Below are 57,671 nucleotides of genomic sequence, written 5' to 3'. Positions count from 1 at the left end.
CTGGCAATTTCTTTATCTGCAAGGTCCATTATTTTACTGGGTGATATTCCGGTAATATAGGCCTTGCTAATAATATCGAGCTCCCAATCATCTTCAACGATGAGTTGATAACCAAGCTCAGCACCAAGGGCAAAGCTTTCCGAGCGACGATGGTTCGATTGAATGAAAAAGCCTTTATAATAGAAATCAAAAAGAAACGGTACAGTAAGGTAACTCTTGAGGTCTGATTGTTCGACGTCGGTTAACAAAATATCAGTATAATAGGCGGATAAACCTAACTGTGCTTGCCAGCTAAAGGTTTCATTAAATACGGTACTTTGATTTTCTGGTTTTTTTTCGTTAGCAACTACATTTGCGCACATCAAAAAGGCGATAATGGTGATGAGCGTTCTCGTCATGTGGGGCGTTCCTATGATGCTTAATTTGCTTCTATTTTTTATATTGAATGTGCGCTTTGAACCACACAATGGCCAAGAAAGGCAGCATGTTAACAAATTGTAATACTGAATGGCAGTATACTGAATGACCAAAATGTTTAAAAATTGTAAGAAAAAAACTCGGGCAAATGTTCAGTATGTGCATGACTGACGATACTTTTAAGGCTGTTAAGCAAAGGGGAAGGCGTTTGATATGCCAAAACAATTTCTCGTTTTAGATTTAGGCCTTGTATATTTTTGAAGCAAAGATCAGCTATTTCGATGACTTCTTTATGTGCTGGCACAATTGCACCGCCTAGACCCGCTTTTACTAGACCTATAGCATAATCAATCGTTTGTATTTTCGCGCGAATACGTGGCGAAACTTTTGCCAGTGATAATTCACGCGATAATGTTTGCCAAGCACTACAAGGTGTTCGTTGTATTAAATCTATCTCCTGTAAATCAGCTAGGGTAACGTTACGCTTTAATGCAAGTGGATGATTAAGAGGCAATGCGAGTACGAATTCTTCTTGCCATATTGTTTCATAACTTTCAGTAGAAGTGAGCTCATCTTTTGTGATGATCCGTGCGTGACATTGCGCGTCTTGTGGTACAAGCGTTAATGACATATTGGTTTCACGCGAAATAAATGTTTTTAGTAATTGACTCATTCGCGCTACTCCCAATCCTTTGGTAACGCCCAGTGCAAATTCAGTTTTTGTATCTTGTTGGGTAAAACTCGATTTAATCGCTTGTGCCTGCCCAAGCAGTTGTTTTGCCATAGCGTAAAGTTGCTTACCTTCGTCGGTAACACTTACCCCTGTAGACTGGCGAATGAATAAAGGGTGTTGCAGTTCAGCTTCTAGTTGTGCAATTGCTGTTGATATGGATGGCTGCGCGATAAAACAGGCTTTTGCAGCAGCATTGAAACTACCGTTTTCATAAACAGCGGTAAAGTATTTCAGTTGTTTTAAGTCCATAATATCCTACAGAAGGTGACTAATAGTTATAGTTTATATCTATAACAGGTAGAGAAAAACTATATTTTAACTTTAACATGAAATTACGTATGCTGCGTATCATGAATGATTATTGTTGTTGTAGTTGTACTAAGTGACCTGAGTACTTGTGTTAGTAAGCTAAACAATAATGCTAAGGTATGAGTGATGAAAGACATGAGTTTTAATTGGCAGGATCCATTACATTTTGATGAACTTCTCTTAGATGAAGAGCGTCTTATTCGAGAAACAGCACAACAATATTGCCAAGAAAAGTTGATGCCACGAATTATAGCAGCAAATCGAAGCGAAACGTTTGATGTTGAAATTATGCGCGAACTCGGCGCATTAGGTTTACTCGGCTGTACTTTGCCAGAAATATATGGATGTGCCAACACCAATTATGTCAGTTATGGTCTAATTGCGCGTGAAGTTGAGCGTGTAGACAGTGGCTATCGAAGTGCTATGAGTGTGCAATCTTCTTTAGTTATGCATCCTATATACGCTTATGGAAGTGAGGCACAAAAGACACAGTATTTACCGAAATTAGCAACGGGTGAACTCATTGGGTGTTTTGGCCTAACAGAGCCCGATTCAGGCTCTGATCCTGCCAGTTTAGCGACACGCGCAATAAAAGTTCCTGATGGTTACCGTATAACGGGAAATAAAACATGGATAACGAACGCGCCTATTGCTGATATATTTATTGTTTGGGCTAAGCTGGATGGTGAGATCAGAGGGTTTATTCTGGAAAAAGGTATGGAAGGTTTAACTGCACCGAAAATAGCAGGTAAGTTTTCATTGCGAGCGTCTATAACCGGTGAAATTGTTATGGACAATGTATTTATTCCCGAAAATCAAATATTACCGAAAGCACGTGGTTTATCAGGTCCATTTGGATGTTTGAATAAAGCGCGATATGGCATTTCATGGGGAGCTTTAGGTGCGGCTGAGTTTTGTTGGCATGCATCTAGACAGTATACGTTGGATAGGAAGCAGTTTGGTAAGCCACTTGCCGCCACGCAACTGATCCAAAAGAAACTTGCAGATATGCAAACGGATATAACAACAGGCTTATTTGCGGTTTTGCAAGCCGGGAGACTGATGGATACTGACAAGTTGGCACCGCAAGCGATTTCGTTGATCAAACGTAATTCTTGCGGAAAAGCACTTGATATAGCGCGTACCGCAAGAGATATGCATGGTGGTAATGGTATTGCTGATGAGTTTCATGTGATTCGTCACGTGATGAACTTAGAAGCTGTCAATACGTATGAGGGGACTCATGATATTCACGCGCTGATTCTGGGGCGAGCACAAACAGGCATTCAAGCTTTTTATTAACATGCTTACTCATGATAGGCGTCTGTATTAAGTAAGTCTGACACGGTAACAAATTGATATCCATGCTCGGTATAATGATTGATAATCGCAGCTAACGATTTGACTGTGTTTTTACGATTTCCGCCGCCATCATGCATCAGTATAATGGCTTCAGGGTGCATATACTGAGTAGCCGCTTTAACTAAATTATTGACCGAGTTGGTTTGCTCATTCCAATCTTGAGTGTCGATAGACCAAATAATTGTTTTTATGTTTTGCTGCGCGAGAAACTGGACTTGTTGTGAAGAAATACGACCAAAAGGTGGCCTAAATAATCGTGGTGTTTTACCTATAATTTTTTGCGTTATCTTAATTTGCTTATTAACTTGGTTTTGCCAAAACAAATCGATATTTTTATAGTTAAGCATATCGTCATGATCCCAAGAGTGATTAGCAATTTCATGCCCGTTATTGACGACAGATTGAACAATTTTAGGGTATTGTTGCATTTGATTCCCTAACATAAAAAATGTTGCCTTAACGTGGTGTTTTTTTAACACATTAAGTAGCGATAGTGTGTGTTCAGAGGGGCCATCGTCAAATGTTAATGCAACGGTTTTGTTGTTAAATGGGCCTTCGATAATGTAATGTTGAGGAAATTGTTGTGCTTTGTTCTCATGATCGCCAATAATTACCGTTTCGCCACGCCTTACATGTGAAGGCTCTGTCTTTTTTGGCATCGTTTTCGGATGCTGGCAACCAGAAATGAAGAGTAATAATATCATTGAGGACAGTGCGATTTTTATCATGTTTTGCCGTATGTTATTTTAAAATCAAGGCATACATTAATGCACACATCAGCGGATTACAATTAAACTGTATAAATATTCACTGTCGGTTAATATTTATCTTGACCAACGTGGCAACTATTCAGAACTATCAAGTGATAGAACTTATAAAAAGAATGAATAAAGTAAAGGACAACCAGCTAAAAACTCGTTAAAATATCAATAATTCCATTTATAATTGATGTAAGAAAGATAATGACATCTATTCGCAAGAAAAACGAAGCTGAATTAATTACGGCCTTTAAAACATTATTGAAAGAACAATGTTACGGTTCACAGGGACAACTTGCTGCTGCACTCGCTGAGCAGGGTTTTAAAAATATGTCTCAGGCAAAAATCTCGCGTTTGTTATCTAAGCTTGGTGCTGTAAAAATGCGAAATGCAAGCAGCCAAGTGGTATATATTCTTCCAGATGAATTGGCGATCCCTAAATCCCGCCAAGCGATCCAATCTGTTGTCGCCAGTGTTAAACACAATAATATGCAAATTATTGTTAAAACAGGTATTGGTGGTGCACCGTTGATTTCTCGTATGTTGGACAGTATGGGAGAATCTGCAGGCATTTTAGGTACGTTGGCTGGTGATGATACGATTTTTATCGCGCCAATGGATGTTAGTCGCATAGATCAAACGACAGAAGATATTAAACGACTGCTTGATGTCTAAATAGAAGAAAAAGCGCTAAGCGCTTTTTTTTTGCTTTAATTTCAACTAAATATAAAATGTGACACCGAATGTCATATGACAATTTATTGTCCTGTCATAAGCATGTCGCAGATCAAATAACGTGTTTATGGTGTACTTGTTTTCGAAGTGACATTACAACAGGAAATGCAATGAACAACGAACATATGCAAACGGATATGAGCGGAACAACAACCCCCGAAGTGGGCTATCGAAAAGGCTACCATTTTTACTGTACGATAGATGAACATCACATTCATGTGCATTGTTCAGCGTTATCGGGAAAGGAAAATATTTATGTTAATAACGAATTAATTGTTTCGCAGCGTAGTTTACGACGGAAGTCCTGCCAAACGTTGAATATCGCAAATCGTGTGGTAGAAATAGAAATAACGATGGCGAATTTGTTGACGGGCAAAGTGCATTGCACATTCATTGCTGATGGGACGCATGTGGCGACGCAGAAGCAAGTGCTGAAAAAGCGTTATCAACTTAAAGATAAAACATTCTTACCTTGGTTGTTACTTTGCGGGTTAATAGGCGGGGTTATTGGCTATATAAGTGTTGATATGATCACAACGCTGTTTTTGTAAGCAGGGTTGGAACTAGAGTATATTTATGGATATTAACGCAGAGAGAATTAAACAATTACGCACAAGCAAGGCATGGACACAACAGCATTTAGCTGATGCTTGCGGTGTTAGTCTTCGTACGATTCAACGTGTTGAAAGGTATGGCAATAGTTCAAAAGATACCTTAATGGCTTTAGCCGCTGTTTTTGAGCAAGAACAAGCAACGTTGTTAGCGCACAAAAATCAGGTTGAAGTGATAGAGTGTATTGTCGATATTACCCCTCAGTATAAGCGAAAAGCATTAATGTTAGCAGGTGCTTGTGGCCTTGTTATTGGTGTTTTGATTACGCTTCTCGTACAAACATTATTTAAGTAGAGGTTTATTATGAAATCTTGGTGGAAATCATTAACAGCTGTTGAGCAATCAGCGTTGGCAACTTTAGCTGGTATTAGTGCGGTTATTTTTTTGTTTGCTAGTGGTATCGTTATTGGCGGTATGTTAGCAAAATTTTTATAAAAGAAAGTGTAGAACCGCTAAAAAAAAAGCAGCCTTACGGCTGCTTTTTTAGTGGAAGATGTATTAATCTGCGATAGAAAATTTGTAGCGCATTTTACTGTAAAAAGGTGCATCGGGTGTTAACAATGTATTATTAATATCAGCACCCGTTTCTAAGTTATTGGCACGTTGCGGCTCCAAACATAAGCCTGCACGCTGTTGATATTGGCAGTTATTTTTCCCGATATGACTCCCGTCAATATAATTAGCGGTATATAAAATCAGACTTGGTTGATCGGAAAACACAGTAAGCATTCGACCTGATGCAGGCTCTACAACTTGTGCAGCATATTTATTGTCGTGTTTTGCATCTTCATTTAACAGCCAGTAATTGTCGAACCCTTTGGCAATGTTTACTTGCGAATCATTGCCATTAATATCGTTTGCTAACATTTTAAGCACACGAAAATCATGAACGGTATTGGAGACGTTAACGATCTCTCCTGTTGGGTATGCATTTGGCGTCATGGGTAAAAAATGATCTGCGTTGATCGCAACTTTGTGTTGGTGAATATCGCCACTGTCATGACCTGCTAAGTTAAAATAGCTATGTTGCGTTAAATTTAGTAACGTTGTTTTATCGGTTGTTGCGTGGTATTCGACTATTAATTCATTGTTGTCTGTTAAGGTATAAACAACACAAACATCTACAGTACCTGGGAAGCCATTTTCACCATCTGGGCTAGTATACTTTAACGTTAAGCTTGACTGGTTACTATCGCTAGATACTTCACTTGTCCATAACTTCTTGTTAAATGCATGTGGTCCTCCATGCAGTTGGCTGTCTGGAGCATTCAATGCAAGTTGATATTCTTGATCATCGAGTGTTATTTTTCCGTCTGCAATCCTACCTGCATACCGTCCAACAATTGCACCAAGGTAATAAGTATCTTGCTCATAATCTGATGCATTATCGTAGCCTAAGACAATGTCAGATGCTCTACCTGTTTTGTCGTGGGTAAATATAGAGGTAATAATGCCACCATAATTTGTAATGTTCACTTGCATGCCGTTAGTGTTTGTTAAAGTAAACAATCGGGCTGCTTCGCCAGTAGATAACAAGCCAAAAGGTTGTTCGGTGATTCGAGATAAACTCAGGTTATCAGACATATATAACTCCAGATGACGGGAATGCTTATTTATTTTATTGATACCGTTTTTCTGTGCAAGGTACTAAATGTAACTCCGTATTTTGATTAAGAAAACGACATTAGGCAACATTTAACCTTCATGGTAAGTTTTACCGAAAAAGAATCAACAGTTTCCATATAACAAATTGAATGCATCAATATTGTTTAGTTGCAAATAGTGAGTTAGTTTGGGAAGCTAAATGGATACTTAGATAAATTACAATAGCCATGAATGGACTCACGCTAAGAACTGCAACATTAAATGATATTCCTGTTTTAAAATCACTAGAGCAGGGGGTAATAAGCGCCGAAAAACCCTTTGAGGCGTGCTTTAAAAATGAACCCGTTATTTATTATGATCTGGTCGACTTAATTGAAAGTGATGAAAGCACTTTAGTGGTAGCTTGCAAGGGGAATGAGATTATTGCCAGCGGCTATGTAAAAATAAAAGCTGCGAAACCATATCTTCAACACCGTTTTTTAGGCTATGTTGGGTTTATTTTTGTTCACGCTCAGTATCGAGGTAAACGGATTGTTGAGCAGGTTTTACAAGCGTTGGAAGATTGGTGCGTTGTACAAGGGGTTAATGTACTACATTTAGATGTGTTTGCCGAAAATACGTCTGCTATTCGCGCCTATGAAAAGTTTGGTTTTTTGCCTCATTTGATTGATATGAGAAAGGTTATCTAATTTTTAAACAAGGATGTAACAATGAGAATTATAATATCAACGATACTGTTAATGTTTACAACAGGAGAGGTACAAGCGAGTGACCTAGACCCACCGTCGTTAGCCAAACATCTGGGCACTGTTGAGGCACCAGTACCGATTAAACGCATTAACCCTAAATATCCTAAATCTGCTGCAAGGCAGGGAAGAACAGGTTGGGCGACCTTTAGTTTCGTGATAGAAAAAAATGGCTCTGTTTCAAACATCGTGAAACTGGATTCATCAGGCAGCAAAGATTTCGAACGGGAGTCGTTAAGAGCAATAAAACATTGGCAATATAAACCAGCAATGGAAAATGGTGAACCGATTCAACGTTGTGTGAATACCGTTCAGCTTAATTTTAAAATATCCTCTAAAGCTGCGGAAGACGGCGTTCGCCGACGTTTTATGAAAAAATATCGCTTAGCTCTAGAGGCGTTAGAAGAGAAAGAAATAACGGCTGTAGAACAGTATATCGATGAAATGTCGTCGTTTAAAAATCGCTATGCGTCTGAAAGTAATTTATTGAATTTACTAAAAGCAAAATACAACGAAGCAATCGATAATAAACAATTACAACTCACCTATTTATCAAAGGTTCAATTTAATTATGGTCAAGACAAAGGCGTAAAATATAAATTAGCGATCACCCATAATAAGCTCGTTTTAGCTGTGCAATTAAATCAATTAAATAAAGCGTTAAACTATGTAGATAGATTAACTGCAATGCCGTTAAACGAACAGCAAAAGATAACTTACCAACAGCTTAAGCAAAATATTCATAAAACGATAAAGAGTGACAAATCGATTGTAGTCAAAGGAACATTACATCAGGTGCCGTTTTGGCATTTTACCCCTGTGCGTAATAGTTTTTCGATATTAAATGTTTCTGGGTTACTGACTAAAATGGATGTACGTTGTGCTAATAAATACCATACGTATACCGTTAATGAGCAATCTACGTGGCAAATACCTGAAAACTGGCAAGGATGTAATGTCATTTTATATGGTCAATCAGGTACTACATTTGATTTTGTGCAGTTACCTGAAGCTGCCGACGCCGTCTAACAGTTTACTTCACATCGTTTGTTATATCGACAAATGAAAGCAAGTAATGAAAAAGTATTGTTTTAATGTTCAGCCAATGGGTAGAATAACGTTAATAATATCTGTAAATAACCACTATGTCAGACAACTTGTTTTTTCAAACGCAATATAAATTAGACAAAGCTTACTATTTAGAATGTTTTGAACAATCCATGCCTAGTCAACAAACTTGGCGAGATTATCGTAAAGCCATTATTTTGGCAGGCGTTGGCGCTTTGCTCATTTTATTGACAGATGTGCTGCCTTATGCCGCTTGGTTTTTGTTTATTTTAGGTATTGTAGAAGCGTTAAGCGTTAAATATAAAAAAATATGGTGGATAACCAGACAAATGTGGAGTCAAGCCGCTAATAATATTGTGCATCTGACTGTTGATCACCGTGGCTTTACAACAACACTAACTGGCGTTAAGCAACACATCGCCTGGAAAGATATAAAAACGATTAAATCAACAAGTAAAGGCTGGGTGTTGATCACGGCTAAAGGTAAACAGTACTTATCAGCACAATGTTTGTCAGAAGACGTAAAGTCTGTACTTGAGGAAAGAGCTGAATAATCTGCTCTACTAATTAACATTATGTCAACTGACAGTAATCCAATACGCTTAACGAACGGAAAATTTATTAGTCTGTTTCTTCTGTTCTGGTTCTCATTACTCTTTTTTTCCCCCCTAGATCTTACAGCTTTGTTTGACTACGCGTTGTTTAGTTTCTTAGGCATGCTAGGCGCAATTTTCGCGAATTCAACTGGTGCCGGTGGCGGTGTAGTATTTATACCCGCCTTTAATGAACTTGCATTTAGTGAAAAGCAATCGGTTGCGACCAGTTTTGCTATTCAATGCTTTGGCATGACAGCTGGCGCATTGACATGGTGGTTTCACTATAAACAAGAAAAAGTAGATCTTAAGCTATGGCAAGGGTTTAAACGTATCATTTTAATTTGTACGTTAAGCGCTATTGCAGGTATTTGGCTAGTTTATGGTAATAATTGGCAATCGCCTAATAGTTTACATCATAACTTTAGTTGGTTTTCGCTGTTACTTGGCTTATTTATTGTGCTCACGGTTTATTTTGTCAAACCAAGTCGAGATCACAGCTGTTTAACAATTTTTGATGCCATTGCGCTAATCGCAATAAGCCTAATCGGTGGTGTTATTACTGCATGGCTGTCTGTTGGAGTCGGCGAATTAATCGCTATTTATCTAATTTTACGTCGTTTTGACATTACCATGGCGGTTGCCGTTGCGGTAGTTGTCTCGGCATTCACTGTCTGGTCTGCTATTTGGCACCATACGATCGTTAGTTTTCAGGTTTACTGGCAGGTTGTGGTATTTGCAGGGCCCGGGGCAGTTTTAGGTGGTATTTTTGCTAAAACGTTAGTGAGTTATTTATCAGCGACAAAATTAAAACTTTTTTTCGCGTTTTGGTTGCTAGTAATTGGCGTTGTTGGCATTAAATAGCAATTATTCGATGTCAGGTTAACTAAATGAGAATAATTCTCAAAAACCTTGACTCATTTGGGGAATGTCATTAGTCTTGCTGACATTCTTATTTAGCTAAATTTATCTGCAGAGAACAAGTTATGTTTAAAACGTTATTTATTACCTTTAGCGCAGTTGCTATCAGTTTTCTATTACCTACGAAGGTGTATGCTGCGGACGAAGTTAATGTTTATTCTTATCGTCAAGCAAACTTGGTAAAGCCACTTTTTGATGTATTTACCGCGCAAACAGGCGTTAAGGTCAATGTCGTTTTTGCCAAAAAAGGTATGGCAGAACGGTTAGCACGTGAGGGCGAACATAGCCCAGCAGATATACTGCTTACAACCGATATAAGCCGTTTGGTGGAGTTGCAGCAAAAGTCATTATTACAAGCAGTAGACTCGGAACTTTTGCAAAAACATGTTCCTTCACACTTACAATCAGCTGACAATACTTGGTTTGCTCTTACTACACGTGTACGAAATATATACTCTTCAAAGCGATTAGGCGAAATTTCAATAAGTTATGAAGATTTAGCCGACCCTAAGTGGCAGGGGCGTGTTTGTACTCGTAGTGGTAAACACCCTTATACGATAGCTTTGGTTGCTTCAATGGTTGCAGAACATGGCGAAAAGAAAACGCTTGAATGGTTACAAGGGTTTAAAGCGAATTTAGCACGTAAGCCGCAAGGAAATGATCGTGGGCAAGTTCAAGCTATTCATCAAAACCTTTGTGACTTGAGTTTAGGAAACAGCTATTACTTTGGTAAAATGTTAACCAGTCCGACTCAAAAAAAGTGGGCTGATGGTGTTAATATTAATTTCCCAAATCAACAAAACCGTGGCGCGCATATTAATATATCAGGCGTCGCAATGGCAAAATATGCCCCTAATCGTGATAATGCGTTAGCTTTAATGGAGTTTTTAATTTCTGAAAAAGCGCAACAAATGTATGCGGAAACGAATATGGAATATCCAGTACGAAAAGGTGTTCCATCTTCAGATTTAGTCGCCTCTTGGGGAGCGTATAAAGCTGACGACTTACCACTAGTGACTATTGCACAACATAGAAAAACGGCAATCAAACTTATTGATCAGGCTAAATTTGATTTGTGATATCACGCGTTAACTATCCTTTATGGTCAATTTTCAGTTGGTTACTGGCTCTGGCGCTGATTGCGCCAGTGGCTGTTATGATCTTTTCAGGGGCTACGGCTAATAGTGAAACGTTAACGCATTTATGGCAAACGGTATTACCTGACTATGTGTTAAATACTTTATTATTAGCACTCTATGTCGTTGTGTTGGTGATTCTTTTTGGCGTACCTACAGCAGCATTTGTGAGCCTTACCAACTTAAAGACACGTGCTACTTTGCGTTGGGCATTATTACTACCCCTTGCTATGCCTGCCTATGTTATTGCTTACCTATATACTGATTTTTTTGATTATGCTGGACCTATCCAACGTCAGCTACGTTCAATGTTTAATTGGCAATCTCCCGCCGACTATTGGTTTTTTGATCTGAGAACCTTAACTGGCGCAGCGATTATGATCGCCCTAGTGCTATTTCCTTACGTTTATATGTTGGTGAGAACCGCGTTTGAACATCAAGATCCAAAACTTATTAAAGCAGGACGTTCGCTAGGGTTAAGTGAGTTGCAATGTTTTTACCGCATTAGTTTACCACTTGCTCGACCTGCTATTGCCATTTCGTCAAGCCTTGTCTTAATGGAAACCTTGGCAGACTTTGCTACGGTACAATATTTCGCGGTAAATACGTTAACCACAGCAGTTTATGATACATGGTTGGAATACGGTGAGCTTGCAACCGCAAATGCGATCGCCAGTCTGCTAATGATTTTAATATTGCTAGCAGTTGCTGCTGAATACCGTGCCAGAGCTCATCTTCGCCATCAATCACAACTTAACCATGAAGAGTTGCCGCTAATACAATTGTCACCATTTCAACACTTGGCGGGCAATTGTTATTGCTGGCTTATGGTTATTACAGGTTTTATTTTACCATTTCTCGTCTTACTTGATATGACCATTAGTCACCTTGAGCAGACAGAATTTACACAACTATTTATGTCAGGTGTTAATAGTGTCGAAGTAGCAGTTTATGTTGCAACAATTGCGAGTTTGATTTCATTAACATTGGTATTATATCGTCGCTTAAGCGGTGTAAAAAGTAATGGTAGACCATTGCAGCTATCAGGGTTTGGCTATGCAATACCGGGCACTGTTTTGGCCATGGCGATGCTAGCGACATTTGGCCCCCTAGATCATTGGATAAATGATCTTGCAGTATGGTTTAATGTATCAAAACCAGGGTTGATTTTATCAGGTAGTTTGTTTGCCATTGTTTTTGCATTAGTAACACGATTTGCTGCTATTGCAAACGGCACGATTGCCAGCGGCATAACAAAAATTCCTCAGTCGCTAGACCTCGCACCCGCGAGTTTAGGTGTGGGCAAATGGCATACTGTGTTTAGAGTTCATATCCCCTTATTGAAATCTTCGTTTACAGTCGCGTGGTTATTGGTCTTTGTTGAAGCAATGAAAGAGTTACCTGCTGTACTTATACTCAGACCCTTTAATTTTGATACGCTAAGCACTCAGGTATATCAGATGATTTCAGATGAAAGATTAGAACAAGGTGCTATTGGCGCTTTACTCATTGTACTGTTTGGATTGCTACCTATCATAGTGTTAAATAGAAAAGAGAAATTACATTGAGTGATATATTAACTATTGAGGGATTGTCTGTAGATATACAACAACAGACAATTCTTGCCAACATCAATTTATCGTTAACTTCAGGTGAAATACTTGGCTTAGTAGGACCAAGTGGCTGCGGAAAAACAACGTTGCTTAGTGCTATTGCAGGGTTTGTGTTACCGCAAGAAGGGCAGATTAATATTGATGAGTTAGTCATTACACAAAATAACCCAGTGGTTGCAGAGAAACGTAATGTTGGTGTTATTTTTCAAGATTATGCATTGTTTCCTCATTTAACTATCTGGCAAAACATCGCCTTTGGTATTAGTAAATTATCAAAGGGTGAGCAACAACAACGTACTGAAAAACTGTTAACCTTGTTGCGATTGACAGCGCAAAAGGACAAATTTCCACATCAGTTATCGGGTGGACAACAACAACGTGTCGCTATCGCACGGGCGTTAGCGGTAAGACCAAAGGTGTTATTACTCGACGAGCCGTTTTCTAATATTGACGCTAGACTGCGCAATGGTTTAATGATTGAGTTAAAAACTTTATTAAAATCACTCAATATTAGTGCGATTTTTGTAACACATAACAAAGATGAAGTGTTCTCGTTTGCTGATAAAATAGCGCTAATGCACAAAGGCCATATTCTTCAGTCAGGCACACCCAGAGATGTCTTTGACCATCCTAATTGCTGGCAGGTGGCAGATTTTCTGCAAATAGGCAGTTGGTTACCTGTTGTTCGCAATGGTGATCATGTTGATTCTGCACTTGGTGAATTGACGAATATGGCAAGTTCACTTGCCGGTAGTGAAAAACAACTTTTGTTAGTAAAGCCGCAATACTTAACGTTAGCGACTAAAAAGGCTAATTGTGTTGTCAAACATGTATCTGTGACTGAGCAAGGATACCACTATTCGCTATCTAGTATTGAGCAAGGTAACGAACTTGCGTTTGAAAACCTGAGTTTTTATAGTCAAACGTTATTAAAGATAGAGCAAGCAATAGCATTGGCACTTAAGCCGCACCTATACCAACTATACACCGCACCAAAAAGCGATTAATTTTCGGTGCGTTGCGACTGATTTAAGCACAAGTGTTTTTTAGTTGTCGCGTAATCGTTATACCACCTTTTTCAAGTAGCTGGTTTACTGACCGGTTTTTACTAAATGAAATTTCTGAGTAACAAAAATAGGTGTTTCGATTTCGCTTTTATCGTAAAATAGGTGCCTGTTAGTTTTATCGTGCTTCTGGGTACCCGCTTCTGGCGCTAAACTAGCACGGCACTGGTCGGCTTATTCACTTTAGTGACCTATTTCGCTCAGATAAGTTAAATATTTGGGCGAGAAAACCACAAAACCCCACAAAAACATAAACTTCCTTCTATGCCGCAATTTTATTGCTGATCACGTTGATCAAATAAGCAATTCTTTGCTTGACATACCTTTACTAGACTCACTAAACTGTATCAATGTGGAGAAAAGTGGGAAAAAGTGGATCTTGGTAGATCTACAAACTTAAAAGGCAATATGTTTAGAGGCACCAACGCAATCACGCTTGATAGTAAAAGCCGTATCACGATACCAACGAAGTATCGCGAAGAGCTTGTGGCTGATTGTCAGGGAAAAATGGTGTGTACAGTAGATATACAACACGCCTGTTTATTGCTTTATCCACTCCCTGAATGGGAAGAAATAGAATTAAAACTTTGTGGGCTTTCAAGTATGAACCCGCAAGAGCGATTATTGCAGCAAGTATTGCTGGGTAATGCGTCAGACTGTGAGATGGATAAGAGTGGTCGCTTATTAATCAATGGTCCGCTACGCAACCATGCTGGCCTCGACAAAAACGTGATGTTAGTCGGTCAGCTGAAAAAGTTCGAAATTTGGAGCGAACAAGCATGGCAAAGCCAAATGCAGCAAGGCATTGCCAAAATACAGTCAGGTGAAATTGAATTAACAGAGCGATTGCTCGACCTGTCTTTATAACAAAAGAAATTCATTACAACTAGAACGGCGTTTATTTAAAATGCAAACTGATAAGTCTCACATTTCTGTGTTGCTTGACGAAGCAATATCAGGACTCGCGATTAAACCCGACGGTATTTATATCGACGGTACATTCGGTCGCGGCGGCCACTCAGGACTTATCCTTTCCAAGCTCTCTGACCAAGGGCGTTTAATAGCTATCGATAGAGACCCCACCGCAATAGCTGCTGCAGAAAAATATTCTGCTGACCCGCGATTTTCTATCGAACATACTGGATTTGCAGACTTATTATCTATTGCAGAAAAAGAACAGCTATTGGGTAAAGTTGATGGCATTTTATTGGATCTTGGTGTTTCATCACCGCAATTAGATCAAGCAGAACGTGGCTTTAGTTTTATGAATGATGGACCGCTAGATATGCGCATGGACACAACACGTGGACAAACTGCAGCTCAGTGGTTAGCCACAGCAGATGTTGAAGACATTAGTTGGGTGCTAAGAACGTTCGGTGAAGAGAAACATGCATGGCGTATTGCTAATGCAATTGTAGATAGTCGCGACGAGTCTCCATTAACCCGCACGGGGGAATTGGCTGCATTAATCAAGAAAACTGCACCACAACGTGAAATCAAGAAACACCCAGCGACCAGAAGCTTTCAAGCCATACGTATGTATATCAACAGTGAGTTAGAGCAAATTGAAAAAGCGCTCGCCGCTTCTTTGTCTGTACTCGCTGAAGAAGGCCGATTAGTCGTGATTAGTTTTCACTCGTTAGAAGATCGATTAGTAAAGCAGTTTATGAAAAAACATTCACAAGGAAAACAAGTACCGCGAGGGTTACCTGTCAGTGAAGCAGAGATTAATAAGGGAAAAAAACTTCGGTTAGAAGGGCGTCAAAAACCTTCAAAACACGAAGTAGGTGAAAATGTGCGCTCACGTAGTTCCGTGATGCGGATAGCAACAAGGTTGGCAGATTAACCATGTCAACCAAAGTGATCTTGGCATTTGAAGTATGGCAAGACATTAAGCGTTATTTTTGGATGTACATATTGTTGTTAGCAGTCGTTTTTTCTGCATTTGCGGTGATTTACTTCACACATTTAAATCGACAAAGTACTAGTCACTTGGAAGTGTTGTTAACAGAAAGAGACGAATTAGATATTGAATGGCGTAACTTGTTACTGGAACAAAATAGTTTAGCGGAACACAGTGCCATTGAGAGTAAAGCAGAAAAAGTGCTCAATATGGAAAAGCCAACGGCTGAAAATGAAATTATAATTAGGTTGAAGTAATTCATGGCGAATAAGGTAAGTAAGTACAAACAAATGACGGCATCATGGCGATTTTATCTCGTCATTGGCGTTATTGTGCTTGTTTATTTAGGTTTAACTGCACGCACCGCATACATTCAAGTCATCGAACCTGATATGTTAAAACAACAGGGCGATATGCGGTCATTGCGTACAGCAGCGAATAAGGTGCACCGTGGCTCTATTGTTGATCGAAATGGTGTTGAGCTTGCGGTCAGTGTCCCCGTTGATACCGTTTGGGCTGATCCTAAAATTATTATGGAGCGCAACGCGTTAGCTAAAGTGGAGCATTGGCAAGCACTTGCTGATGTATTAGATAAAGATGTTAATACGCTTAAATCACGCGTGACCAAAAATCCAGCTAAACGCTTTGTTTACGTTGAGCGTCAAGTATCGCCAGCCATGGCTGACTACATTAAGCAACTTAAAATTCCAGGTATTTATTTACGTAAAGAGTCTAAACGATTTTATCCAGCGGGTGAAATTAGTGCCCATGTTGTTGGTTTTACTAATGTTGACGACAAAGGCATTGAAGGTGTTGAACGTGTTTATGATGACTTACTAACCGGCGAGCAAGGCAGTAAACGCTATCGTAAAGATGCAAAAGGTAATCGAATTGAAGTACTGGAAACAATCGATGCGAAGCCGCCGCAAGATTTGACTTTAAGTATTGATCAGCGAATTCAAGCGCTTGCTTATCGGGAGCTAAAAGGGGCAGTTAAAGCTTTTAATGCAAGCTCCGGTTCAGTTGTTGTTGCTGATGTTGATAGCGGCGAAGTACTTGCGTTAGTAAATAGCCCATCTTACAACCCAAATAATCGTACGAATGTTGCACTTCATCGCCTGCGCAATCGTGCAATTACTGATTTTTACGAGCCTGGTTCGACAATGAAACCGATGGCTGTGCTTGCCGCGTTGGAATTTGGTGACATTACCAAAGATACTGTTATTGATACAAGTAAACGCATTATGCGGTTAGGCGGTAGACGTGTAGGTGATCCACGTAGCTACGGAAAACAGACACCTGAAGATATTTTAGTGAACTCTTCTAACCTTGGCACGTCAATGCTTGCGTTATCGTTACCTAAAGACTTCTTTTTAGACCAATTTTTTCAAGCAGGCTTTGGCGAAAGTACTGGTATCGGCTTAATTGGAGAGAGTCACGGCATTATGCATACGCGTTCTCGCTGGTCGCAAATAGAACTTGCAACCTTATCTTATGGCATGGGAGTTTCTGCAACACCGATTCAAATGGCACGTTTTTATGCCGCAATCGCTAATGGCGGTGTAAAAAAACCATTGAGCATATTAAAACGTAAAAAAGTTGATACCTTTGACGAACAACGCATCTTTTCCAAAAAAAATACCGAAAGTTTATTGGGGATGTTAGAGCAAGTTGTTGAGCAAAAAGCGCATAAAGCCAAAGTAGAAGGTTATCGAGTCGGTGGAAAAACTGGCACAGCGTTCAAAGCGGTAGCGGGTGGATACGGGAATGACTATGTAGGTTTATTTACCGGTATCGCACCAATATCCGACCCTAAAATTGTTGTTGTTGTCGTCATTAATGAGCCTGGTGGTGATCTCTATCATGGTGGTGAAATAGCTGCGCCGGTTTTTTCTCGTGTTATGCAAGGGGCATTACGGTTACTAAATATAGAACCTGACGCCGGTACTCGTGTTGTTAATGCAAACAGCAAACGAGGAGGTGAACGTGTTTAATACTGACGCTGACTATGTTGAATCTATTCTGCAGCAATTTGGTATTAAGGTATCGCTTTCGTTGACATTGCAGGCAAGACAACTTTGTAATGACAGCCGCCAATTGCAAGCAGGTGATATTTTTTGTGCGGTTGCAGGCACACAACAACAAGGCGAGCATTATATTGCTGATGCACTAGCAGCAAACAGTAGTTTGATACTTGTGGAAACCAGTGACGTATCAAAACATGGATTGACTCACCAAAAGGTTAATCAAGCGGGAGACTGTGTTGAGATAATAAGTTTTTATCAATTGAATAAGTGTTTGTTTGCACTAGCAAAAGCATTTTATAAGTCCCCACAAGCTCACATGACGATGATTGGTATAACCGGGACAAATGGCAAAACAAGTACTAGCCAAATAATTGCTCAACTGCAAGAGTCGTTAGCGATGCCAACCGGTGTTATTGGTACTAATGGTGCAGGTAAAGTTGATGCACTAATCCCTATTGCTAATACAACGCCGGGCGCAACAGAGTTACATTCATTATTACAGGCTTTTGTTGAAAGTGATCAAAACGCTGTTGTTATGGAGGTGTCTTCGCATGCACTAGCGCAAGGCCGAGTGACTGCCGAATTATTTGATATCGCTGTGTTTACTAACTTATCTCGAGACCACCTTGATTACCATGGTTCTATGGCAAGTTATGCTGATGCTAAAGCTAAAATATTTGCTAACAATAACCTACAAGTAGCGGTAGTTAATGGCAATGATGAAACAGCGAAACAATGGTTAGCTGAAGGCAAAATTCAAAACGCGCTTGTTTATGGACGAGATCTAACCGTCAAACAGTTTGACAACTATGTGCATGCATCAGCAGTAAAAGCAACTAAGCAGGGAATGAGTTTTGTTGTTAAAACTCAAGATGATGAGCAATTAATCGAGAGTCCATTATTAGGTATTTTTAATGTTGATAACCTATTAGCGGCAATAAGTGTGTTACTTGTACGTGGTCATAGCTTATCTAACATTGCGACAGCCGTAAAAGAGATAAAACCGGTAATGGGTCGAATGGAAACATTCCAATCTGCAAAACTTCCTTTAGCTGTGGTTGATTACGCCCATACACCAGATGCATTAGCTAATGCTTTACAAGCATGCCGTGAGCATTGCTCAGGCAAATTGTGGGCAGTATTTGGTTGTGGTGGAGATAGAGATAAAGGCAAACGTGCCATTATGGGTCAGGTTGCAGAGCAATATAGTGACAACATCATTATTACTAATGATAACCCGAGAAGTGAACAGCCTGAAGCTATTGCTAATGATGTACTTTCAGGCTGTGTTAAGCCTGAAAACGTTACTGTGATGTTAGAACGTCAGCAAGCGGTGCTGCATGTGTTAAAAACTGCGACAAATAAAGATGTGGTGCTATTTGCAGGCAAAGGACATGAAGATTATGTCGAAATACAAGGCAAGCGCCATCAATATAATGAACGTGAGTGGGTTCGCTCACAATATACAACTGGTATCACGCAATGATTAAATTACAACTATCAGAAATTGCTCAAGCGCTAGACGGAAAACTAATAGGTGCAGACAACGCGATAAATGCGATCAGCACTGATAGTCGAACGATAAAAGCCAACGATGTCTTTTTAGCGCTGCGTGGTGCCAAATTTGATGGTCATAAATATGTTGAACAAGCTGCTGAAATTGGATGTTCAGCGGTCATTGTTGACCATGAGTGTTCAATAAATATACCGCAAATTATTGTGAAAGACACACACAAGGCATTGGGTAAAATTGGTGCTTATGTCAAAGCTAAGGTTGCGCCTAAAACGGTTGGTATCACTGGTAGTAGTGGGAAAACGACAGTTAAAGAAATGGTCGCAGCAATTTTAGCGCGCTTAGGTAAGGTTCTAGCGACAGAAGGGAATTTTAACAATGACATTGGCGTGCCATTAACGTTATTACGCTTAGAGCATGACCATGATTTTGCTGTTGTAGAAATGGGCGCTAATCATATGGGGGAAATAGCATATACCTCTAGCCTTGTTCAGCCCGACGTTGCAGTAATAAATAATATTGCTGCCGCACATTTAGAAGGTTTTGGTGATCTTTGTGGTGTTGCCAGAGCTAAAGGCGAAATTTACGAAGGGATGAAAAGTGACGGTGTTGCACTTTACAATCAAGATTGCAAATTAGCGAATAAATGGCAGTGGCGCCTCGTAGATAAAACCGTTAAAACCTTTTCTTGTTATAACAAAGCGGATTGTTACAGTAATGATGTTGTGCTTGATGATAATGGTTGTGCAAGTTTTAACCTAACGTGTGAGAACGTCGGATCTACATTTATTGAACTTACCGTTCCTGGCCGCCATAACGTTTGCAATGCTGTAGCCGCTGCCGCAATTGCTTTAGAGTTTGGTGCAACATTAGAAGATATTAGGCTTGGTCTAGCAGAAATGAACCCTGTTAAAGGGCGTTTGAACCTTCATCATTTAGGAAATAACTACAAATTAATTGATGACAGCTATAACGCGAATGTCGAGTCTATAAAAGCAGCAAGCGATTTACTCGCTAGCTATCCTGGAAAACGCGTACTTATTCTTGGCGATATGGGGGAATTAGGTACTAATGCGCGCAGTTATCATCAAGAAGTAGGTGAATATGCGGCAGGACGTGATATCGATGAATTATTAACGTTAGGCGTGCTAAGTCAAAATACCGCGGATGCATTTAATCAAAGAAAACCCAAGCATGGTAAGCATTTTAGCGAACGTTCAGCACTTTTAAAGCATTTACAACATGTACTGTCAGATGAACAACAAGAAGTCTCTATATTAGTGAAAGGGTCACGTAGCTCTCACATGGAATTGGTTGTACAAGATATTATTAAATGGCGTAGTAGCCAAATCCATGAGGAAATTGCTTAATGTTACTTTGGCTAAGCGAATATTTAACCCAGTATTACAGCGCGTTTAACGTTTTTTCTTACTTAACGTTTAGAGCGATTGTGTCTACGTTAACAGCATTGGGTGTTTCGCTATATTTTGGTCCAAAATTGATTCGTTATTTACAACGTATGCAAATAGGTCAAACCGTTCGTGATGATGGCCCAGAAAGTCATTTGTCTAAGTCTGGCACACCGACCATGGGTGGTATTCTTATACTGGCAGCCATTGTGTTTAGCATTTTACTGTGGGGCGATTTATCTAACCGTTATGTGCTGACCGTACTTTTTGTTGTGGTTAGTTTCGGTATCATTGGTTTTGTTGATGATTATCGAAAAGTTATTCGTAAAGATGCGAACGGTTTAATTGCTCGCTGGAAGTACTTTTGGCAAACCATTTTAGGCCTTGGCACCGCATTTTTCTTATATACAACAACTCAGCAAGCTGAAGAAACAGCGCTTATTATCCCATTTGTTAAAGATGTATTACCTCAGTTAGGTGTACTGTATATCTTATTAACTTATTTTGTGATCGTTGGTACAAGTAATGCCGTCAATCTAACGGATGGTTTAGATGGTTTAGCTATCGTCCCTACCATTATGGTTGCAGCGGCATTTGCAGTATTTGCTTACGTAACAGGTAACATTAATTTCTCTGCGTATTTAAATATTCCTTATATTCCTTTGACCAGTGAATTGGTTGTCGTTTGTACCGCCATCATCGGTGCAGGGCTCGGTTTTTTGTGGTTTAACACCTATCCCGCACAAGTATTTATGGGGGATGTAGGTTCACTTGCGTTAGGCGCTTCATTAGGGGTCATTGCTGTTCTTGTTCGTCAAGAGCTCGTGCTTTTTATCATGGGCGGCGTTTTTGTAATGGAAACAGTGTCGGTAATTTTACAGGTAGGCTCATACAAGTTGAGAGGTCAGCGTATTTTTCGGATGGCGCCAATACATCATCACTATGAATTAAAAGGGTGGCCGGAACCGCGTGTAATCGTGCGCTTTTGGATTATTTCTTTGGTGTTAGTGTTGATTGGTTTAGCCACCTTGAAGCTTAGATAAACAATTATAGGTATTTAGTAAACATATGAACCTTGATGTTTTAAAACAATATAAAGATAAACGCATTGTCGTGTTAGGTGCAGGCCTAACGGGTATGTCATGCGTGCGTTTTTTAAAACATCATCAGATCACGTGTTTGCTTAATGATAATAGAGAAGATGCAGTCAACGAACAAGAGTTCGCGCACGTGTTTCCTGCTAACCAACTCGTGCTTGGTATGTGGGATCTTGATGAAATTAGCCATGCAGATGTACTCATTGTTAGCCCTGGTATTGATTTACATGCAGAGAACTTAAGTCAGCATATTTCAACGTACTGCAAGGTTATTGGTGATATTGAACTTTTTTGCCAAGTAACGGCTAAACCGATTATTGCAGTTACTGGCTCCAATGGTAAATCAACTGTTGTTAGTCTGTTATCTCATATTGCCAAAGAACTTGGTGTAAACATGGCGTTAGCAGGTAATGTTGGAACGCCAGTACTTGAGCTTATTAATGCTGACGTTGATGGTTTCATTTTTGAATTATCTAGTTTTCAGCTAGAAACACTAGAAAGTATGGATGCGGAAATTGCTACAGTATTGAATATTAGTGATGACCACTTAGATAGACACCAAACACTTGAAAACTATGCCACTATTAAGCAAAAAGTTTATCAACAATGTCAATTTGCTGTTATTAATCGCGATGATAGAGCAAGTTACAATCAGCTTAATTTGCCTAAAGAAAACGTATCTTCATTTGGATTAGATACACCAACAGACGATAATTTTGGTTTACGTAATGTTGGCGAACAATGTTACTTAGCGCAGGGTGAAAAGTTAATTGTAAACCTTAATGAGTTACCATTAGCAGGCTTACACAATGCTTTGAATTACTTAGCGGTAATGGCAATATCTGCGCGCTTGAATTGGTCGTTAGCGGATGTTGCCCAAGCATGTAAAAGTTTTTACGGGTTAGAGCATCGTTGCCAACGTGTTGAAACAGCCGACGGTATTTGTTGGATTAATGACTCAAAGGCAACCAATGTAGGTGCAACAGTCGCAGCAATAGATGGTTTGTACCCAACGTTATCAAAAGGCAAAATTATTTTGATAGCTGGTGGCGATGGTAAAGGTGCAGATTTTAACGAACTTGCCTCAGCGTTAGCACACAAGGTTGGTCAATTAATAACAATTGGAAAGGATGGTCCAGTTATAGCCAGACTTAAAGACCACAGTCTATTTGTAGCATCGCTTGAGGATGCTGTAAAAGAAGCTCATGCTAAGGCTGAACCTGGTGATATTGTTTTATTGTCTCCAGCTTGTGCGAGTTTGGATATGTTTAGAAACTTTGCTGAGCGTGGCAATGTTTTTGTCCAAGCTATTAACGCGTTACAGGAGGCAACATAATGTCTTCTACAACGCAATTGTCGCTATTCAAATTTCACCAATGGTTTACCCATGAACGTAAAACCGTTGCAACGTTCGATCGTGACTATGTGTTACTCGCCGCCGCTATGTATGCGATTGGCTTAGTGATGGTCATGAGTTCATCAATGCCTGTAGCTGAACGTTTGTTTGACAACCCATTTCATTTCTTTATACGTCACAGTGTATATATTGTGTTAAGTATTTGCATCGGCGCTATTGTAATGCAAATACCTATGTCTAAATGGCATCAATACAGTGGTCCTTTACTGTTATCTGCAATCCTACTCTTGCTAGCCGTTTTAGTGGTTGGACGCACCGTAAACGGTTCTACGCGTTGGATTGTTCTTGGCCCAATTACTGTGCAAGCAGCAGAACCTGCGAAATTGTATTTTTTCTGTTATCTCGCCGCGTATATGGTGCGCCGTAGAGAAGAAGTCATGGAAAACTTTAAAGGCTTTATTAAACCGCTAGTCGTTTTTGGTGTACTTGCCGTTTTACTATTATTTCAACCTGATCTTGGCACAGTAGTTGTCATGTTTGTAACTACGTTTGGTTTGCTCTTTTTAGCGGGCGCTAAACTTTGGCAGTTTGTGTCAATTGCGTCTGTTGGTTTAGCTGCGATTGCTGCTTTAGCTTATTTATCACCTTATCGTTGGGCGCGCGTAACAAGTTTCTTAGACCCGTGGGCTGACCCTTTTGGTACAGGTTATCAGTTAACACAATCGTTAATGGCATATGGTCGAGGCGAGGTGCTTGGTCAGGGGCTAGGAAACAGTATTCAAAAACTTGAATATCTTCCTGAGGCACATACTGACTTTGTCATGGCTATTTTAGCTGAAGAAATGGGTTTTATAGGGGTTGCCGTAGTTCTGGCGTTAAGTCTTACACTGGTATTTAAAGCATTATTACTGGGAAGAAGAGCCTTACTGAAAGAAAAATATTTTGAAGGGTTCTTTGCGTACGCGATTGGTATTTGGTTTAGTTTTCAAACAGCGGTAAACGTAGGTGCGAGCGCAGGCATCGTACCAACAAAAGGATTAACAATGCCACTGATTAGTTCAGGTGGTAGCTCAATGATCATTATGACTATTGCATTAGTCGTATTGATGCGTATTGATCATGAAATTCGCGTACAGAGCTTACAAGCGACGAGTAAAGGAGGAAAAAAATCGTGAATACGACTCATACTCCAACGTTACTCGTGATGGCGGGTGGTACTGGCGGTCACATTTTCCCTGGAATAGCGGTTGCTGAGCAGTTAAAGACACAAGGGTGGAATATTCATTGGCTTGGCACACGCAAACGTATGGAAGCGAGCATTGTACCTGCGCATGGTTTTGATATTTCTTTTATTAATATCGCAGGTATACGGAATAAAACTTGGTTAGATTGGTTTAAATTGCCTTTCAAACTGGCGCAATCGGTATGGCAATCTATTCAAGTTATTCGCAAGGTTAAGCCTGATGTTGTTTTAGGTTTAGGTGGATACGCAAGTGCCCCAGGTGGATTTGCAGCGTGGCTTTGTCGAAAACCATTAGTACTGCATGAGCAAAATGCTGTTGCAGGGATGAGTAATCGTTATCTCGCTAAATTGGCTACTAAGGTGCTTTGTGCTTTTCCTAATGCCTTTAAAGACAACGTGAAATGCACGGTCGTTGGAAATCCTCTAAGGGGGAATATTATTGCATTGGAGCAATCAATTCCTGAAACACCTTCGGCGACTAAGAAAGTGCTAGTGATCGGCGGAAGCTTAGGGGCAAAAGTATTAAATGATACTGTGCCGCAAGCGATCAGCCAGATTAAAAGGCAAAACATTCAAGTAATGCATCAAACGGGTAAGGGACATTTAGCATCTGTTGAAGCGCTTTATAAACAGTATGGTGTTGATACCTCACAGGTAATTTTAAATGAGTTTATTGATAATATGGCGGCAGCATATCAATGGGCTGATGTGGTGATATGTCGTGCCGGTGCTTTAACTGTATCTGAGCTTGCTATGGCAGCGAAGCCAGCAATATTTGTCCCTTTGCCTCATGCCGTTGATGATCATCAAACAAAGAATGCACTTTATTTAGTGGAGCGAAATGCGGCGAAGTTGATGCCACAAAAAGATTTAAACGGAACAAGCTTGGCACAGATGCTTAATAGCTTATTTATATCTGACAAAGTAATTCAAACAATGACAAAAGCTGCGCATGATGCTGCGCATGTAAATGCTACGCGAGATGTTGCTAATGTGTGTCAGGAGCTTGTTCAATGATGAGTAAAAATATGAACAAATTATCAAATAATTCTAGCGCTATCCCAGAAATGCGCCGCGTTAAATCAATTCACTTTGTTGGTATTGGCGGTGCTGGTATGGGAGGCATTGCAGAAGTATTGTTAAATGAAGGTTATCACATTACAGGCTCAGATATTGGTGAAAACCCTGTTGTAAAACGGTTAAAAGAACTCGGGGCCTCGATAAAAATAGGTCATCATGCCGACAATATTGCTGGAGCGAGTGTTATTGTTGTTTCCACCGCTATTAATAGCGAAAACCCTGAATTAGTCGCTGCACGTAATTTACGTATTCCTATCGTACGTAGGGCAGAGATGCTTGCAGAATTAATGCGATTTAGACATGGTGTTGCTATTGCCGGCACACATGGAAAAACAACAACAACAAGTTTAATTGCTAGCGTTTTTGCTGAGGCAGACTTAGATCCAACTTTTGTTATTGGTGGCTTGTTAAATAGTGCCGGTACAAATGCTCGTTTAGGCTCAAGTCGTTATTTGATTGCTGAAGCGGATGAAAGTGATGCTTCCTTTTTACATTTACAGCCCATGGTTGCCGTTGTTACCAACATTGATGAAGATCATATGGAAACGTATCAAGGTGATTTTGAAAAATTAAAAGATACGTACATTGAGTTTATACATAACTTACCGTTTTATGGTTTGGCCGTTGTATGTATCGATAATCCAGTTGTACGTGAAATTTTACCGCGTATTAGTCGCCAAGTTATTACTTACGGCTTTTCAGAAGATGCAGATGTAGTCGCCACCAACTATCGCCAAAGCGGTGGTATTAGTTATTTTTGTGTAGAGCGCAAAGGACATGCTGAATTAGAACTCAGTGTCAATTTACCAGGGCAACATAATGTATTAAATGCGTTAGCTAGTATTGCTGTTGCAACGGATGAAGGTGTTGAAGACAGTGCAATTGAAAGTGCATTGTCTCGGTTTGCAGGTATCGGCCGTCGTTTTGAACAGTTAGCCGATTTGTCGACAGAAGCAGGCAAAATGATATTGGTTGATGATTATGGTCATCACCCTAGAGAAGTGGCAGCAACCATTAAAGCGATGCGTAATGGTTGGCCGGAAAAACGACTAGTGATGATATTTCAACCACATCGCTATTCACGAACACGTGATCTATATGAAGACTTTACTGAAGTGTTATCAGAAGTTGATAGCCTGTTTTTACTTGATGTCTACGCAGCTGGAGAAACGCCAATTGCTGGTGCGGACAGTAAAAGCTTAGCCAGAAGCATTCGCCAACGGGGCCAAGTAGAGCCTATTTATGTTAGTGATTTAGAAAAGTTACCGGAATTACTTGTTAGTCATTTACGTGATGGTGACATGGTTATTACTCAAGGTGCTGGTAATATTGGCGCCTTAGCTAGATCGCTCGCGGCAAACTCTCAACTGGGAGGTAAAAGTGAAGACTAACATGCATATCGCAGTACTTCATGGTGGCGACTCTGCAGAGCGCGAGGTTTCATTGCGCTCAGGGCAAGCTGTGGCAAGAGGTCTAACAACCGCTGGTTATCATGTAACGTTAATTGATACAAAAGATTATTGCTTATCAGATTTAGCCACAGCAAAAGTTGACCATGTTTTTATCGCACTTCACGGTCGCGGCGGCGAGGATGGTAGTGTTCAAGGTGCGTTAGAGTATATGAATATTTCGTATACCGGTTCTGGTGTACTAGGCTCGGCTTTAGCGATGGATAAAATCCGTTCAAAACAAGTCATGCAATCAGCAGGTATACCTACAGCACCTTTTGCTATCGTGCATAAAGAAAGTTTTGATAAAGAAAGTGTGGCAGAGATCTTAACGCAGTTGGGCGGCAAAGTAATGGTTAAGCCTTCTCATGAAGGTTCAAGCATTGGAATGTCTGTCGCTGAAACGCCAATAGCGCTTACAGAAAGTCTTATTACTGCGTTTCAATATGATAAAGAAGTCTTAATTGAAGCGTGGATTTCTGGTCCTGAATATACGGTTGCCATTCTGGGTGGTGATGCCTTACCGAGTATTCATATGGAAACACCGAATACCTTTTATGATTATCAAGCGAAATATCAATCTCAAACCACGCAGTATCATTGTCCAAGTGGCTTATCAGATGTTGATGAAACGACGCTTAGAAAAATAGCGCTAAACGCATTTAATGCAACGGGTGCACATGGCTGGGGACGTGTAGATGTAATGCGTACTGAAAGTGGCCAATGGCAAGTGTTAGAAGTAAATACAGTGCCTGGAATGACTGAAACTTCATTAGTGCCGAAAGCGGCTAAAGTGCATGGGTTGTCATTTGTAGATTTAGTAACACGTATTGTAGCAATTAGTTTAGAGCAAAAAGGCTGAAATGAACGTGACAGTAACAAAACAAAATAAGTCGCCAAATAAAGCCCAAAACCAACAACTTCATTGGAGTTTTTGGTTTGGTGTTGGCTTTTTTGTATTAGTGATCCTGTCACTTTGTTACTTAGGTTGGTTAATGTCAGAACGATTGACCGCGCAAGAAACGGCGCCCGTAACATCTGTTGTGATCAATGGAGAAATGCCATACACGACAAGAGCCGATATTGAAAAAGCGATAGAAAGCGTTAACTTGGGGAATTTTTTCCAAGTGGATGTTAACAAGGTTCAACGTCAAGTGTCTGATTTACCTTGGGTTTTTTCTGCATCGGTTAGAAAACAATGGCCAAATGAGTTGAAGATATATGTGGTTGATCAGCAACCAGTTGCGTTTTGGAATGGTGACTTCTTGATTAATGCACAAGGTGTTGCCTTTCAAGCGGATACTTCTCGTGTAGAGAAGGCTTTACCGGCTTTTTATGGACCAGAGGGAAGTGAGCAAACCGCTTTAGAAAATTATACGAATTTAAGTGACATTCTTGCGTACGGCAAACTCAGTATTGATGAGTTAATGCTTTCAGAGCGTTATTCATGGCAACTGACATTAAACGATGGTGTATCACTAAATTTAGGGCGAGAAGATCGCGTACAACGTATACAGCGTTTTATAGATGTTTATCCACAAATCAAAAAAACGGCGAAAGCAAAGCAACAAATTGATTATGTAGATTTACGTTACGACACTGGCCTAGCAGTAGGCTGGAAACCTTTAACAGAGAAAGAAAGAGTTTAACTTAGATGGCAAAAGTTAATGACAGAAATTTAGTAGTAGGCTTGGATATTGGTACGTCCAAGATCTCTGTTGCTGTGGGTGAAATTACCCCAGATAACCAACTGAGTATTGTTGGTGTAGGCAGTCAGCCTGCAAGAGGTATGGATAAAGGTGGCGTTAACGATTTAAACCTTGTTATTCAATCTATTCAACGTGCGATCAATGAAGCTGAATTAATGGCAGATTGCCATATTACGTCAGTTTATTTAGGTATTTCAGGTAAGCATATTAGTTGCCAGAATGAAAACGGCATGGTGCCAATTAATGATCAAGAAGTAACACAAGAAGACGTTGATAATGTTATTCATACAGCACGTTCTGTGCCTCTTTCAGCTGAGCGCCGTATGTTACACGTGTTACCGCAAGAATACTCTATTGATTGTCAAGACGGTATAAAAAGTCCAATTGGCATGTCTGGTGTGCGTATGGAAGCGAAAGTTCATATTGTTACTTGTGCTAATGATATGGCGAAAAATATTGTTAAATGTGTTGAACGTTGTGATGTAAAGGCAGACCAATTAATTTTTTCTGCGTTGGCATCGAGCTATGGTGTGATCACTGAAGACGAAAAAGAGTTAGGAATCTGCGTGGTCGATATTGGTGCGGGCACGATGGATATCGCGGTATTTACCGGCGGAGCGTTGAGACATACCGCTGTAATTCCTGTTGCAGGTAATCAAGTCACCAGCGATATTGCGAAAATATTTCGTACGCCATTGAGCCATGCAGAAGACATTAAAGTGCAATATGCGTGCGCATTGCGTCAAATGGTGAGTATGGAAGAAAACATTGAAGTACCAAGTGTTGGTGGTAGACCTGCACGTTCCATGTCTCGTCACACGTTAGCGGAAGTTGTTGAACCTCGCTATCACGAATTGTTTGAACTTATCCAGGAAGAGCTTCGCCAATGTGGCTTGGAAGATCAAATTGCTGCTGGTTATGTATTAACGGGTGGTACGGCAAAAATGGAAGGTGTTGTGGAGTTTGCAGAAGAAGTGTTTCAAATGCCTGTACGCGTAGCCGCCCCGCATAAAATAGCGGGCTTAAAAGAGTACGTTAATGATCCTACGTACGCGACCGTAGTAGGTTTATTGCAATACGGCATGCAAGCTAATGAACAGAATCAAAATGAAGATAAATCAAGTGATGGCGTAACGAGTATCGGTGCTCGCGTACTTGCTTGGTTTAAAGGTGAATTTTAAAAGAGGTGAATACTCACCTCGTTATTTTTAAAAGTTTTGGTGGAACAAAACATAACAATCGGAGAGAAGAAAAATGTTTGAATTAATGGAAGATCATAACGAAGAAGCTGTAATTAAAGTTATCGGTGTTGGCGGCGGTGGCGGTAACGCCGTTGAACATATGGTTTGTCAAACCATAGAAGGCGTAGAGTTTATTACAGCAAATACAGACTCACAGGCACTGCGTAATTCTTCAGCAAACGTTACACTGCAAATCGGTGGTGATGTAACGAAAGGCTTAGGTGCTGGCGCAAATCCAGAAATTGGTCGTCGCAGTGCAGAAGAAGACCGCGAAACTATCAAAGATACCTTACAAGGTGCTGATATGGTGTTTATCGCAGCCGGTATGGGCGGCGGTACTGGTACAGGTGCTGCGCCAGTTGTTGCCGAGGTTGCACGTGAACTAGGTATTTTAACCGTTGCAGTAGTCACTAAACCGTTCCCATTTGAAGGTAAAAAGCGTATGAATTACGCTGACCAAGGGATTGAGTTTTTAGCACAAAATGTAGATTCTTTAATTACTATTCCAAATGAAAAATTGTTGAAGGTATTAGGCCCTGGCACTTCTTTACTTGATGCGTTTAAAGCGGCAAACAATGTGTTATTAGGAGCTGTTCAAGGTATTGCGGAACTAATTACACGTCCAGGACTCATAAACGTAGATTTCGCCGACGTTCGCACTGTTATGTCAGAAATGGGCACAGCAATGATGGGTTCGGGTATCGCATCGGGTGAAGATCGTGCAGAAGAAGCAGCAGAAGCGGCTATTTCAAGTCCATTGCTAGAAGACGTTGATTTAGCGGGTGCTCGTGGCATTTTGGTTAATATCACTGCCGGTATGGATATCTCAATTGATGAGTTTGAAACGGTTGGTAACGCTGTCAAAGCATTTGCGTCTGAAAACGCTACCGTTGTGGTGGGTGCAGTTATTGATCCTGAAATGACGGACGAATTACGAGTAACTGTGGTAGCGACAGGTATTGGTGCAGAACGTAAACCTGACATTACGTTAGTAAACCCAGCACCAGCAGTAGAGCCAATTGCTGTAGGTCAAGAGTTTACTGCAAGTCCACAACCAGAAGTAAACACGCAGTCTGCAGCAATGCCGGAAGCGAATGCTCAAGCACAGACACAAAAAGTGACTGCAGCGGCTATTGATGATTACTTAGATATTCCTGCTTTTCTGAGAAAACAAGCGGACTAATTAAGTCATCTAAAAATATTAATGCACGAATAGCGTGCAGGTAATTTGCTGATTTTTGATTTTGTTAAGCATTTTTGCTATATTATGCCGCCGCTCGAATAGTGGTGCCATATTTGGCAGTTATTTAGGCTTAAGAAGGCTATTTATGATTAAACAACGTACATTAAAAACTAGTGTCTCAGCCGTAGGTGTTGGTTTACACAAAGGTAAAAAGGTGCAGCTCACTCTCCGTCCTGCGCCAGCAAATACTGGTATTGTATTTCGCCGTGTAGACTTGGATCCTGTGGTTGATATTAAAGCCACGCCAGAAGCTGTTGGTGAAACTACGATGTGTACTTGTTTAGTGAATGAACAAGGTGTGAAGATTTCCACCGTCGAACACTTGTTGGCTGCAGTAGCAGGCATGGGTATTGACAATTTAATTATTGATGTCGATTCGCATGAAATTCCAATTATGGATGGCAGTTCCTTACCGTTTGTGTATTTAATTCAATCGGTAGGTATTGAAACATTAGAAACAGCAAAGCGCTTTATACGTATAAAACGTCCAGTGCGTGTAGAAGAAGGCGATAAATGGGCAGAATTGCGCCCACATGAAGGGTTTAAAGTTAATTTTGCCATTGACTTTGCTCACCCCGTTATTGCTAATACTACACAGCAAAAAACGATGGACTTATCAACATGCTCTTTTATCAAAGAGATTAGCCGAGCGCGTACTTTTGGCTTTGTTCGTGATATCGAATTACTACGCTCTCATAATCTTGCATTAGGCGGTAGCTTGGAAAACGCGATTGTACTTGACGATTTTCACATGCTCAATAAAGATGATTTACGCTATGATGATGAGTTTGTTACGCATAAAATATTAGACGCCATTGGTGACTTATTTATGTGTGGTCACAACATGTTAGCTGAGTTACGTGCTTTTAAATCCGGCCATGGGTTAAATAATATGCTCTTACGAGAAGTATTTAAACATCAAGATGCTTGGGAATGGGTAACTTATGAAGATTCATCGGTTTCACCGATAGAATTCCAAGAAGCAGGTGCAACGAGCTTCTAATAAATGTTAAAACCGAACATGTTGTTCGGTTTTTTCTTTTAGTGCATGTTAACGTGAGTTTATTTGTTAGCAAGTTTGGCGAGTCGTAATAGTTTTTGCTTTAGAGAGTCTGGAGCGCTAGCAGCTAGAGCTTCGAGTTGTTTAGCTGTATTTTGAGACAAATGTTTACGTTCTGTTGATGGCGAACTGTTGTTCGACATTTTATTTGCAAACGGTCGTACTTTTATTTCAATTTGGTTAAATTCGCCTTGGGTGATTTCACTGAGTTGACGACAAATGTTCATTCGTTCGAATTGCAGTCGTTGTGACCAAACAGCAGAAGAAACACCTAAAACACAGGTGTTTTTGTTGACGTTACTGATATGCCATACTTCGTCAGGTAAGTCAGGGCATGACTGTCGTATAATATTTTCTAGTTGCGACAAAAATTTGGTTTTTGCGGCAATTTGTGACAAAGTGCCTGCTGACGATTTTAGTAAGCTAGAAGCATCTGACGGTAATTTGTTTTTTCTAGCCATCGTAATAGTTTTAACAATATAAGGTGAAATTAGTAGTATGAGTTTAACACTACTGTACCGAGGAAAAAACGTAAGATTCTCTATGAAGCTGAATAAGTTTCATTGGTTATCTGCGCTTACGGTCTTTGGTATCATATCTGGTTTTGTTGTTCATCTTGTTATGTCTGCTGATGCTGTACCAAATTCTACTGATTTTATGGTGAAAACGCCTGAAAATGAACCTGAAGCGATCGCGGTAAGTAAGCAGCAGGTCACTGCGTTAACGATGAAGCTAGCTGAAATGCAAAGCCAAGTTTTACGTTTAAATGCATTAGGTGACAGATTGGCTGAAGAGGCTAATATTCCAGTAACAGAGTTTAATTTCCAAGCTCAGCCACCGAGTGGTGGCCCAATTGAAAGCGCAGTTTCAAGTCAGTCGAAAACATTAGCAGAGTTGCTTGCAGACATTACGCAAGTTGAATCATCTCTTATGTTTGAAGAAAAACAATTAAAATTGCTTGAATCTCTGACGTTAGGTCACCATATAGAAAATACCAGTTATTTATCAGGTCGACCTATAACGAAAGGCTGGCTTTCGTCGTATTTCGGTACGAGAAAAGACCCTTTTACAGGAAAACCTGCGATGCATAAAGGGGTTGATTTTGCGGGTAAAGAAGATGCAGAGATCATAGCAACAGCAGCAGGTGTTGTCTCTTGGGCGGATCGTCGCTATGGTTACGGTAATCTTATTGAAATCAATCATGGAAAGGGGTTAAAAACGCGCTATGGACACAATAAAGAAATATTAGTAAAAGTCGGGGATGTAGTTGCCAAAGGTCAAGTTATTGCACGTATGGGCAGTACAGGACGCTCAACTGGCCCTCATGTTCACTATGAAATATTGCGAAATAATCGCCAAATTAATCCAATTAAATACGTGTATCGAAAAGCAAAATAATAGAAAATATTATTAAGTTTCTGGTGATCGGCTTAGTCCGATCACTTTTATTTTTATCAGCTGAAGATTTTTCTTCTAACAATGGTTATACGAAATGTTTGTAAAGTTAATGACAAAGCTGTTTGGTAGTCGTAATGATCGACTTATCAAACAAATGCGCAAAGAAGTAGAAAAAATAAATGCTCTAGAGCCAACAATCGAAGCATTAAGCGACGAAGAACTAAAAGCAAAAACTGGTGAGTTCAAAGAGCGATTAGCAAACAATGAGTCTTTAAACGATATTTTACCGGAAGCTTTTGCCGTTGTGCGAGAAGCAAGTAAACGTGTTTTTGGCATGCGTCACTTTGATGTGCAAATGATTGGTGGCATGGTATTAAATGACGGTAAAATTGCTGAGATGCGCACTGGTGAAGGTAAAACCTTAACAGCAACGCTACCCTCTTATTTGAATGCGCTTACTGGGAAAGGTGTTCATGTTGTTACTGTTAATGATTACTTAGCAAAACGTGATGCTGATTGGTCTCGTCCATTATTTGAATTTTTAGGTTTAACCGTTGGTTGTAATATTCCGGGCATGTCTCATCCAGATAAAAAGGCAGCCTATGAATCGGATATAACATACGGCACAAACAATGAATTTGGTTTTGATTATTTGCGCGACAATATGGCTTTCTCGCCAGAAGAACGTGTGCAAAAACCGTTAAATTTTGCCGTTGTCGATGAGGTAGATTCAATCTTAATTGATGAAGCTCGTACACCATTGATTATTTCAGGTGCGGCAGAAGACAGCTCTGAACTTTACAAATTAATTAACACTATTGTCCCTTCACTCGACTTACAAAATGAAGAAGATAAAGATGAAGAAACAGGACAATCTGCAGACTTTGTTGAAGGTGATTACACTTTAGACGAAAAAGCGAAACAAATTTACCTTACTGAACGTGGCCAAATTCGCATAGAGCAGATCTTACAAGAAAAAGGTTTAATTGAAGAGGGCGACTCTCTGTTTTCAGCGAGCAACATTACTTTATTACATCATGTAATGGCTGCGCTAAGAGCACACAAACTTTTCCAAAAAGATGTTGATTACATTGTTAAGGATGATGAAATTGTAATTGTTGATGAGCACACTGGCCGTACAATGGAAGGTCGACGTTGGTCAGAAGGTTTACACCAAGCGGTAGAAGCGAAAGAGGGTGTAAACATTCAAAATGAAAACCAAACACTTGCCTCTATTACTTTCCAAAACTTTTTCCGTATTTACAATAAATTATCGGGGATGACAGGTACAGCCGATACAGAAGCCTTTGAATTTAATCATATTTATGGTTTGGAGACGGTAATTATTCCGACAAATCAGCCTATGGTTCGTAAGGATATGGCTGACTTAATATACCTTACTGCAGAAGAAAAGTTTGAAGCTATTTTAGAAGACATTAAAGACTGTGTTGAGCGTGGTCAGCCAGTACTTGTAGGTACTATAAGTATTGAAACGTCAGAATTCTTATCAGCGTATCTTAAAAAAGCTAAAATAAAGCATAAAGTTCTAAATGCTAAATTCCACCAGCAGGAAGCGGAAATCGTAGCACAAGCGGGTAAAGTGGGTGCGGTAACAATCGCGACTAACATGGCTGGTCGTGGTACAGATATTGTACTTGGTGGTAATTTAGATTCTGCAATAGCAGCTTTAAAAGACCCAAGTGAAGAAAAAATCGCAAAAACGAAAGAAGCGTGGCAAGAAGAGCATAATAAAGTACTCGAACTTGGCGGCTTGCATATCGTTGCAACAGAGCGTCATGAGTCTCGTCGAATTGATAACCAGTTACGTGGTCGTTCTGGTCGTCAGGGTGACCCAGGATCTACGCGTTTTTATCTTTCAATGGAAGATTCGTTAATGCGTATATTTGCCTCTGAGCGTATTACCAATATGATGCGAAAGCTTGGTATGGAACGTGGTGAGGCGATTGAACATCCTTGGGTAACGAAAAGCATTGAAAATGCGCAACGTAAAGTTGAAGGACGTAACTTTGATGTGCGTAAGCAATTATTAGAGTATGATGATGTCGCTAATGATCAACGTAAAGTTATTTACGAACAACGTAATGAGTTGATGGATGAAGCCGATATCAAAGACGTTATTGCGAATATTCGCAGTGATGTTGTTAATTCGGTTATAGAACAACATATTCCGCCTCAATCACTTGAAGAAATGTGGGATATTCCTGGATTGGAAGAACGTTTAAAAGGTGATTTTGCAATAGAAATGCCTATCGCAAAATGGTTAGCTGAAGACAGTAAATTGTACGAAGAAACGTTAAAAGAAAAGATATTAGAAAATATCGAACAAGAATATCAAAATAAAGAAGAAATGGTTGGTCCGGATGTATTGCGCCAGTTTGAAAAAGCGGTAATGTTACAAAGCTTAGATTCACACTGGAAAGAGCATTTAGCTGCCATGGACCATCTTCGTCAAGGTATTGGTTTACGTGGTTATGCCCAGAAAAACCCTAAACAAGAGTACAAGCGTGAATCTTTTGAACTTTTCTCTGAAATGTTAGAAAATCTTAAGCATGATGTTGTAGGCATATTGTCGAAAGTGCGTATACAGGCGGAATCTGATGTAGATGCTGTTGAAGAACAGCACCGTAAAGCGGAAGAAGTACCAAAAGAGTTTACGCACGAATCTGCAAGTGCGTCATCTAATGAGAATGCAATCCCTCGGGTTGGTCGAAATGAACCTTGTCCGTGTGGTTCAGGTAAGAAGTATAAGCAATGCCATGGCAAACTAACGTAGCATTTTCACGTTTTAGATTCTAGGGTCTGTTGATCTTTCGTGTTTATTTTTGCAGCAGTTTATTGGTATTTAGACAAGGCATTGCGATTAATATGTGGTTATTCCACATGAAAAAGCAATAACGACGTATAAATACCAAAAAACGCTGCCCTCTGGGTTCAGTTAAACGCTATTTCTTCATCGTTGTTCGCAATTTACATGGAATAACCATGCGACATTGCTCACGCCTTGAACAAAAAGCGTTTAGTTCGAACAAAATTTAATCTCAAAAGATCAACAGACTCTAATATAAAAGGGCTTTTATCAAGCCCTTTTTAATGGCTGAACGTTAGCGATACAAAGGGTAAGTATGAGTACCAAAGAAGTGCATGTTGCAGTGGGTGTTGTCATTAATAATGGTCAAATTTTTCTCACTAAACGACTTGATAATGTCCATCAAGGTGGCAAATGGGAATTTCCTGGCGGTAAGGTAGAGCATGGAGAAAGTGTCTACGGTGCTTTATATCGAGAGCTCCAAGAGGAAATAGCGATAGATACACTATCCTGTATACCTTTGATCAAAATATCACATGATTATGGTGATAAATGCGTATTATTAGATGTGTATATTGTCAATAATTACCAAGGAGAACCTCAAGCACAAGAGGGGCAAGAAGAAGGATGGTATGCCTTAGAAGAACTACAGGCGTTAGATTTTCCGAAGGCCAATGATGCCATTGTAGAAGCTGTTATTTCTTGGTTTAAAGAAAACCGTGTTGAGTAAGTGATGCCATCACTTACTCGGGTTCAATAAAAAATTTACTATGCTGCAATAATTCATCTTCTAACTGATCGAGCATTTCTTCACTAAGCTTTACATCTTGTTGTACTGGCTGTGAAATTTTATGATTTTCTTCCGCCCAATCACCAAGGTCGATAAGTCGACATCGATCACTGCAAAAGGGCCTAAATTTACTTGATGTTTGCCAAACTACTTCTTTATTACAAGTAGGGCAGTTAACTTTTAGTGTCATCGTTAATACCTCCAACATATTGACGGTATTATAATGCTTAAACGATGGAATGGATATGCAATTCGATTAACAGCGCGCTAAATCAAAAGGGATTGCGAGGTCGCAGTATTTTCTGCCTGTTTGTTCGCATGGACACATAAACCTTATAGAATAACGAAATTTATTACCACTTACTGTCGGGTAATACTCTGCGTCTTCTCGCACTTTAATGCGAAGTAATAACAGTCCTTCGCCACTTTCTTGGAAAAAACCATTATTTGTTTTTATGGTTTCAAACGTCCCTCGTTGGCGAATAAATTTAAGAATAAGTGCGAGAGCTTGTTGGATGTGTGCTAGCAAGTGTAACCACTCTGCTTGTTGTTTTTGAGCCTTTTGCGCTGGTTGAACCAACCAAAACTTAAGCTGTGGTAAGTCAAAGCTCGAACTACCACCTTGAATGGCAAAGCGCTGTTTTAAACTCGCTAAAAATTTATCATCTTTAAGTGTCATCCACTGGGGAGAGGGGGTTTTCAACTGGCAAAGTAATGCTACGGTTTCTTTTAATGTCTCTTGAAGTGCACTGCTATCTACATCTGGCGATTTAGACCATACCACTAAATTTTGTTCAAGCTTTTCTAGATCTTTAATAATGTCGCCACGAATGTCATTTCTTTCGAGGGTATCAATAATTGCAAATAGCGCATTAAAAAACACTTGATGGCTTAACGCGACTTCAAGCGTTAAGCACTCCTCCACTTGAACGAATAGTTGCTCGAGCTTTAAATAGTTTCGGATCCGTTCGTTTAAAGGGTGTTCGTATAAAATGCTAGTCATAATCACTTTTTACTGGATATCTAACCCCTTATCTTAACCATACAACTATTAAATGGCTAATTTTTTACTCAAATAGTTGAAATAATGTTTAATTTTTTGCTAGGGCAAGGTATTGATTGTGTATAGCCCCTACCTTATTTGCTAATTCGTCAAATGTTAAGTTTGAATTGTTAATAATGTCGTCGGCAAGTGCTTGTTTTTGCGTTCTTGGCATTTGGCTAGCAATAATCGCGCGAATTTCTCTTTCATTGCTGTTATCACGCTTTATGCTTCGAGCAATTTGTAGTGGTTCTTCTATATCGATTAATAGGTTTCTATTGGTATAGCGTTGTAAGTTATTCTCGAACAGTAAAGGGGCTGATAAGATGACATAAGGGCTGTTCGCTTGTTTGAGTTTTACCAGAATGTTTTCTCTAATTAACGGATGAAGCAGGTTGTTTAACCATTGTTTTTCTTCTTCATTGTTAAATACAATGTTTCTGAGCGCTTGACGATTCAGTTCGCCGCTTTGTGTTAGAATGCTCGAACCAAAGTGCTCGCTTATTCTTTTTAAGCCGATTGTATCTTTTGCGACAACATCGCGTGCGATAACATCTGCATCAACAACTTCGATACCATAATTGGCTAGTTGATTTGATACGGTAGTTTTGCCACTACCAATGCCACCTGTTAAACCGATAACGAACGCAGACATTAATGCAGTAACTCCAAATACCATTGCCAAATGCTTTGGCCCCATATTAAACATACCCAGCCGGCAATGGCGATGTAAGGCCCAAATGGAATCGCCTGACCGCGTTGATGACCCTTAACTAACATTAGCGTTATACCAATAATTGCACCTGCAAAAGAAGACATGAGTATTAATAAGGGTAAAAGTTGCCAGCCCATCCAGGCGCCAAAAACAGCAAAGAGTTTAAAGTCACCATGGCCCATTCCTTCCTTGCCTGTTACTAATTTGAATAACCAAAAAACACTGTATAGACTCATATAGCCAGCTACTGCGCCAATTACAGACTGCTCTAATGGTACGAGTGTGCCATTGATATTGATTAACAGCCCTAACCATAATAAGGGGTAGGTTATTTGATCGGGTAATAGCATATGATCAAAGTCTATCATGGTTAGACAAATTAGCCCCCAGGTCAACAATAACATGGCTAGCGTGATAGGCTCAAAACCGTAGTGGTAAGCAATAACGACACTTAATATTGCTGTAACGGCTTCTATAATAGGGTAACGTTTCGAAATGGCTTGTTTACATTGACTACATTTACCACCTAAAACTAACCAACTTAATACCGGTACATTTTCGTAAAATCGGATCTTATGTTGGCAATGAGGACAGCAGGAGGACGGTGTAGATAAGGTTATTTGTTTTATTTCTTTTTTAGGTTTACTGGAAATTTCATCGGCTAAGAATTCTCGGCATTCCTGATACCAAGTATATTCCAGCATTTTGGGGAAACGATAAATAACGACATTTAAAAAGCTACCTATCAGTAAGCCGAGTATACCTATGGTGATATAAAAGCTCAGTGGGTATTCAGTAAATAAAAGTTGGAAATTTTCAAACACAATAACACTGCCTTAGTTGAAACTAAGCACAGTGTAAGCGAATGCTTTTAAAAAGAAAACTAACAAGATTTTTTGTTATTAAACCACTTGGCCAATTTGGAAAATAGGCAAGTACATCGCAATAATTAAACCACCTATGACAACGCCTAACACGGCCATAATCATTGGCTCAAGTAAGCTAGTTAATGAATCTACGGCATCGTCAACTTGTTGCTCATATACCGTTGCTACTTTTGATAGCATGTCATCAACAGCACCTGATTCTTCACCTATTGCTACCATTTGAATAACCATATCAGGGAAGATATTACAGTTACGCATAGCTAAGTTCATTTGCATACCAGAAGATACTTCTGCGCGTATCTCCAATATTGCATCGCGAAATACGGCGTTACCTGACGCACCAGCGGCTGACTCTAATGCATCTGGCAAAGGAACACCGGCAGCAAAGGTAGTAGATAGTGTACGAGCGTAACGTGCAACTGCAGCTTTTTTTAACAGGTCGCCAATAACGGGCAATTTTAAAATATTTTTATCAACGGTATCCCGCAATTTTAAGCTTTTTCGATGAGCGCGTTTGAATAAGAAACCAGCGGCAAATAAAATACCTAACCCGATATACCAATAGGCTTGCATAAACTCAGAAATAGCAAGGACGAGTAATGTAAATGCGGGCAGCTCCGCACCAAAACTGTCAAAGATGTCTTTAAAAACCGGTACTACAAAAATTAATAAAATAGAAGTTACAATAGCCGCAACCACTAATACCGCGATAGGGTAGGTCATTGCTTTTTTTATCTTAGATTTTAGCGCTTCTGCTTTTTCTTTGTAGGTCGCAATTCTATCGTAAATGGTTTCTAGCGACCCAGATTGCTCACCAGAGTTGACTAAATCGCAATATAAGTCGTCAAAGTAGCGTGGGTGCTCACGTAAACAATCTGATAGAGGAATACCTGATTGTAATTTGTTACCTATATCGCCTAATAATTTTTGCATGTTACCATTGTTATGACCATTGCCGATCATTTCAATCGTCTGTACGAGGGGAACACCTGCGTTTAACATGGTTGCAATTTGCCTGGTAATTTCGGCAATATCTGCTGGGGTTAAGGCTTTATCACCACCCAGCCCAAAAAGGGGCTTAGGTTTCTTCTTTACGCGTCCAGGTGTGATGCCTTGCTTACGAAGTTGCGCTTTTAGCTCCATCATATTGACAGCAGAAAGCTCACCGTTAACTTTTTTACCTTTACGGTTTACCCCTTGCCAGATAAAGACATCGAGTGCTTTAGGGGCGGCTATTTTCGCTTGTTTTGCTGACACTGCCATATACGGTTCCTGCTATCGCTGAGTGTGGTTGCTATGATTTCGTAACCCTGTTAACTTCTTCCAAACTGGTGACACCTTGCATGGCTTTTTTTAACCCAGATTGCCGTAAATTGTTAAAGCCTTCCTTTTGACATTGTGCGGCAATATCTAAGGAATTTCCACCTTCCATAATAATGCTAGATATCTGATCGTTAATTTTTATAACTTCATATATACCGACGCGACCTTTATAACCGCCAGTACATTGATCACAACCCACAGGTTTATATAAGGTCATGTTATTAATTTGTTCAGGTAAAAAGCCTTGATTTAGCAATTCAGCTTCAGGTACATGCTCTTCTTCTTTACATTGTGCACACAAACGTCGGGCAAGTCGTTGGGCGATAATAATGGTTACAGAGCTGGCAACATTGTATGAAGGCACGCCCATATTTAAAAGACGAGTTAAGGTTTCGGCGGCGGAATTGGTATGTAGTGTAGAAAGTACTAAATGACCCGTTTGTGCTGCTTTAATGGCTATTTCTGCTGTTTCTAGATCGCGTATTTCACCTACCATAACAATATCTGGATCTTGACGTAAAAAAGAGCGTAAAGCACTCGGGAATGTTAACCCTGCTTTCGTATTAATTTGAACTTGATTAATACCTTCTAAGTTAATTTCAACCGGATCTTCAGCAGTAGAGATATTGCGTTCTGATGTGTTTAAAATATTTAAGCCAGTATAGAGTGAGACTGTTTTACCTGAGCCTGTTGGCCCTGTTACTAAAATCATACCTTGTGGCTGTGCTAGCGCATCCATATAAATCTTTTTCTGTTCGGGTTCGTAGCCGAGCATATCAATTCCTAGCATGGCACTGGAAGAGTCCAGAATACGCATTACGATTTTTTCGCCCCACATGGTGGGTAAAGTAGATACACGAAAATCAATCGACTTTCGTTTTGATAACGCGAGTTTTATGCGTCCATCTTGTGGAACCCTACGCTCTGCAATATCTAATTTAGACATCACTTTTAACCGTGCTGCCATGCGAGAAGATAAAGCAACAGGAGGCTTGGCAACTTCGGTTAAAATACCATCAATACGAAAACGGATGCGATAGGCTTTCTCATAAGGTTCAAAATGTAAATCGGAAGCCCCTTTTTTTATTGCATCTAACAGTATTTTATTAATATAAACAACGATAGGCGCATCTTCTTTATCACCTGAAGGTACGTCATCGTCATCTTTACGTTCTTCTTGAACGTCAATACCTGAAAGCTCTTCGGTATCAATATCACTGATATCAAGTGCGCCACTTTCTTCTTCCAATACTTTTTCTATGCAGTCATGTAAGCCTTTTTCATTGACTAAGACCAATTCCGTAGTAAAGCCGGTATTAAATTGTATTTCTTCTAAGGCATCCAAGTTGGTTGGATCAGAAATAGCCACATACAGTACTTTACCGCGTAAAAATAAAGGAAGAGCGTTGTGTTTACGAATTAACTTTTCGTTGCGGATCCCCTCTGGAACAAGGCTGGTATCAAAATGTGATAAGTCAATTAACGGGTAACCAAAACTTTTGGATAAAATAGCGGCAATATTCTGTGCATTAAAGTGCTTGTCTTCAACGAGGTAACGAACGAAAGGTTTTTTTTGTTGAATAAAGTCAGCACTGATTTGATCGACCATTTCAGTCGGTACTAAATCATGCTTAGATAAAGCTGATAAAACACTGGATTGTTGATGCAGTCCTTTCATAAAGCCTTGGTTACACTCATAAATATACTGTCAAATTACAGTGTAACGCATTTTTGAACGGAAACACAAAGAAGGTGGGAGATTTATTAACTAAAAATATAAAAAAACTGACTAGATCTTGACGTAAATATTTATACACTTGAACTGATTGATTTAGGCTTTAGCATAATCCTGATGCTACGCAGCCACCAGTGCCAGTTGTCCAAAGCACCCGACCACCATTGACATTTCCAATTAAGATATATGTATCACTTGAAGTAATCCCTCCTACATTATCAGGAGTTACTGTAATTGTAATTTGCGTGGCATTACCTGAAAACGTTACCGTATCGACTAACGTTGTTGCTGACCATTCAGGTTTTTCAGGTAAAGTGCTGCAATCTGCTACCATATCCGTTTGTACGCAGATATCGATTAATTTTCGTGCTGGATCCGCAGCGGCAACCACTGTCGCAAAACGTGCACGGTCAGAATAGGCTTGAAAGGCAGGAATAGCAATCGCGGCTAAAATACCAATGATTGCAACCACAATCATTAATTCAATTAAGGTAAAGCCGCTATTTAGTTTTTTCATCACGTAAGAAGCAAAAAGCTCCCGTAGGAGCTTATTTACTGATTAACATAAACCAGCCGCGACACAAGAGCCTGATGGATCCCATTGAATCGGTGCAGTAACACCATTAGGAGTTAAAATGTAAGTAACACCATTTACGTCAGTGGCAGTAATTACACCGTCAGTTACACTTACACTCTGAACTTCACCATTTGCACCAGCAGGACCGGGAATACCATTAGTACCTTCATCGGCATCTGCTAAAGCAGTTATTCTTCCTGTTTGTGCGGCAACTTCGAATGCACTTTTATAAGGTGTTACCGCAAGTACAACTTCTGAAAAAGCAGCGCGATCAGAGTAGGTTTGATATGCAGGCAATGCGACCGCGGCCAAAATACCGATAATCGCAACCACGATCATTAATTCGATTAAAGTAAAGCCTTGTTGGCCTTTTTTAGCTGTTAAAATGTTTTGTAGTGTCTTTTTCATAATAAGTAAATCCATACCAGTTATTACGGGGGCTAAATTCATACTGCGCCAAAAATTGAAAAATGTAAAATATTGTGTGTGAATTTTTTATAAATTTTCCAATATTTAACTTTTTTTCAGTAAAATCGATTGTTTTTTAACAACTTGTTAACGACAGTTGCTTAAAAATTATACATCAATAAGACTATAGCGCAAAATCTGCAAAGTGTATAAGTAGTTGGTATTGAACGATGAAAATGAAAAAATAAGTGCTAAAGGTCATGAGTTAACCTTTAGCACTTTTTTAAGAAGGTCTTAAACAAAACGCATTGATAAGTCGATAGCGTTAATATGTTTAGTAATAGCGCCTACAGAAATAAAATCAACGCCAGATTTAGCATAAGTAGTCAGTGTTTCGAAGGTCATATTGCCTGATACTTCTAATTTTGTTTTTCCTGCTGATATCTCTCGCGTTAACACAACCGCTTCATCTATCATTGCTGGCGAAAAGTTATCTAACATTATAATATCAGCACCGGCAGTTAAGGCTTCTGTCAGTTCCTCGAGCCCTTCAACTTCAACTTCTACTGTTTTCGTTGGATGGCTTAAACGTGCCGTTGAAATAGCTTTTGTAATACTGCCACAGGCGGCAATGTGATTTTCTTTAATTAAAAACGCGTCAAATAGCCCGATACGATGATTTACACCACCACCGCAGGTTACCGCATACTTTTGTGCTGATCGCAAACCCGGAACAGTTTTTCGAGTATCAAGTAATTTAGTCTGCGTTGTCGCTAATTGTTCAACATATTTAGCAGTAATTGTAGCGGTTGCTGATAATGACTGTAGAAAATTTAATGCGGTTCGTTCGCCAGTGAGTAGGGTACGTGCATTGCCAGAAAGCTCAAACAGGGTTGTATTGGCTTTTACCGTTTGACCATCATTTACGAACCAAGTGATTTTCGTCTTATCTGTCTCTGCGGAGTTTAAAGCTTCGTCGAGCAATTTAAACACCTGATTAACCCATTCAACACCACAAATTACACAGTCTTCGCGTGTAATGATATTGGCTACCGCTTTTTCGTGACGTGGAATAAGTTCAGCGGTTATATCTGATGATGAAGAAATATCATGTAAGGTGGAAACACCTAAATCTTCACATAATGCATTACTTACTGAATGGCTAATGTCATGAGTTAATTGCGCTGATAACATGAATAAAGTCTCTTATCTTTCTTTTAAAGTGAGTTGCGTGCCCGTTTGGGTAAATTCTACCTTTTTCAAGGCACTCATGCCTAATAGAATTTCATCCGATTTCATACCAGGGTTAATACTTGCTCTAACGTTATAGAGAAATAGATTGCCGATACTTAATTCGTCTAATTTAGTATCGTAGACGCGCACATTACCATTTGCCGTTTGGGCCAAATGGCTACCAAAAGATTGTAATTGCAATGCTTGGGCAATATGTGAGGGAATACTTACGTTAGTTGCACCTGTATCGAGTAAAAAGGTGACTTGTTGGCCATTTATTGTGCCTTCTACAACATAATGCCCAGCTTTGTTTTGTTTAAGTATAACTTCTGCTTTGCCACTATTTGATAGTCTATATTCGGGCGAAGTATTTGGATTCCATTGTTTATCAAGGATATCTTGGAAAAAGAAAACCAGCAGAGCAAGCGCAATTATCCAGGCTAGCCAAACAAAATACTTAGCAAATCCGATATCAGGTGGTGTTTTCTGGTTCAAAACTTTAAATCACTCCCTTGTATGAGTATGATGCGCTTATATGCATTTTATACGTGTAACACGATTATGGACGATTCATTATCGCAAAGTGAAGACAAGATTGTAAATGGATGGTACTTAGCTGCAGAAAAATGCCCGTCACCGCATTATGACGAGCGAGAACAATGTTCTCCGCAAGCTATTAGTTTGCTGGTCATACATAATATATCATTGCCACCAGGCCAGTTCGGCGGCTCTTATATCAGCGACTTATTTTTAGGAAAGCTTGATAAAAATGCACACCCTTCATTTAAAGATATATATCAACTTCGCGTATCGGCTCACTGTTTGATCAGACGCGATGGCACTGTCATTCAATACGTTTCTTTTAACAATCGGGCATGGCATGCTGGTGTTTCCTCTTATTTAGGAAAAGAAAAGTGTAATGATTTTTCTATAGGTATTGAACTAGAAGGTACTGATGATACGCCTTATACAACAGCGCAATATAATCACTTAGCAAGATTAACCACAGTAATAAAAAGCAACTATCGCCAAATAGGTGAGAATATTGTTGGACATTGTGATATTGCGCCAGAGCGAAAAACTGATCCAGGGCGTGTATTTGATTGGCAACGATATAAACAATTATTGGCATAAACCAACGGTAAGTCGCACATTCCATTGTGTTGTGTGGCAAAATGCAGGGTAAGAAAGGCAGAATTTACGTGTAAACGATGTAGTAAGTTAGTAATACATCGTTTAATAGTGTGCCTTAATTGGCACATTGGTCTATTAAAACAACGAGAAAATGGAAGCATGTATGAGCTTAATTAGTTTATTAATTGCCTTGGCAGCAGAGAAATATCTTTCTTCTTCTGCTTGGCAGTTTAGTGTTTATTATCAACGCTATTTGCAAATGTTTAAAAACCTAAAAGCATTTGGCGCGCCACAAAAATCGCTAATGGCAAATGTTGCTTTTATCGTATTGCCTACAGTTATTTGTTACTTATTATTGAGCCTAATTGATGATGGTATTTTACATTTAATCATTTCTACGCTTGTGTTGATTGTTTGTTTTGGTTGTATAAAAACACGAGATACTTATAAGCAGTATCTTATGGCGGCTTTTCGCGGTGAGCAAACGACATGTAGCTTATACCATCAACAACTCACTCAAGATAAAAGTTTACCTGCGCTAGGTTTCGGGCAGTCGCTGGTGTGGTTAAATTACCGCTACTTTATCGCTATTATGATCTTTTTCGTTCTTTTTGGTGCGCCAGGAGCGTTATTTTATCGTTTACTTACAAAGTTAAATGAATCACCTCAATGTAAACTTGAATGCGAAGACAAACTCATGAAAGCAGACTTAACGATTGACGGCGAATCATCAGTTAATGTAGATGATAACAATGAGCAAGATACTGAAAATAGTGACGATTGCAGCGAAGAAAACCAAGAAGTAAAGCGTTTTAACCAGAAGTTTCTGTTTATAGTAGATTGGTTACCGGTAAGACTTGTCGCCTTTGGTTATATGTTAGTTGGGCACTTTTCAAAAGCATTACCTGTTTGGTTAGAAAACTTCTTTGATGTTGAAAAATTACCACATAATGTTTTAGTAAGCGTTGCAGAAAAATCTGAAGATTTAATGATAGATCAAGATGATTGTACGGCCGAACCTTGTTTACTTGTTCGTCTTGCCAAGCGAACTCTACTCCTTTGTTTGGCCATTATTTCTATGTTGATCTTAACAGGTTTTATTAGCTAAAAACTCCCATAAGCTGCGCTATTATATAGTGCGGCTACCACATGAAACATAGTATTAAGCCCTCGCGATTTAACGCGAGGGCTTTTTTCATTTTACTTTATTTTAGGGCGTCTTACAGGTCAACCTGTGTAATGTTTTGCGTAGTTTGTGCCTGGTTTTCATAGTTGTTTTTTTCATCAACTAGGCTATGTTCTATTTACATCTACGCTGTTGTTTGTTATTTTTACATCAGTTTTTATATTGGTATTACCAATTTACCACTGAGGTTTTGACGCATATTTCGAATGAATAATGTGTGTTAACTTATTGTACATATGGATATTTATGGTGCTTCCTAACATCAAACAGCCGTTAAAACAGGCCAAACTTTCTGACGTGATCCAATCACAGTTGGAAACGATGATTTTAGAAGGAAGCTTAAAAGCTGGGCAAAAATTGCCACCTGAACGTGAATTGGCTAAGCAGTTCGATGTTTCTCGTCCGTCGCTAAGAGAAGCAATACAGAAATTAGAAGCTAAAGGCTTAGTAAATAGGCGTCAAGGTGGCGGCACATTTGTAAGTGATCAAATATTGAAGGGCTTTTCAGATCCTTTATTTGATTTAATGGCTGGTAGTACTGAATCACAATTTGATTTATTAGAATTTCGACATGGCATTGAAGGTATGTCGGCTTATTATGCTGCAATGCGTGGTACCGAAGCTGATTACGAGTTAATAAAAGCCAAACATGACGCTATTGGTAATGCGCAAATTGAAACGAACTACCGTGAAGAAGCGGAAGCAGTTTACGAATTTTATTTAGCAATATGCGCAGCATCGCATAACGGTGTTATTTTGCATTTAGCACGCAGTATGTCTTTGTTAGTTATTGATAATATAGAACAAAATTTAACGATTTTAGCTAAGCGTCCAGATATTTTCGCTAAGATCGACGAATATAGAACACGCTTAATGGATGCTATTTTAAGTGGGCAACCTCAAAAAGCATGGGGTGCTAGCCACCGCCATTTAGCGTTTATAGAAGAAGTTTTGCTGAATTTAACGGAAGAACAGAGTCGAATGGAACGTTCACTCCGGAGAATGCAGCGCATTTAAACCGTCGAGGTTATACGGTTAATGAGATAGCAGGTTAATGTTTATATGTATTGCTAACGAGTTAGCGTGCATCAATAAACGTTTACCTACAAATTTTACATTTATAAATAACAAATCGGAGACTAAGTAATACTATGTCTGAGCTCCCAGAAAACGTGGATATTGATTCACTAGAAACGCAAGAGTGGATCGAATCAATGGAAGCTGTTTTGGAAAATGAAGGTCCAGAACGCGCACATTTCTTATTGGAAAAATTAATCGATCAAGCACGCCGCAGTGGTACACACTTGCCGTTTGATGCTACAACTGCATACGTTAATACTATTCCACCAGGACAAGAACCTCACATGCCTGCGGATCAAACGATTGAGCAACGTATTCGTGCTGCAATTCGTTGGAATGCCATGGCATTAGTATTACGCGCCTCTAAAAAAGATTTAGAACTTGGTGGCCATATTGGCTCTTTCGCGTCTTCTGCAACGCTTTACGATGTTGGTTTTAACCATTTCTTTAAAGCAGCTACACCAGAAAATGGTGGTGACTTTATTTTTGCGCAAGGCCATATTTCACCAGGCATATATGCACGAGCCTTTTTAGAAGGGCGTTTAACTGAAGAGCAAATGGCTAACTTCCGTCAAGAAGTTGATGGTAACGGTCTTTCTTCTTATCCTCATCCACACCTTATGGATGACTTTTGGCAGTTTCCAACCGTGTCGATGGGTTTAGGCCCGTTACAAGCGATTTATACTGCTCGTTTTCTTAAGTATTTAACAAACCGAGGCATTAAAGATTGTTCTGAGCAACGAGTATACTGCTTTTTAGGTGATGGTGAGTGTGACGAACCAGAATCATTAGGTGCGATAGGCTTAGCGTCTCGTGAAGGCTTAGATAATTTAACGTTTGTTATCAACTGTAACTTGCAACGTCTTGATGGCCCAGTGCGTGGTAATGGGAAAATCATTCAAGAATTAGAAGGAACATTCCGCGGCGCGGGTTGGGAAGTAATTAAAGTGATTTGGGGTTCTTATTGGGATCCATTAATTGCACGTGATACGTCTGGAAAACTAGTACAGTTAATGAATGAAACCGTTGACGGTGAGTATCAAAACTGTAAAGCGAAAGGCGGAAAATATACGCGTGATAACTTCTTTGGTAAGCATCCGGAAACGGCAGCAATGGTTGCTAATATGTCTGATGCGGATATTTGGCGTTTAAACCGTGGTGGTCATGATCCCGTTAAAGTTTATGCAGCCTATGACAAAGCAATTAAAACGAAAGGTCGTCCAACTGTTATCTTAGCTAAAACCGTTAAAGGCTTTGGTTTAGGTCAGTCAGGTGAAGCACAAAACGTTGCACATAATGTTAAAAAGATGGATATCGAATCTATCAAACAATATCGTGATCGTTTTAATATGCCAATCGGCGATGATCAAATTGAAGATTTACCATTCTTTAAATTTGATGAAGATAGCCCTGAAATGCAGTACATGCGCGCGCGCAGAGAGTCTTTAGGTGGTTCATTGCCAGCACGTCGTGTTCAAGCAGATGAAGCGATTGAAGTACCGTCACTTAAAGCGTTTGACGCTATCACGAAAGGGTCAGGTGAGCGTGAAGTATCATCAACAATGACTTTTGTTCGTGTGTTAAATGCGATTTTAAAAGATAAGAAAATTGGTAAGCGTGTCGTCCCTATTATTCCTGATGAAGCGCGTACTTTTGGTATGGAAGGCTTATTCCGCCAAGTTGGTATTTACGCTAATGAAGGGCAAAAATACATCCCTCAAGATGCAGACCAAGTCGCTTATTATCGTGAAGATAAGAAAGGTCAGGTATTGCAAGAAGGTATCAACGAGTTAGGCGCAATGGCTTCTTGGGTAGCTTCGGGTACGTCTTATTCAACCTGTAATGCGACAACTATCCCATTTTATATTTATTACTCGATGTTTGGTTTCCAACGTGTGGGTGATTTGGCATGGGCCGCAGGTGATTCACAAGCACGAGGTTTCTTACTTGGTGCAACCGCAGGTAGAACAACATTGAATGGTGAAGGTCTACAGCATCAAGATGGTCATTCACATGTGCAAGCTGGTTTGATTCCAAACTGTGTTACTTATGATCCAACCTATGGTTATGAAGTTGCGGTAGTTGTTCAGGATGGTTTACGTCGTATGTATGAAGAAAACGAAAATGTTTTCTATTACTTAACGTTGATGAATGAAAACTACCAGCATCCGGCAATACCTGAAGATAAAGATATTGCTGAAAAAATAATTAAAGGTATTTATAAGCTTGAACGTGTAGAAGCAAAATCTGCAAAAGCTAATGTTCAATTGATGGGTTCTGGTACTATTTTGCTGCAAGTACGCGAAGCAGCGCAGATTTTAGCAAATGATTACGGTGTATCTGCAGACGTATACTCAGTAACTTCGTTTAATGAATTAGCGCGTGAAGGTCAAGAAGTAACACGTCACAATATGCTTAACCCTGAAGCTGAAGCGCAAGTACCTTATGTAGGTCAAGTGATCACTAAAGAGGCTGGTCCTGCTATTGCTGCAACAGATTATGTTAAAGCGTATTCTGATCAAGTACGAGCATTTATCGATACCGACTACCGCTGTCTAGGTACTGATGGATTTGGTCGTTCAGATAGCCGAGCCAATTTACGTCGTCATTTCGAAGTTAATGCATCTTATATTGTTGTTGCTTCATTATATGAACTTGCTAATCGCGGAGATATTGAGCGTAAGGTTGTAACTGAAGCGATCAAGCGATTTGAAATTGATACCGAAAAACTTAACCCGCTTTACGCATAATTAGGACTAGAGGAGAAGATTATGTCTGATGTTCAACAAATTCTAGTCCCAGATGTAGGTGGCGATGAAGTTGAAGTAATAGAAATATGTGTTGCTGTTGGCGATACATTAGAAGCTGACGAAGGTATTGTAACCGTTGAGACTGATAAAGCGTCGATGGATATACCCGCACCAATGGCAGGTGAACTTGCCTCACTTAGTGTAAATGTTGGTGACAAAATTAAAGAAGGCGATGTTATTGGTGAATTAAAAACAGCAGGTGTAAATGAAGCACCCGCTGATGAAGCGGAACCAAAAAGCGAACCTGAACAAGCGCCAACACCAGCTCCTGAAGCGGAAGAAAAACCTGCTGAAAGCGAAGCACAATCAGCTACTGCAGGTGGTAGTGAGGTGATTGACGTACTTGTGCCTGATATTGGCGAAGACGGTGAAGTTGACGTTATTGATGTCCTTGTTTCTGTTGGTGATGAAGTTCAAGAAGAAGATGGCTTGATTACGTTAGAAACAGATAAAGCAACGATGGATGTACCTTCATCGCATGCTGGTATTGTTAAAGAAGTATTCATTAGTGTTGGCGATAAAGTCGGCCAAGGCGCGTTAGTTGTTAAACTTGAAACCAACAGTGGTGCGCCAGCGGCGATAGAACAACCTGCTGCACCAGCTCCTGCTGAAGAAAAGCCGGCTGCTCCTGAACCAGAGCCTCAGAAGAAAAGTGCACCAGTACCTCATCACCCTTCTGCTGGCGAGTTTAAAGCAACGGGTAAAATATTTACCTCACCATCAATTCGTCGTATTGCTCGCGAATTTGGTGTTGATTTATCTCTGGTAAAAGGTACGGGACGCAAAGGACGTATTTTAAAAGAAGATGTACAGTCTTACGTAAAATATGAACTCTCTCGTCCTAAAGCAACAGGGTCAAATGCTGTTGCCGGTGGTACAGGTGGCTTACAAGTTGTAGCGAGTAAACCTGTTGATTTCTCGAAGTTTGGTGAAATTGAAACCAAAGAGTTATCGCGTATTCAAAAAATATCAGGGCCGTTTTTGCATAAAAACTGGGTAACGATTCCACATGTTACACAGTTTGATGAAGCTGATATCACCAATGTTGAAGCTTTCCGCAAAGAACAAAACGTTGTTTGTGAAAAACAAAAACTTGGTTTTAAAATTACGCCGTTAGTCTTTATTATGAAGGCAGCAGCAGATGCGCTTAAAGCTTTCCCTACCTTTAATGCAAGTTTAAGTGAAGATGGCGAAAGCTTGATCTTAAAGAAATATGTGCATATTGGTGTTGCAGTAGATACGCCGAATGGGTTGGTCGTGCCAGTAGTGCGTGATGTCGATAAAAAAGGCATTTATGAATTGTCTAAAGAGCTTCTTGAAATTAGCGTTAAGGCGCGTGAAGGCAAACTCAAAGCGGCTGATATGCAAGGCGGTTGTTTTACAATTTCAAGCCTTGGCGGTATTGGTGGTACGGCATTTACGCCTATCGTTAATGCTCCTGAAGTTGCGATATTAGGCGTGTCTAAATCTGAAATGAAGCCGAAATGGAACGGTAAAGAATTTGAGCCTAAGTTAATGTTACCATTGTCGATGTCTTATGATCATCGCGTAATTGATGGCGCATTAGCTGCTCGCTTTACTGTGCATTTAGCTTCTGTAATGAGTGATATACGAAAACTTATATTGTAATAGCTTATGGCAAATGAAAGTAATCAACATTATGTTGGTTACTTTCTGCTACTTTGGTCTTAGAAATTACGATTAAAGATGGCGATTTAGCTCGAGTTTAAGTAAACTTCGAGCCAGAAAAATCAAATGAATAAATACTTGTGGCTTTTTAGTATAAATTGAGTGGCAAGTGACCAAACAACAAGTGAATTGAGGTTAGCATGAGTAACGAAATTAAGACTCAAGTAGTCGTTTTAGGTGCAGGTCCTGGCGGTTATTCAGCGGCATTCCGTGCGGCTGATTTAGGCTTAGATGTAGTATTAGTTGAAAGCCGTGAGACATTAGGTGGCGTATGTTTAAATGTAGGTTGTATTCCTTCTAAAGCATTACTTCATGTCGCTAAAGTTATCGATGACGCAGCAGAAATGGCTTCGCACGGTGTTACTTTTGGTAAACCAGAAATTGATTTAGATAAAATTAGAAGTTGGAAAGAAAGTGTTATTGGTCAACTGACAAATGGTTTAGGTGGTATGTCTAAAGCACGTAAAGTTAAAACGGTAACTGGTTTCGGAAAGTTTACCTCTGACAAAACTGTTGAAGTAGAAGGTGCAGACGGTAAAACGACTATTTCATTTGATAATGCAATCATCGCGTGTGGTTCTTCAGTCATCGATTTACCTTTCATTCCAAATGACGATCCGCGTGTTATTGATTCTACAGGTGCTCTTGAACTTCAAGACGTTCCAGAAGAAATGCTTGTACTAGGTGGCGGTATTATCGGTTTAGAAATGGGAACGGTATACAGTGCACTTGGTTCTAATGTATCAGTGGTAGAATTTGCTGATCAATTAGTACCTGCAGCGGATAAAGATATTGTACAAATCTACACTAAGTACAATAAGAAGAAATTTAACATCATGCTTTCAACTAAAGTTGTTGCAGTAGAAGCTAAAGATGATGGTTTATATGTGACGTTTGAAGGCAAGAATGCACCAGAAGGTCAAGTTCGTTATGACAAGATCCTTGTGGCGGTTGGTCGTAAACCTAATGGTCATCTAGTAGGTGCTGACAAAGCAGGTGTTAACGTTGATGAGCGTGGTTTTATTAATGTATCAAATGAATTACGTACAAACGTTAATCACATCTTCGCTATTGGTGATGTAGTAGGTCAGCCAATGCTTGCGCATAAGGCTGTACATGAAGCGCATGTTGCAGCAGAAGTAATTGCAGGTAAGAAGCATGTGTTTGACCCACGTTGTATCCCGTCAATTGCATATACAGATCCAGAAATGGCGTGGGTTGGTATTACTGAACGTGAAGCAAAAGAAGAAGGTCTAAATATTGAAGTTGCTAACTTCCCTTGGGCTGCATCTGGTCGAGCTATTGCCTCAGCACGTACTGAAGGTAAAACTAAAATGATCTTTGAAAAAGAAACGGGTCGTGTACTTGGTGGTGCTATTGTTGGTATCAACGCAGGTGAAATGTTAGGTGAAATTTGCTTAGCAGTTGAAATGGGCGCGGATGCCGAAGATGTTGGTTTAACTATACATGCTCACCCAACGTTAAATGAATCAATTGGCCTTGCCGCAGAAATTTTCGAAGGCTCAATTACTGATTTACCTAACCCAAAAGCGGTTAAGAAAAAGAAATAATTGTTAGTTTCTTAGCTCATAAAAAAAGCAGCGTATTTACGCTGCTTTTTTTATGAGCTAAGAAAAGCGTGCAAAAGCAATTAGATACTGTAGTATGTTGCATAAATGTAAATTTATATTTCAAGGATGGAATAGGCAATGCTATTTCGAGCACTTATACTTTTAATCGTTATTTCCTCTAGCGTTCACGCTAAAAATACACTGACCTACAAAGAATTCGGTCATTTACCGATGATCGAGCTACCTTCGGTATCACCAAGCGGCAAGCATGTAGCTGCCGTTTTTAATTCAGACAATGGCCCTGCAGTTGTTTTAAGTGATTTTGGTAAGAATGACATTACTACTTTAGTACAACTTAAAAAATCTCGAGATCGTATTGAAGATATTTATTGGGTGAACGATACAAGGTTATTAGTTATCGCGAGTTATTCAGAAAAAATTGTTAATCGATATTTTCGATTTTCGCGTATTTTTTCTATTAATACCGATGGCACTGAGTTAAGAGAGTTAGTGGTAAAATCCCCTAAAGAATTAGCGCCTTGGGAAAAACGAGCAATGGGTGATATTGATTTAGTCTCTTTATTAGAAGATGACCCTCAGCACGTTTTACTGCAAACGTTTGATGTTAGAGACGAAGCTAATGTTGTCTATAAAATAAATGTATATACCGGCGATTACGAAAAGCTGTTTGCCAATACCTACAATGTGCATAGTTGGGTGGCTGATGAAAATGATAATGTCGTATTTGGTTATGGTACGGAACATGCGCAATCGGATGTAAGCACGATTTGGTACCGTAAAGATGACAAAAGCGAGTGGCAATTGTTGCACAAGCGTAAAGCGTTTTCCGGTGAGACTTTCTCTCCAATAACGGTTGTTAACGGTAAGCTTTATGTAATGACGGATTATCAAACCGGTAGACAAAGCCTATGGTTATACGATATTGCAACAGCAAGCTACGAAAAAATGCTTTATGGTCACGATAAGTATGATCTAGAGGGCGTTTTATATAACAGCAAACGCAGTAAAGTTGTCGGTGTATATTATTATGAGCATTTTCGTAAAAATCATTATTTAGAAGATGAAAATAACCAACTTTCAACGTTAGTGAAAAATACCTTTAAAGGGTTTCATACCAGTATATATACTTGGAGTGATGATAGAAAACAGATGCTCGTTAGCGCACAAAAAGATAATAGCCCGGGAAAGTTTTTTTGGTTAGACCTTGCCAAAAAAGCGGGCGGTGTTTGGTTTAGTCAATATCCATATTTGGAAAACCAGCCGCTAGCTAACGTGTTACCGATCAACTTTAAAGCGGAAGATGGTGTTGATCTAACTGGTTATTTAACGTTACCCAACACGTCTAGTAGTAAAAAACCGCCACTTATTGTCTGGCCGCATGGTGGACCAATTGGGGTTAGGGATTACATGTATTTTGATCCTTACGTACAGTTTTTTAGTAATAAAGGCTACGCAGTGTTGCAGGTTAATTATCGTGGCTCTGGTGGATTTGGTTCGAATTTTGAAGCGTCTGGGCACCTTGAGTGGGGCAAGAAAATGCAGCAAGATGTTTATGCTGGCGTGGATTGGGTATTAAGCAAAGATTTAGTTGACTCATCGAAAATGTGTTTTGCTGGATACAGCTATGGTGGATATGCTGCGTTAACAGCAGCGTTTCAGCAGCCGGGTAAATACGATTGCATAATTAGTATCGCGGGTATTAGCGATCTATATACGCTTGCTACAACTGATTACAAGTGGAAAGGTGGTATTAGAGCGCATATTGTTAATACCATTGGCGACCCAACGAATGAGCAAGTAGAAGCTGAATTAAAATCACTTTCAGCGATCAATAATTTAGATAAAATTAAAGCGCCAATTTTACTTTTACATGGCACACATGATACGCAAGTTAGAACAAAGCAATCTTCAGAGTTCTATGAACAAGCAAAAAGTAAAGGTGTAGATGTAAAATATGTTGAATACAAATGGGGCACACATTACCTTGATGAGCAAGAAAATAGGCTTGATGCTTTTTCCCAGATAGAAAGCTTTTTAGCAGAACATTTAGACTAATTTTGTTAGTTGATTACATTAAATAAGCCAGCGGTTTTGCTGGCTTTTTGCTATGCTTAATAATACATTTTGAATATTATTGTCGTTAATTTCTATGATTAAGTACTTTCTTTTTTGTATTGTGATTTTTATTACTGGTTGTGCAAGTAACACGTCTTCAAGTCAATTCGATTTCGACCACGGTGTTCATTTTGAGCAGTCATTACTTGAAGATGGACGTTATCATTTTGTGGTACGTGCTAAAGAGCATACGCACTTTAGTCGTTTGGCAACATTCCTTGTCAGAAAGTCGTTAGAAGTATGTAACGCCTATGGCTTTAAGATAGAGGTGTTAGCAGGTGTTGAAGAGTATGACGATAGAGTAGCACGCCCCAATTACATTATTCCTTCTTTGGCTGCAAATGTTGAGTGTCCGTCAAAATAATCGTTACTTTATGAATTGCCGTTTTATAACTATTACTAGTAGTACTAAGCTCTAAAGTTTATATTTTTGGTCGGCACAGGTTGGTATCGTGAATAGTGTAAAAATAAAGTGCTAAAGGGTGAAAGGTATAAATTATCATTGATGAGTGTAAGACATAAAAAAGGGTTGCTACTTAGCAACCCTTTTTAGTTTAAGTATGTATTAAACCGCTTTAACAGGAATGTACTTAGTGCTCATTTCTTCTGTTGGTGGTTCGAAGTTAGTTAAATCTATACCTTCAACAGCTGCTGTGTACTCGTCCATTGTTGGGAAACGACCTAATACCGTAGAAAGTACTACCAATGGCGTTGAACCTAGCAATGATTCACCTTTTTTCTCAGCGGTATCTGCTACTACACGGCCTTGGAATAAACGTGTTGATGTGGCGATTACAGTATCACCTGGTTCAGCTTTTTCTTGGTTACCCATACATAAGTTACAGCCTGGGCGTTCAAGATAAAGGATGTTGTCATATTTAGTACGTGCCTCGCCTTTTGGCTTGTCATCGTCAAACACAAAACCAGAGTATTTTTCTAATACTTCCCAATCACCTTCTGCTTTTAGTTCATCAACAATGTTGTAAGTTGGTGGCGCAACAACTAATGGCGCTTTAAATTCAACTGAGCCATTTTGTTTTTCAAGGTTACGTAACATTTGCGCAATGATTTGCATATCGCCTTTGTGCACCATACAAGAACCAACAAACCCTAAATCAACAGGTTTGT

Annotated in this window: 55 protein-coding genes (2 of these 55 only partly in view); 39 read left to right on the top strand and 16 right to left on the bottom strand. The window is 39.7% G+C overall.

Going from position 1 to position 57,671, the window contains the following annotated elements; genetic code table 11:
• On the bottom strand, positions 1–398 hold the beginning of the coding sequence (locus QUE09_RS14275) for a MipA/OmpV family protein (RefSeq protein WP_286233501.1). It extends 454 nt beyond the left edge of the window; 398 of the gene's 852 nt are visible here — the first part of the coding sequence; its start codon is at positions 396–398; the stop codon falls past the left edge of the window.
• A 137-nt stretch (positions 399–535) separates the two neighbouring features.
• A complete protein-coding gene (locus QUE09_RS14270; RefSeq protein WP_286233500.1) occupies positions 536–1,399 on the bottom strand; it encodes a LysR family transcriptional regulator in 864 nt (287 codons plus the stop codon).
• A gap of 186 nt (positions 1,400–1,585) precedes the next feature.
• Here QUE09_RS14270 and QUE09_RS14265 point away from each other — a divergent pair, with 186 nt between their 5' ends.
• Entirely contained in the window at positions 1,586–2,761 is a 1,176-nt protein-coding gene (locus QUE09_RS14265; protein ID WP_286233499.1) for an acyl-CoA dehydrogenase, read from the top strand.
• Positions 2,762–2,766: 5 nt separating this feature from the next.
• Here QUE09_RS14265 and QUE09_RS14260 read toward each other — a convergent pair whose 3' ends face one another.
• A complete protein-coding gene (locus tag QUE09_RS14260) occupies positions 2,767–3,549 on the bottom strand; it encodes a polysaccharide deacetylase family protein (protein ID WP_286233498.1) in 783 nt (260 codons plus the stop codon).
• 234 nt (positions 3,550–3,783) lie between these two features.
• On the opposite strand from QUE09_RS14260, the gene argR reads away from it, so the two are divergent.
• The 4 genes from argR to QUE09_RS14240 all read left to right on the top strand — a co-directional run bounded on the left by argR (position 3,784) and on the right by QUE09_RS14240 (position 5,361).
• On the top strand, positions 3,784–4,254 hold the full coding sequence (argR, locus tag QUE09_RS14255) for a transcriptional regulator ArgR (RefSeq protein ID WP_286233497.1): 471 nt from the start codon (positions 3,784–3,786) through the stop codon (positions 4,252–4,254).
• 170 nt (positions 4,255–4,424) lie between these two features.
• On the top strand, positions 4,425–4,865 hold the full coding sequence (locus QUE09_RS14250; RefSeq protein WP_286233496.1) for a hypothetical protein: 441 nt from the start codon (positions 4,425–4,427) through the stop codon (positions 4,863–4,865).
• Positions 4,866–4,890: 25 nt separating this feature from the next.
• Entirely contained in the window at positions 4,891–5,220 is a 330-nt protein-coding gene (locus tag QUE09_RS14245) for a helix-turn-helix domain-containing protein (RefSeq protein WP_286233495.1), read from the top strand.
• 9 nt (positions 5,221–5,229) lie between these two features.
• Entirely contained in the window at positions 5,230–5,361 is a 132-nt protein-coding gene (locus tag QUE09_RS14240) for a hypothetical protein (RefSeq protein ID WP_286233494.1), read from the top strand.
• Positions 5,362–5,424: 63 nt separating this feature from the next.
• On the opposite strand, the gene QUE09_RS14235 is transcribed toward QUE09_RS14240, so the two are convergent.
• Positions 5,425–6,510, bottom strand: coding sequence for an aldose epimerase family protein (locus QUE09_RS14235; protein WP_286233493.1), 1,086 nt, complete (start codon positions 6,508–6,510; stop codon positions 5,425–5,427).
• 248 nt (positions 6,511–6,758) lie between these two features.
• Here QUE09_RS14235 and QUE09_RS14230 point away from each other — a divergent pair, with 248 nt between their 5' ends.
• The 23 genes from QUE09_RS14230 to lpxC all read left to right on the top strand — a co-directional run bounded on the left by QUE09_RS14230 (position 6,759) and on the right by lpxC (position 31,945).
• Positions 6,759–7,220, top strand: a complete 462-nt coding sequence (locus QUE09_RS14230; protein ID WP_286233492.1) for a GNAT family N-acetyltransferase — start codon at positions 6,759–6,761, stop codon at positions 7,218–7,220.
• A 21-nt stretch (positions 7,221–7,241) separates the two neighbouring features.
• Entirely contained in the window at positions 7,242–8,306 is a 1,065-nt protein-coding gene (locus tag QUE09_RS14225) for an energy transducer TonB (protein WP_286233491.1), read from the top strand.
• Positions 8,307–8,422: 116 nt separating this feature from the next.
• On the top strand, positions 8,423–8,899 hold the full coding sequence (locus QUE09_RS14220; RefSeq protein WP_286233490.1) for a YcxB family protein: 477 nt from the start codon (positions 8,423–8,425) through the stop codon (positions 8,897–8,899).
• Between the two features lie 21 nt (positions 8,900–8,920).
• Positions 8,921–9,802: a sulfite exporter TauE/SafE family protein gene (locus QUE09_RS14215; protein WP_286233489.1), complete on the top strand. Its 882-nt coding sequence runs from the start codon at positions 8,921–8,923 to the stop codon at positions 9,800–9,802.
• A gap of 122 nt (positions 9,803–9,924) precedes the next feature.
• Positions 9,925–10,938, top strand: a complete 1,014-nt coding sequence (locus tag QUE09_RS14210) for a Fe(3+) ABC transporter substrate-binding protein (RefSeq protein ID WP_286233488.1) — start codon at positions 9,925–9,927, stop codon at positions 10,936–10,938.
• A complete protein-coding gene (locus tag QUE09_RS14205; RefSeq protein WP_286233487.1) occupies positions 10,935–12,563 on the top strand; it encodes an ABC transporter permease in 1,629 nt (542 codons plus the stop codon). The genes QUE09_RS14210 and QUE09_RS14205 overlap by 4 nt, the downstream gene beginning before the upstream one ends.
• Positions 12,560–13,615, top strand: a complete 1,056-nt coding sequence (locus tag QUE09_RS14200; RefSeq protein WP_286233486.1) for an ABC transporter ATP-binding protein — start codon at positions 12,560–12,562, stop codon at positions 13,613–13,615. Before QUE09_RS14205 ends, QUE09_RS14200 begins: the two co-directional genes overlap by 4 nt.
• A 465-nt stretch (positions 13,616–14,080) precedes the next feature.
• Positions 14,081–14,539 carry a division/cell wall cluster transcriptional repressor MraZ gene (gene mraZ / locus QUE09_RS14195; protein WP_286235944.1) on the top strand — a complete coding sequence of 153 codons (459 nt, stop codon included), beginning with the start codon at positions 14,081–14,083 and terminating at the stop codon, positions 14,537–14,539.
• A gap of 40 nt (positions 14,540–14,579) precedes the next feature.
• Entirely contained in the window at positions 14,580–15,518 is a 939-nt protein-coding gene (gene rsmH, locus QUE09_RS14190) for a 16S rRNA (cytosine(1402)-N(4))-methyltransferase RsmH (protein ID WP_286233485.1), read from the top strand.
• 2 nt (positions 15,519–15,520) lie between these two features.
• A complete protein-coding gene (ftsL, locus tag QUE09_RS14185) occupies positions 15,521–15,832 on the top strand; it encodes a cell division protein FtsL (protein WP_286233484.1) in 312 nt (103 codons plus the stop codon).
• A gap of 3 nt (positions 15,833–15,835) precedes the next feature.
• On the top strand, positions 15,836–17,569 hold the full coding sequence (locus tag QUE09_RS14180; protein WP_286233483.1) for a peptidoglycan D,D-transpeptidase FtsI family protein: 1,734 nt from the start codon (positions 15,836–15,838) through the stop codon (positions 17,567–17,569).
• Positions 17,562–19,088 (top strand): UDP-N-acetylmuramoyl-L-alanyl-D-glutamate--2,6-diaminopimelate ligase, encoded by a 1,527-nt coding sequence (locus tag QUE09_RS14175; RefSeq protein ID WP_286233482.1) that lies wholly within the window; start codon positions 17,562–17,564, stop codon positions 19,086–19,088. Before QUE09_RS14180 ends, QUE09_RS14175 begins: the two co-directional genes overlap by 8 nt.
• Positions 19,085–20,485, top strand: coding sequence for a UDP-N-acetylmuramoyl-tripeptide--D-alanyl-D-alanine ligase (locus QUE09_RS14170; protein WP_286233481.1), 1,401 nt, complete (start codon positions 19,085–19,087; stop codon positions 20,483–20,485). The genes QUE09_RS14175 and QUE09_RS14170 overlap by 4 nt, the downstream gene beginning before the upstream one ends.
• Positions 20,485–21,567: a phospho-N-acetylmuramoyl-pentapeptide-transferase gene (mraY, locus tag QUE09_RS14165; protein ID WP_286233479.1), complete on the top strand. Its 1,083-nt coding sequence runs from the start codon at positions 20,485–20,487 to the stop codon at positions 21,565–21,567. Before QUE09_RS14170 ends, mraY begins: the two co-directional genes overlap by 1 nt.
• A gap of 25 nt (positions 21,568–21,592) precedes the next feature.
• On the top strand, positions 21,593–22,957 hold the full coding sequence (murD, locus tag QUE09_RS14160) for a UDP-N-acetylmuramoyl-L-alanine--D-glutamate ligase (RefSeq protein WP_286233476.1): 1,365 nt from the start codon (positions 21,593–21,595) through the stop codon (positions 22,955–22,957).
• On the top strand, positions 22,957–24,153 hold the full coding sequence (gene ftsW / locus QUE09_RS14155; RefSeq protein ID WP_434017214.1) for a cell division protein FtsW: 1,197 nt from the start codon (positions 22,957–22,959) through the stop codon (positions 24,151–24,153). Before murD ends, ftsW begins: the two co-directional genes overlap by 1 nt.
• A gap of 29 nt (positions 24,154–24,182) precedes the next feature.
• Positions 24,183–25,238, top strand: coding sequence for an undecaprenyldiphospho-muramoylpentapeptide beta-N-acetylglucosaminyltransferase (gene murG, locus QUE09_RS14150; RefSeq protein ID WP_286235942.1), 1,056 nt, complete (start codon positions 24,183–24,185; stop codon positions 25,236–25,238).
• Positions 25,238–26,692 (top strand): UDP-N-acetylmuramate--L-alanine ligase, encoded by a 1,455-nt coding sequence (gene murC / locus QUE09_RS14145; RefSeq protein WP_286235941.1) that lies wholly within the window; start codon positions 25,238–25,240, stop codon positions 26,690–26,692. The genes murG and murC overlap by 1 nt, the downstream gene beginning before the upstream one ends.
• A gap of 1 nt (position 26,693) precedes the next feature.
• Positions 26,694–27,611: a D-alanine--D-alanine ligase gene (locus QUE09_RS14140; protein WP_286235940.1), complete on the top strand. Its 918-nt coding sequence runs from the start codon at positions 26,694–26,696 to the stop codon at positions 27,609–27,611.
• A gap of 1 nt (position 27,612) precedes the next feature.
• Positions 27,613–28,398 (top strand): cell division protein FtsQ/DivIB, encoded by a 786-nt coding sequence (locus tag QUE09_RS14135; RefSeq protein ID WP_286233474.1) that lies wholly within the window; start codon positions 27,613–27,615, stop codon positions 28,396–28,398.
• A gap of 5 nt (positions 28,399–28,403) precedes the next feature.
• Positions 28,404–29,639: a cell division protein FtsA gene (ftsA, locus tag QUE09_RS14130; RefSeq protein ID WP_286233473.1), complete on the top strand. Its 1,236-nt coding sequence runs from the start codon at positions 28,404–28,406 to the stop codon at positions 29,637–29,639.
• Between the two features lie 73 nt (positions 29,640–29,712).
• The gene (gene ftsZ, locus QUE09_RS14125) at positions 29,713–30,882 is read left to right on the top strand and encodes a cell division protein FtsZ (protein ID WP_286233472.1); all 1,170 of its coding nucleotides are present in this window, start codon (positions 29,713–29,715) and stop codon (positions 30,880–30,882) included.
• Positions 30,883–31,027: 145 nt separating this feature from the next.
• Positions 31,028–31,945: a UDP-3-O-acyl-N-acetylglucosamine deacetylase gene (gene lpxC, locus QUE09_RS14120; RefSeq protein ID WP_286233471.1), complete on the top strand. Its 918-nt coding sequence runs from the start codon at positions 31,028–31,030 to the stop codon at positions 31,943–31,945.
• Between the two features lie 59 nt (positions 31,946–32,004).
• Here lpxC and QUE09_RS14115 read toward each other — a convergent pair whose 3' ends face one another.
• Positions 32,005–32,463, bottom strand: a complete 459-nt coding sequence (locus QUE09_RS14115; RefSeq protein WP_286233470.1) for a DUF721 domain-containing protein — start codon at positions 32,461–32,463, stop codon at positions 32,005–32,007.
• A 37-nt stretch (positions 32,464–32,500) separates the two neighbouring features.
• Here QUE09_RS14115 and QUE09_RS14110 point away from each other — a divergent pair, with 37 nt between their 5' ends.
• From QUE09_RS14110 to mutT, 3 genes are all read left to right on the top strand, one after another.
• Positions 32,501–33,400, top strand: coding sequence for a M23 family metallopeptidase (locus QUE09_RS14110; RefSeq protein WP_286233469.1), 900 nt, complete (start codon positions 32,501–32,503; stop codon positions 33,398–33,400).
• Positions 33,401–33,494: 94 nt separating this feature from the next.
• Positions 33,495–36,194, top strand: a complete 2,700-nt coding sequence (gene secA, locus QUE09_RS14105) for a preprotein translocase subunit SecA (RefSeq protein WP_286233468.1) — start codon at positions 33,495–33,497, stop codon at positions 36,192–36,194.
• 349 nt (positions 36,195–36,543) lie between these two features.
• A complete protein-coding gene (gene mutT, locus QUE09_RS14100) occupies positions 36,544–36,957 on the top strand; it encodes an 8-oxo-dGTP diphosphatase MutT (protein WP_286233467.1) in 414 nt (137 codons plus the stop codon).
• A 13-nt stretch (positions 36,958–36,970) separates the two neighbouring features.
• Here the strand turns inward: mutT and yacG are convergent, their stop codons facing one another.
• The 10 genes from yacG to QUE09_RS14050 all read right to left on the bottom strand — a co-directional run bounded on the left by yacG (position 36,971) and on the right by QUE09_RS14050 (position 45,432).
• A complete protein-coding gene (yacG, locus tag QUE09_RS14095; RefSeq protein WP_286233465.1) occupies positions 36,971–37,207 on the bottom strand; it encodes a DNA gyrase inhibitor YacG in 237 nt (78 codons plus the stop codon).
• Positions 37,208–37,273: 66 nt separating this feature from the next.
• Positions 37,274–38,020 carry a cell division protein ZapD gene (gene zapD, locus QUE09_RS14090; protein ID WP_286233464.1) on the bottom strand — a complete coding sequence of 249 codons (747 nt, stop codon included), beginning with the start codon at positions 38,018–38,020 and terminating at the stop codon, positions 37,274–37,276.
• An 88-nt stretch (positions 38,021–38,108) separates the two neighbouring features.
• Positions 38,109–38,714, bottom strand: coding sequence for a dephospho-CoA kinase (gene coaE / locus QUE09_RS14085; RefSeq protein WP_286235939.1), 606 nt, complete (start codon positions 38,712–38,714; stop codon positions 38,109–38,111).
• Complete coding sequence (locus QUE09_RS14080; protein WP_286233463.1) at positions 38,714–39,598, bottom strand: prepilin peptidase; 885 nt, start codon at positions 39,596–39,598, stop codon at positions 38,714–38,716. The genes coaE and QUE09_RS14080 overlap by 1 nt, the downstream gene beginning before the upstream one ends.
• A 78-nt stretch (positions 39,599–39,676) precedes the next feature.
• Positions 39,677–40,924 carry a type II secretion system F family protein gene (locus QUE09_RS14075; protein ID WP_286233461.1) on the bottom strand — a complete coding sequence of 416 codons (1,248 nt, stop codon included), beginning with the start codon at positions 40,922–40,924 and terminating at the stop codon, positions 39,677–39,679.
• A 31-nt stretch (positions 40,925–40,955) separates the two neighbouring features.
• Complete coding sequence (gene pilB / locus QUE09_RS14070) at positions 40,956–42,662, bottom strand: type IV-A pilus assembly ATPase PilB (protein WP_286233460.1); 1,707 nt, start codon at positions 42,660–42,662, stop codon at positions 40,956–40,958.
• 160 nt (positions 42,663–42,822) lie between these two features.
• Positions 42,823–43,236, bottom strand: a complete 414-nt coding sequence (locus tag QUE09_RS14065) for a pilin (protein ID WP_286233459.1) — start codon at positions 43,234–43,236, stop codon at positions 42,823–42,825.
• Between the two features lie 42 nt (positions 43,237–43,278).
• Entirely contained in the window at positions 43,279–43,704 is a 426-nt protein-coding gene (locus tag QUE09_RS14060; RefSeq protein ID WP_286233458.1) for a pilin, read from the bottom strand.
• 294 nt (positions 43,705–43,998) lie between these two features.
• Positions 43,999–44,898 carry a carboxylating nicotinate-nucleotide diphosphorylase gene (nadC, locus tag QUE09_RS14055; RefSeq protein WP_286233457.1) on the bottom strand — a complete coding sequence of 300 codons (900 nt, stop codon included), beginning with the start codon at positions 44,896–44,898 and terminating at the stop codon, positions 43,999–44,001.
• Between the two features lie 12 nt (positions 44,899–44,910).
• Complete coding sequence (locus QUE09_RS14050; RefSeq protein ID WP_286233456.1) at positions 44,911–45,432, bottom strand: retropepsin-like aspartic protease family protein; 522 nt, start codon at positions 45,430–45,432, stop codon at positions 44,911–44,913.
• Positions 45,433–45,498: 66 nt separating this feature from the next.
• Here QUE09_RS14050 and ampD point away from each other — a divergent pair, with 66 nt between their 5' ends.
• The 8 genes from ampD (at position 45,499) to QUE09_RS14010 (ending at position 56,907) form a co-directional block, all read left to right on the top strand.
• Positions 45,499–46,071 (top strand): 1,6-anhydro-N-acetylmuramyl-L-alanine amidase AmpD, encoded by a 573-nt coding sequence (gene ampD / locus QUE09_RS14045; RefSeq protein WP_286233455.1) that lies wholly within the window; start codon positions 45,499–45,501, stop codon positions 46,069–46,071.
• Positions 46,072–46,234: 163 nt separating this feature from the next.
• Entirely contained in the window at positions 46,235–47,179 is a 945-nt protein-coding gene (gene ampE / locus QUE09_RS14040; protein ID WP_286233454.1) for a beta-lactamase regulator AmpE, read from the top strand.
• A gap of 324 nt (positions 47,180–47,503) precedes the next feature.
• Entirely contained in the window at positions 47,504–48,274 is a 771-nt protein-coding gene (gene pdhR, locus QUE09_RS14035) for a pyruvate dehydrogenase complex transcriptional repressor PdhR (protein WP_434017212.1), read from the top strand.
• A gap of 134 nt (positions 48,275–48,408) precedes the next feature.
• Positions 48,409–51,087 (top strand): pyruvate dehydrogenase (acetyl-transferring), homodimeric type, encoded by a 2,679-nt coding sequence (gene aceE / locus QUE09_RS14030; RefSeq protein WP_286233453.1) that lies wholly within the window; start codon positions 48,409–48,411, stop codon positions 51,085–51,087.
• A gap of 21 nt (positions 51,088–51,108) precedes the next feature.
• Complete coding sequence (aceF, locus tag QUE09_RS14025; RefSeq protein ID WP_286233452.1) at positions 51,109–52,776, top strand: dihydrolipoyllysine-residue acetyltransferase; 1,668 nt, start codon at positions 51,109–51,111, stop codon at positions 52,774–52,776.
• A gap of 200 nt (positions 52,777–52,976) precedes the next feature.
• Positions 52,977–54,407: a dihydrolipoyl dehydrogenase gene (gene lpdA, locus QUE09_RS14020; RefSeq protein ID WP_286233450.1), complete on the top strand. Its 1,431-nt coding sequence runs from the start codon at positions 52,977–52,979 to the stop codon at positions 54,405–54,407.
• A 138-nt stretch (positions 54,408–54,545) separates the two neighbouring features.
• On the top strand, positions 54,546–56,483 hold the full coding sequence (locus QUE09_RS14015) for an alpha/beta hydrolase family protein (RefSeq protein WP_286233449.1): 1,938 nt from the start codon (positions 54,546–54,548) through the stop codon (positions 56,481–56,483).
• 94 nt (positions 56,484–56,577) lie between these two features.
• On the top strand, positions 56,578–56,907 hold the full coding sequence (locus tag QUE09_RS14010) for a hypothetical protein (protein ID WP_286233447.1): 330 nt from the start codon (positions 56,578–56,580) through the stop codon (positions 56,905–56,907).
• A 201-nt stretch (positions 56,908–57,108) separates the two neighbouring features.
• Here the strand turns inward: QUE09_RS14010 and QUE09_RS14005 are convergent, their stop codons facing one another.
• Positions 57,109–57,671, bottom strand: partial view of a bifunctional aconitate hydratase 2/2-methylisocitrate dehydratase gene (locus tag QUE09_RS14005; RefSeq protein WP_286233445.1) — the end only. Its footprint extends 2,233 nt past the window's final position; 563 of the gene's 2,796 nt are visible here — the last part of the coding sequence; the start codon falls outside the window, past its right edge; its stop codon occupies positions 57,109–57,111.

Source organism: Thalassotalea sediminis, from assembly GCF_030295915.1.
GTDB classification, from domain to species: domain Bacteria; phylum Pseudomonadota; class Gammaproteobacteria; order Enterobacterales; family Alteromonadaceae; genus Thalassotalea_C; species Thalassotalea_C sediminis.
This window is presented reverse-complemented; position numbering and strand designations above follow the sequence as displayed.

Coding starts and splice junctions, on each gene's coding strand:
- QUE09_RS14270 (WP_286233500.1), bottom strand. CDS start 1,399: ATGGACTTAAAACAACTGAAATACTTTACCGCTGTTTATGAAAACGGT.
- QUE09_RS14265 (WP_286233499.1), top strand. CDS start 1,586: ATGAAAGACATGAGTTTTAATTGGCAGGATCCATTACATTTTGATGAA.
- QUE09_RS14260 (WP_286233498.1), bottom strand. CDS start 3,549: ATGATAAAAATCGCACTGTCCTCAATGATATTATTACTCTTCATTTCT.
- argR (WP_286233497.1), top strand. CDS start 3,784: ATGACATCTATTCGCAAGAAAAACGAAGCTGAATTAATTACGGCCTTT.
- QUE09_RS14250 (WP_286233496.1), top strand. CDS start 4,425: ATGAACAACGAACATATGCAAACGGATATGAGCGGAACAACAACCCCC.
- QUE09_RS14245 (WP_286233495.1), top strand. CDS start 4,891: ATGGATATTAACGCAGAGAGAATTAAACAATTACGCACAAGCAAGGCA.
- QUE09_RS14240 (WP_286233494.1), top strand. CDS start 5,230: ATGAAATCTTGGTGGAAATCATTAACAGCTGTTGAGCAATCAGCGTTG.
- QUE09_RS14235 (WP_286233493.1), bottom strand. CDS start 6,510: ATGTCTGATAACCTGAGTTTATCTCGAATCACCGAACAACCTTTTGGC.
- QUE09_RS14230 (WP_286233492.1), top strand. CDS start 6,759: ATGAATGGACTCACGCTAAGAACTGCAACATTAAATGATATTCCTGTT.
- QUE09_RS14225 (WP_286233491.1), top strand. CDS start 7,242: ATGAGAATTATAATATCAACGATACTGTTAATGTTTACAACAGGAGAG.
- QUE09_RS14220 (WP_286233490.1), top strand. CDS start 8,423: ATGTCAGACAACTTGTTTTTTCAAACGCAATATAAATTAGACAAAGCT.
- QUE09_RS14215 (WP_286233489.1), top strand. CDS start 8,921: ATGTCAACTGACAGTAATCCAATACGCTTAACGAACGGAAAATTTATT.
- QUE09_RS14210 (WP_286233488.1), top strand. CDS start 9,925: ATGTTTAAAACGTTATTTATTACCTTTAGCGCAGTTGCTATCAGTTTT.
- mraZ (WP_286235944.1), top strand. CDS start 14,081: ATGTTTAGAGGCACCAACGCAATCACGCTTGATAGTAAAAGCCGTATC.
- rsmH (WP_286233485.1), top strand. CDS start 14,580: ATGCAAACTGATAAGTCTCACATTTCTGTGTTGCTTGACGAAGCAATA.
- ftsL (WP_286233484.1), top strand. CDS start 15,521: ATGTCAACCAAAGTGATCTTGGCATTTGAAGTATGGCAAGACATTAAG.
- QUE09_RS14180 (WP_286233483.1), top strand. CDS start 15,836: ATGGCGAATAAGGTAAGTAAGTACAAACAAATGACGGCATCATGGCGA.
- QUE09_RS14170 (WP_286233481.1), top strand. CDS start 19,085: ATGATTAAATTACAACTATCAGAAATTGCTCAAGCGCTAGACGGAAAA.
- mraY (WP_286233479.1), top strand. CDS start 20,485: ATGTTACTTTGGCTAAGCGAATATTTAACCCAGTATTACAGCGCGTTT.
- murD (WP_286233476.1), top strand. CDS start 21,593: ATGAACCTTGATGTTTTAAAACAATATAAAGATAAACGCATTGTCGTG.
- ftsW (WP_434017214.1), top strand. CDS start 22,957: ATGTCTTCTACAACGCAATTGTCGCTATTCAAATTTCACCAATGGTTT.
- murG (WP_286235942.1), top strand. CDS start 24,183: ATGGCGGGTGGTACTGGCGGTCACATTTTCCCTGGAATAGCGGTTGCT.
- murC (WP_286235941.1), top strand. CDS start 25,238: ATGAGTAAAAATATGAACAAATTATCAAATAATTCTAGCGCTATCCCA.
- QUE09_RS14140 (WP_286235940.1), top strand. CDS start 26,694: ATGCATATCGCAGTACTTCATGGTGGCGACTCTGCAGAGCGCGAGGTT.
- QUE09_RS14135 (WP_286233474.1), top strand. CDS start 27,613: ATGAACGTGACAGTAACAAAACAAAATAAGTCGCCAAATAAAGCCCAA.
- ftsA (WP_286233473.1), top strand. CDS start 28,404: ATGGCAAAAGTTAATGACAGAAATTTAGTAGTAGGCTTGGATATTGGT.
- ftsZ (WP_286233472.1), top strand. CDS start 29,713: ATGTTTGAATTAATGGAAGATCATAACGAAGAAGCTGTAATTAAAGTT.
- lpxC (WP_286233471.1), top strand. CDS start 31,028: ATGATTAAACAACGTACATTAAAAACTAGTGTCTCAGCCGTAGGTGTT.
- QUE09_RS14115 (WP_286233470.1), bottom strand. CDS start 32,463: ATGGCTAGAAAAAACAAATTACCGTCAGATGCTTCTAGCTTACTAAAA.
- QUE09_RS14110 (WP_286233469.1), top strand. CDS start 32,501: ATGAGTTTAACACTACTGTACCGAGGAAAAAACGTAAGATTCTCTATG.
- secA (WP_286233468.1), top strand. CDS start 33,495: ATGTTTGTAAAGTTAATGACAAAGCTGTTTGGTAGTCGTAATGATCGA.
- mutT (WP_286233467.1), top strand. CDS start 36,544: ATGAGTACCAAAGAAGTGCATGTTGCAGTGGGTGTTGTCATTAATAAT.
- yacG (WP_286233465.1), bottom strand. CDS start 37,207: ATGACACTAAAAGTTAACTGCCCTACTTGTAATAAAGAAGTAGTTTGG.
- zapD (WP_286233464.1), bottom strand. CDS start 38,020: ATGACTAGCATTTTATACGAACACCCTTTAAACGAACGGATCCGAAAC.
- coaE (WP_286235939.1), bottom strand. CDS start 38,714: ATGTCTGCGTTCGTTATCGGTTTAACAGGTGGCATTGGTAGTGGCAAA.
- QUE09_RS14075 (WP_286233461.1), bottom strand. CDS start 40,924: ATGGCAGTGTCAGCAAAACAAGCGAAAATAGCCGCCCCTAAAGCACTC.
- pilB (WP_286233460.1), bottom strand. CDS start 42,662: ATGAAAGGACTGCATCAACAATCCAGTGTTTTATCAGCTTTATCTAAG.
- QUE09_RS14065 (WP_286233459.1), bottom strand. CDS start 43,236: ATGAAAAAACTAAATAGCGGCTTTACCTTAATTGAATTAATGATTGTG.
- QUE09_RS14060 (WP_286233458.1), bottom strand. CDS start 43,704: ATGAAAAAGACACTACAAAACATTTTAACAGCTAAAAAAGGCCAACAA.
- nadC (WP_286233457.1), bottom strand. CDS start 44,898: ATGTTATCAGCGCAATTAACTCATGACATTAGCCATTCAGTAAGTAAT.
- ampD (WP_286233455.1), top strand. CDS start 45,499: ATGGACGATTCATTATCGCAAAGTGAAGACAAGATTGTAAATGGATGG.
- ampE (WP_286233454.1), top strand. CDS start 46,235: ATGAGCTTAATTAGTTTATTAATTGCCTTGGCAGCAGAGAAATATCTT.
- pdhR (WP_434017212.1), top strand. CDS start 47,504: ATGGTGCTTCCTAACATCAAACAGCCGTTAAAACAGGCCAAACTTTCT.
- aceE (WP_286233453.1), top strand. CDS start 48,409: ATGTCTGAGCTCCCAGAAAACGTGGATATTGATTCACTAGAAACGCAA.
- aceF (WP_286233452.1), top strand. CDS start 51,109: ATGTCTGATGTTCAACAAATTCTAGTCCCAGATGTAGGTGGCGATGAA.
- lpdA (WP_286233450.1), top strand. CDS start 52,977: ATGAGTAACGAAATTAAGACTCAAGTAGTCGTTTTAGGTGCAGGTCCT.
- QUE09_RS14015 (WP_286233449.1), top strand. CDS start 54,546: ATGCTATTTCGAGCACTTATACTTTTAATCGTTATTTCCTCTAGCGTT.
- QUE09_RS14010 (WP_286233447.1), top strand. CDS start 56,578: ATGATTAAGTACTTTCTTTTTTGTATTGTGATTTTTATTACTGGTTGT.